The 57,671-nt window shown below is 72.3% G+C and carries 38 protein-coding genes (2 of these 38 cut by a window edge); 27 read left to right on the top strand and 11 right to left on the bottom strand.

Annotation, left to right across the window (positions count from 1 at the left end):
- The 4 genes from AB0O48_RS16420 to mycP all read left to right on the top strand — a co-directional run.
- Positions 1 to 846 carry the 3' portion of an RICIN domain-containing protein gene (locus tag AB0O48_RS16420; protein ID WP_365066318.1) on the top strand. Its footprint begins 924 nt before the window's first position, so the window shows 846 of its 1,770 coding nt (coding positions 925-1,770); its start codon lies off the left edge, out of view; the stop codon is at positions 844 to 846.
- Positions 843 to 2,528, top strand: a complete 1,686-nt coding sequence (locus AB0O48_RS16415; RefSeq protein WP_365066315.1) for a S8 family serine peptidase — start codon at positions 843 to 845, stop codon at positions 2,526 to 2,528. Before AB0O48_RS16420 ends, AB0O48_RS16415 begins: the two co-directional genes overlap by 4 nt.
- 130 nt (positions 2,529 to 2,658) lie before the next feature.
- A complete protein-coding gene (locus tag AB0O48_RS16410; RefSeq protein WP_357371407.1) occupies positions 2,659 to 3,546 on the top strand; it encodes a zf-HC2 domain-containing protein in 888 nt (295 codons plus the stop codon).
- A gap of 2 nt (positions 3,547 to 3,548) precedes the next feature.
- Entirely contained in the window at positions 3,549 to 4,742 is a 1,194-nt protein-coding gene (mycP, locus tag AB0O48_RS16405; RefSeq protein WP_365066311.1) for a type VII secretion-associated serine protease mycosin, read from the top strand.
- 15 nt (positions 4,743 to 4,757) lie between these two features.
- Here mycP and eccCa read toward each other — a convergent pair whose 3' ends face one another.
- On the bottom strand, positions 4,758 to 8,726 hold the full coding sequence (eccCa, locus tag AB0O48_RS16400; RefSeq protein WP_365066308.1) for a type VII secretion protein EccCa: 3,969 nt from the start codon (positions 8,724 to 8,726) through the stop codon (positions 4,758 to 4,760).
- Between the two features lie 201 nt (positions 8,727 to 8,927).
- On the opposite strand from eccCa, the gene AB0O48_RS16395 reads away from it, so the two are divergent.
- From AB0O48_RS16395 to AB0O48_RS16335, 13 genes are all read left to right on the top strand, one after another.
- A complete protein-coding gene (locus AB0O48_RS16395; protein WP_357371413.1) occupies positions 8,928 to 9,800 on the top strand; it encodes a hypothetical protein in 873 nt (290 codons plus the stop codon).
- 18 nt (positions 9,801 to 9,818) lie between these two features.
- Positions 9,819 to 11,207 (top strand): type VII secretion integral membrane protein EccD, encoded by a 1,389-nt coding sequence (gene eccD / locus AB0O48_RS16390; RefSeq protein WP_365066304.1) that lies wholly within the window; start codon positions 9,819 to 9,821, stop codon positions 11,205 to 11,207.
- Positions 11,207 to 12,619 carry a type VII secretion protein EccB gene (gene eccB / locus AB0O48_RS16385; RefSeq protein WP_357371417.1) on the top strand — a complete coding sequence of 471 codons (1,413 nt, stop codon included), beginning with the start codon at positions 11,207 to 11,209 and terminating at the stop codon, positions 12,617 to 12,619. Before eccD ends, eccB begins: the two co-directional genes overlap by 1 nt.
- 129 nt (positions 12,620 to 12,748) lie before the next feature.
- Positions 12,749 to 13,072 (top strand): hypothetical protein, encoded by a 324-nt coding sequence (locus AB0O48_RS16380; RefSeq protein ID WP_357371419.1) that lies wholly within the window; start codon positions 12,749 to 12,751, stop codon positions 13,070 to 13,072.
- Between the two features lie 32 nt (positions 13,073 to 13,104).
- Positions 13,105 to 13,407 carry a WXG100 family type VII secretion target gene (locus AB0O48_RS16375; RefSeq protein WP_357371421.1) on the top strand — a complete coding sequence of 101 codons (303 nt, stop codon included), beginning with the start codon at positions 13,105 to 13,107 and terminating at the stop codon, positions 13,405 to 13,407.
- 83 nt (positions 13,408 to 13,490) lie between these two features.
- Positions 13,491 to 16,427 (top strand): hypothetical protein, encoded by a 2,937-nt coding sequence (locus AB0O48_RS16370; protein ID WP_365066298.1) that lies wholly within the window; start codon positions 13,491 to 13,493, stop codon positions 16,425 to 16,427.
- Between the two features lie 3 nt (positions 16,428 to 16,430).
- Positions 16,431 to 17,342: a hypothetical protein gene (locus AB0O48_RS16365; protein ID WP_365066295.1), complete on the top strand. Its 912-nt coding sequence runs from the start codon at positions 16,431 to 16,433 to the stop codon at positions 17,340 to 17,342.
- A complete protein-coding gene (locus AB0O48_RS16360; protein WP_357371427.1) occupies positions 17,335 to 17,787 on the top strand; it encodes a YbaB/EbfC family nucleoid-associated protein in 453 nt (150 codons plus the stop codon). The genes AB0O48_RS16365 and AB0O48_RS16360 overlap by 8 nt, the downstream gene beginning before the upstream one ends.
- Positions 17,780 to 18,085, top strand: a complete 306-nt coding sequence (locus tag AB0O48_RS16355; RefSeq protein WP_357371429.1) for a hypothetical protein — start codon at positions 17,780 to 17,782, stop codon at positions 18,083 to 18,085. Before AB0O48_RS16360 ends, AB0O48_RS16355 begins: the two co-directional genes overlap by 8 nt.
- Before the next feature lie 55 nt (positions 18,086 to 18,140).
- A complete protein-coding gene (locus tag AB0O48_RS16350) occupies positions 18,141 to 20,579 on the top strand; it encodes a right-handed parallel beta-helix repeat-containing protein (RefSeq protein ID WP_365066291.1) in 2,439 nt (812 codons plus the stop codon).
- Between the two features lie 271 nt (positions 20,580 to 20,850).
- Positions 20,851 to 22,944 carry a hypothetical protein gene (locus tag AB0O48_RS16345; protein ID WP_365066288.1) on the top strand — a complete coding sequence of 698 codons (2,094 nt, stop codon included), beginning with the start codon at positions 20,851 to 20,853 and terminating at the stop codon, positions 22,942 to 22,944.
- A 298-nt stretch (positions 22,945 to 23,242) separates the two neighbouring features.
- A complete protein-coding gene (locus AB0O48_RS16340; protein ID WP_365066285.1) occupies positions 23,243 to 24,328 on the top strand; it encodes a discoidin domain-containing protein in 1,086 nt (361 codons plus the stop codon).
- 371 nt (positions 24,329 to 24,699) lie between these two features.
- Positions 24,700 to 25,278, top strand: a complete 579-nt coding sequence (locus AB0O48_RS16335; RefSeq protein WP_357371438.1) for a hypothetical protein — start codon at positions 24,700 to 24,702, stop codon at positions 25,276 to 25,278.
- 20 nt (positions 25,279 to 25,298) lie between these two features.
- On the opposite strand, the gene AB0O48_RS16330 is transcribed toward AB0O48_RS16335, so the two are convergent.
- Together AB0O48_RS16330 and AB0O48_RS16325 are read right to left on the bottom strand one after the other, a co-directional pair.
- Complete coding sequence (locus AB0O48_RS16330) at positions 25,299 to 27,881, bottom strand: FtsX-like permease family protein (protein WP_365066281.1); 2,583 nt, start codon at positions 27,879 to 27,881, stop codon at positions 25,299 to 25,301.
- Positions 27,878 to 28,624 (bottom strand): ABC transporter ATP-binding protein, encoded by a 747-nt coding sequence (locus AB0O48_RS16325; RefSeq protein ID WP_365066695.1) that lies wholly within the window; start codon positions 28,622 to 28,624, stop codon positions 27,878 to 27,880. The genes AB0O48_RS16330 and AB0O48_RS16325 overlap by 4 nt, the downstream gene beginning before the upstream one ends.
- 242 nt (positions 28,625 to 28,866) lie before the next feature.
- On the opposite strand from AB0O48_RS16325, the gene AB0O48_RS16320 reads away from it, so the two are divergent.
- From AB0O48_RS16320 to AB0O48_RS16290, 7 genes are all read left to right on the top strand, one after another.
- Positions 28,867 to 30,051 carry a histidine kinase gene (locus tag AB0O48_RS16320; RefSeq protein ID WP_365066278.1) on the top strand — a complete coding sequence of 395 codons (1,185 nt, stop codon included), beginning with the start codon at positions 28,867 to 28,869 and terminating at the stop codon, positions 30,049 to 30,051.
- Positions 30,039 to 30,698, top strand: coding sequence for a response regulator transcription factor (locus tag AB0O48_RS16315; protein ID WP_365066275.1), 660 nt, complete (start codon positions 30,039 to 30,041; stop codon positions 30,696 to 30,698). The genes AB0O48_RS16320 and AB0O48_RS16315 overlap by 13 nt, the downstream gene beginning before the upstream one ends.
- Positions 30,699 to 30,801: 103 nt before the next feature.
- Complete coding sequence (locus tag AB0O48_RS16310; protein ID WP_357570388.1) at positions 30,802 to 31,677, top strand: DUF4132 domain-containing protein; 876 nt, start codon at positions 30,802 to 30,804, stop codon at positions 31,675 to 31,677.
- The gene (locus AB0O48_RS16305) at positions 31,674 to 36,404 is read left to right on the top strand and encodes a hypothetical protein (protein WP_365066271.1); all 4,731 of its coding nucleotides are present in this window, start codon (positions 31,674 to 31,676) and stop codon (positions 36,402 to 36,404) included. Before AB0O48_RS16310 ends, AB0O48_RS16305 begins: the two co-directional genes overlap by 4 nt.
- Complete coding sequence (locus AB0O48_RS16300) at positions 36,401 to 37,516, top strand: AAA family ATPase (protein WP_357240056.1); 1,116 nt, start codon at positions 36,401 to 36,403, stop codon at positions 37,514 to 37,516. Before AB0O48_RS16305 ends, AB0O48_RS16300 begins: the two co-directional genes overlap by 4 nt.
- Complete coding sequence (locus AB0O48_RS16295) at positions 37,500 to 40,949, top strand: DUF5682 family protein (protein WP_365066268.1); 3,450 nt, start codon at positions 37,500 to 37,502, stop codon at positions 40,947 to 40,949. Before AB0O48_RS16300 ends, AB0O48_RS16295 begins: the two co-directional genes overlap by 17 nt.
- Complete coding sequence (locus AB0O48_RS16290; protein ID WP_365066266.1) at positions 40,946 to 42,667, top strand: hypothetical protein; 1,722 nt, start codon at positions 40,946 to 40,948, stop codon at positions 42,665 to 42,667. Before AB0O48_RS16295 ends, AB0O48_RS16290 begins: the two co-directional genes overlap by 4 nt.
- A 20-nt stretch (positions 42,668 to 42,687) precedes the next feature.
- On the opposite strand, the gene AB0O48_RS16285 is transcribed toward AB0O48_RS16290, so the two are convergent.
- Positions 42,688 to 42,993 (bottom strand): hypothetical protein, encoded by a 306-nt coding sequence (locus AB0O48_RS16285; RefSeq protein ID WP_357240048.1) that lies wholly within the window; start codon positions 42,991 to 42,993, stop codon positions 42,688 to 42,690.
- Between the two features lie 93 nt (positions 42,994 to 43,086).
- On the bottom strand, positions 43,087 to 43,641 hold the full coding sequence (locus tag AB0O48_RS16280) for a hypothetical protein (protein ID WP_357240045.1): 555 nt from the start codon (positions 43,639 to 43,641) through the stop codon (positions 43,087 to 43,089).
- A gap of 365 nt (positions 43,642 to 44,006) precedes the next feature.
- On the opposite strand from AB0O48_RS16280, the gene AB0O48_RS16275 reads away from it, so the two are divergent.
- Both AB0O48_RS16275 and AB0O48_RS16270 read left to right on the top strand, forming a co-directional pair.
- Entirely contained in the window at positions 44,007 to 44,960 is a 954-nt protein-coding gene (locus tag AB0O48_RS16275; protein ID WP_365066262.1) for a cyclase family protein, read from the top strand.
- Between the two features lie 392 nt (positions 44,961 to 45,352).
- Positions 45,353 to 46,126 (top strand): hypothetical protein, encoded by a 774-nt coding sequence (locus AB0O48_RS16270; protein ID WP_365066259.1) that lies wholly within the window; start codon positions 45,353 to 45,355, stop codon positions 46,124 to 46,126.
- Between the two features lie 46 nt (positions 46,127 to 46,172).
- Here the strand turns inward: AB0O48_RS16270 and AB0O48_RS16265 are convergent, their stop codons facing one another.
- The 4 genes from AB0O48_RS16265 to AB0O48_RS16250 are packed head-to-tail and all read right to left on the bottom strand — an operon-like array spanning position 46,173 to position 52,806.
- A complete protein-coding gene (locus AB0O48_RS16265; protein WP_357240037.1) occupies positions 46,173 to 47,000 on the bottom strand; it encodes a M55 family metallopeptidase in 828 nt (275 codons plus the stop codon).
- Positions 47,001 to 47,012: 12 nt separating this feature from the next.
- Positions 47,013 to 50,411: a S8 family serine peptidase gene (locus AB0O48_RS16260; RefSeq protein ID WP_365066255.1), complete on the bottom strand. Its 3,399-nt coding sequence runs from the start codon at positions 50,409 to 50,411 to the stop codon at positions 47,013 to 47,015.
- A 35-nt stretch (positions 50,412 to 50,446) separates the two neighbouring features.
- Complete coding sequence (locus AB0O48_RS16255; RefSeq protein ID WP_365066252.1) at positions 50,447 to 51,649, bottom strand: hypothetical protein; 1,203 nt, start codon at positions 51,647 to 51,649, stop codon at positions 50,447 to 50,449.
- Entirely contained in the window at positions 51,646 to 52,806 is a 1,161-nt protein-coding gene (locus AB0O48_RS16250) for a ThiF family adenylyltransferase (protein WP_365066250.1), read from the bottom strand. Before AB0O48_RS16250 ends, AB0O48_RS16255 begins: the two co-directional genes overlap by 4 nt.
- Positions 52,807 to 53,216: 410 nt before the next feature.
- Between AB0O48_RS16250 and AB0O48_RS16245 the strand changes: the two genes are divergently transcribed.
- Complete coding sequence (locus AB0O48_RS16245; protein WP_365066247.1) at positions 53,217 to 55,853, top strand: tetratricopeptide repeat protein; 2,637 nt, start codon at positions 53,217 to 53,219, stop codon at positions 55,851 to 55,853.
- Positions 55,854 to 55,905: 52 nt separating this feature from the next.
- Here the strand turns inward: AB0O48_RS16245 and AB0O48_RS16240 are convergent, their stop codons facing one another.
- Both AB0O48_RS16240 and AB0O48_RS16235 read right to left on the bottom strand, forming a co-directional pair.
- Positions 55,906 to 56,766 carry an oxygenase MpaB family protein gene (locus AB0O48_RS16240; RefSeq protein ID WP_365066245.1) on the bottom strand — a complete coding sequence of 287 codons (861 nt, stop codon included), beginning with the start codon at positions 56,764 to 56,766 and terminating at the stop codon, positions 55,906 to 55,908.
- Positions 56,763 to 57,671, bottom strand: partial view of an MAB_1171c family putative transporter gene (locus tag AB0O48_RS16235; RefSeq protein WP_357570380.1) — the 3' portion only. Its footprint extends 306 nt past the window's final position; only the last 909 of its 1,215 coding nucleotides appear in the window; its start codon lies beyond the right edge, outside the window; its stop codon occupies positions 56,763 to 56,765. The genes AB0O48_RS16240 and AB0O48_RS16235 overlap by 4 nt, the downstream gene beginning before the upstream one ends.

The following is a 57,671-nucleotide window of genomic DNA, read 5'->3' as shown; positions in this document are numbered from 1 at the left end:
AACCAGCTCTCCGGAATGAATCTGCGCCAGTCGGGGGAGGAGAGTGACGCGTACTCGTTGGCGCTCGCGGCGTACCAGTGGGGGGTCACCGCGGTCCGGGCCAAGGGCGGCGTGCCGCGCGCTGCCGCCGTTCCACAGCTCGTCGACACGGTCGACGTCTACCTCCCCGCGTACTCGTCGGACGAGCGACTGGCCCACGCGTTCCCGTCACCGTCGGCGAGCAGCCCAGCCCCGCCGCCGTCGTCCTCGCCGTCCTCGTCGTCGCCACCACCGTCGTCGTCGCCCTCGGCCACGCCGAAGCCCTCGCCCACGGTCCCGGTTGATCCGCCACCCACGCCCGCCGCGACTCCGTCGCCGTCGCCGCCCCCCGCGCCGCCGGCCACCGCCCTGCCGGCGAGCTGGGATCCGGCTGTCTCCTACCAGTTCAAGAATGCCCTGACGGGCCGGGTCATGGAGGTGCCGGGCAAGGACAACGTCACCGCCAGCGGGACGACCATCCAGCTCAGTGACAACCTGCGCCAGAAGGACCAGTACTGGCACGTCGCCAAGGCCGCTGACCCGAGATACGTGGTGATCACGAACGCGTTCAACAACAAGGCACTGGGCATCCGCGGTGGCTCCATCAAGGACGCCGCGGAGTTGGTGCAGCTCGATCCGGCGTTCGACAACCCCAACCAGCAGTGGTCGCTCATCGACGGCGGCACGTGGGTCACCTTCATCAACCGCAATTCCGGCAAGGCGCTCGACATCCTCGGTGACGACTGCTGTGGCAAGCACGGCACCCCGGTCACCCAGTGGAGTCGGCAGAGCTACGCCGTCGACCAGCGCTGGGTGCTCAGCAGATGACACGGACACGGGACACGGATCCGCGCGGCGCGACGGGCTGGGTGGCGGCGATCCTCGCGGTGGTCGTACTCGTCGTCGGGACACCTGCCGCGCCCGCGCGCGCCGCGGTCGACGAGTACGTCCTCTACTACACCGTCACATCGGCCTACCAGGGCAAGCCGGAGAATCTCGGCGAGATCGCCGGCCGGCTGCTGGGCAACTCGTCGCGCTCCACCGAGATCTTCAACCTCAACACCGCCCGTCGACAGCCGGACGGCGGCGCGCTCACCGACCCGAACACCCTCCACGCCGGCTGGTACCTGGTCGTGCCCTGGGACGCGGTCGGCGCGGGTCTGCAGCACGGCGTGTTGCCGAACACCGCTCCTGCCGGCGCCCCGGCCGCGAGTGCTCCGGCCGTCCCGCCGCAGGCGTCCACGCCGCAGGCACCGGGCGTACCTGCCGTTCCTGCCGTTCCTGCCGGCAGCCCGGCTGCTCCGGCCCCGCCCCTCGGCGGGACGCCGCCGATCCCCAGCCTGACCCCGGTCCCGGCGCAGATACCGTCCGCGCCGCCGCCACCCGCGCCGGCGGGCAGGTGCGTCGCCGCGACCGCCGCCAGCGCGCCGTCGAACTGGGCCACCGTGCGGCTGGCAGCCGACCTGGCCTGGCCGCACACTCGGGGCGTCGGGCAGCTCGTCGCCATCGTCGATTCCGGTGTGGACGGACGCGCGGGCCAACTCGCGGGCCGGGTGTCGATCGGGGCCAACATCGTGACCGGTGACGGCCGTGGGGACAGCGACTGCCTGGGCACCGGTACGGCGATGGCCGGCCTGGTCGCCGCGCAACCGGCGGACGGGGACGTCTTCGCTGGAGTCGCCCCGGAGTCGGTCATCATGCCGGTGCGGGTGGCCACGGATCAGCCGTCCGCCGACGCGGCCGCCCAGGCGACGGCGATCGAGGTGGCGGTCTCCGCCGGAGCGACGGTGATCGCGCTCGGCTCGTACGTGGATGTCACCGCGGAGGGCGTGTCGCGGGCCGTCGAGGCGGCGCTCAGCCGCAACATCGTCGTGGTGGCTGCTGCGCCGGTCGGGCCGGGCGCCGCGGCCCCGCCGGCGGAGCTGATCAGCGTCGGCGGTGTCGGCGCCGACGGCACGCTCCTGGAGGAGTACGCCGCGGACCTGGTCGACGTGGTGGCGCCGGGGGTCAACGTCTCCAGCATCGGCATCAACGGCACGAAGCAGTTCGTCGGTAGCGGCACGCAGTACGCGGTCGCTCTGGTCTCCGGCACGGTCGCCCTGGTTCGTGCCGCCCGCCCGGATCTGTCGGCCGCGCAGGTCGCCCACCGGGTCCGGGTGACGGCCGACAAGACGGGTGACGCGCAACCGGATGCCAGGTACGGCGGTGGCATGATCAACCCGGAGGCTGCGGTGACCCGGGAACTGCCCGAGGAGGCGACGCAGGTGTCCACGGGTCGACGACCCGGCCAGAGCACCGGGGGCGACGGCACCCGGGTCGCGTTCCTGCTGACCGTCCTGGCGGGGCTCGTGCTCAGCGGACTGCTCGTGTTCCGCCTCCGCCGCAGCGTACGGCGGGCCGAGATGGAGCCTGACACCGAGGACGAGGACGATGGGTTGGATGCGGACTGGCCGGCGGGGACCGCGCCCGAGGAGCAGCCACGTCAGCCGACGCTCACTGGCACGCACTGAGCGACGGTCGGTTTCGTGACAGCGCAGACGTCCCCGGTCGTGAACTCCCCGCTGGGCAGTTCCGTTCTTAGAAGGTCGGGGACCGCGGGCGACCAGCCGCGCGGGCGAGGGATTGAGGACTTGGTGCGACATGGCTGACGACGTGTGCGATGAGCCCCAGCTCCGCAGCGCGCTCGGCGTGTACCTGGCCGGCGAGTTGGCCGCGGACCAGCGCGACGCGGTCGAGAGCCACCTTGCCACCTGCGCCCCGTGCTCCGCCGAGGCCGACGCGCTGACCGAGGCGGTGGCGATGCTCGCCCTGCTCTCCGACCTCGACCGCCGGGAGTTGGTGGCCGAGTACGGCGTCCCGCCGATCCCGGTGGTGGCCGGTCCAGACCACGTCGACGAGCGGGAGGCAGAACCGGAGCCACCGCCGGCGCCCGAGCGGGAGCCTCCCGCGGCGTTGCCGGCTCCGCCGGCCACGGCCCGTGCGGCGGGACCGACCCGTGGTCCTGCCGTGAACCGCGCACGCACCGGTCCGGGGGGTGCGACGTCCACCCGGCCTGGTCGCCAGCAGCGCCGGCAGCGGATGAGGCTCGCGGGAGCCGGGCTCGCCGTGGTGGCCCTGATCTTCGCGGGTCTGCTTGTCGGCCAGTCGCTGCGGGGCCAGACGACCACCCCGGACGTGGCGGCTCCGAACGGTGGGAACACCGTCGTCACGCTCGTCACGAACGCCACCGACATGCCCAGCGGCGCCACGCTGTCGGTGGTCGTCTCGCAGCAGGACGGCGCGGTGAACCTGCGGGCGACCCTGGCCGGCCTGCGGGTCGGTGAGCCCTATCGGCTGTTCGTCACCGACGTCGACGGGCAGAGCTGGGAGCTGGCCGTGGTGACCGGCGTGGACTTCCGGCAGGAGGTCGCCCGCGGCTGCCCCGTGCCCATTGAGCGACTCGACCGGTTCAGCGTCACCGCGGCGGACGGGTCCCTGGCGGTCGTCGCCGTCGTGGACCGCGCGTCGCCGTCGGTGACGCCCCGCTAGCCGTGGCGGTCGGCCTGGCCGGCGCGGTGGCCGTGGCGCTCACGGTCGTCACCGGCTGGCCGGTGGCCGCGCCGACCCCGCCGGCAACCACCGGCGGTTGCCTGCGTCCGCCGGAGAGCATGGAGACGGGCGTGCCCTGGGCGCAGGAACGGTTGGGCGTGGAGCGGGCCTGGCCCCTGTCGCGGGGTGCGGGGATGACCGTGGCGATCGTCGACACCGGCGTGGCCACGAACAGCCCACAACTCACGGGCCGGGTCCTCGCCGGTGTCGACCTCACCGCCGCGGGCGGGCCGCGCGCCGATGACGACTGTTTCGGACACGGCACGTTCATCGCCGGCATCATCGGTGCGGGGCCGGCGGCCGGCACCGGCTTCGTGGGCGTCGCACCCGAGGTGCGGATCCTGCCGATCCGCGTGGCCAACAGCATGGACGACGGAACAGCAGCCCTGCTCGCCAAGGGCATCCGCGCGGCGGTGGACGCCGACGCGGACGTCATCAACATCTCCGCCAGCACGCGGGCCCCGGAGCCCGGCCTGGTCGAGGCCATCGCGTACGCCGAGGCCAGGGACGTGGTGGTCGTCGCCGCCGCCGCGAACGGTGCCCAGCATGGCCAGCTGGTGGCGTACCCGGCGGCGCTGCCCACGGTGTTGGCCGTCGGCGCGATCGACACCACCGGCGCCCTCGCCACGTTCTCCCAGAGTGGCCGGCACCTGGGGCTGACCGCGCCCGGTGTGGACGTGGTGAGCATCGGTCCCGGTGGGCCGGGCCACTGGCAGGGCAGCGGCACCAGCTACGCCGTACCGTTCGTGGCCGGGGTGGCCGCGCTGGTCCGGGCGTACCGGCCGACTCTGACGGCGGCCGAGGTGCGGCACCGGCTGCTGGTCACGGCCGACCACCCGGCGGTGGCGTTGCCGCACCCGGGTTATGGCTGGGGCGTGGTCAACCCGGCCGCCGCCGTGGCGACCGTGCTGCCGGAGGAGGACGTCGCCCGGCCCGGCCTGCCCGTGCCGCCCGCTCGCCGCCCCGACCTGCCGACCCCCGACCCGATCGGGCGTTACCTGGTGGCTCTCGGCGCGGGGCTCGCGGTCGTGCTGACCGGGCTCGTCGTCCTGCTCACCGTGCTGCTGCCCGCCGGCCACCGACGTCGCTGGCGGCCCGCCCGCGTCGTCGAGGTCCGCCGTCCGCCGACGATCTGACCTCCCGGTACGACGTCACTGCTCCGGCCGGTCCGGCGCCGGCACCTCGGGGGTCTGCACCAGGCGGACCGAACGTCGGCGGTCGATGTACTGGCCGCGGGCGGTGGGCAGCGTCCGCGGTCGGATGTTGCCGAGGAAGGTGCCCTCCTCCCGGGGACAGGAGAACAGGACCGCGGGAGAGCCCAACTCCCACGCCCGGCGGAGCACCGGGCTCGTCATCGCCCGGGAGGCGCCCACGGTGCTCCGCGCGATGATCAGGTGCAGCCCGATCTCGGCGCCGTGCGGCAACAGGGGCAGCAGGGGTTGCAGCGGCGAGTCCCGGCCGCTCTCGATCAGCTCGAAGTCGTCGACGATGATGAACAGCCGGCCGCCGGTCCACCAGTCCCGTTTGGGCAGCCGGCTCGGTGGGACGTCCGGGCCGGGCAGCCGGCCGGTGAGCACCTGACCCGCCTCGGCGATGGTCGCGGTGAGACGCTCCGCAGACATCGAGTATCCGATCTGGTTCGCCTGCGGGATCGCGTCGTGCAGCTCCCGGCGGAAGTCGCCGAAGACCACCCGTGCCTCGGCGGGCGGGTGGTGCGCCGCGACACTGCGGGCGATGTGCCGCAGCAGGTTCGTCTTCCCGGTCTCGGTGTCCCCGAAGATCAGCAGGTGTGGGTTGGCGTCGAAGTCGTGCCACAGCGGGGCCAGGCGGACGTCGTCGAGCCCGAGCGGGATGCGGATCTCCGCCTCGCGGGTGGGCGCGGTCGCGACCGGCAGGTCCGCGACGGGCAGCACCTCCGGCAGCAGCCGCACCTGCGGCGCGCGTGGCGCGGTTGGCACGTCCAGGAACTCGACCAGCTCGGCCGTCGCCTCGGCCAGGTCCTCGGTCTCCGCAACCCCGTCGATGCGGGGTAGGGCCGTCAGGAAGTGTCGCCGATCCGGCGTGATGCCCCGGCCGGGGATCGCCGGCACGGTCGCCGCCACCCGGCTGTTGACCTCGGACTCCACCGGATCGCCGAGCTTCAGCTCGAAGCGGGTGCCGAGCACGTCCCGCAGCCAGGGCCGGATCTCCGACCAACGACCGGCGGAGACGAGCAGGTGGACGCCGAAGCTCAGGCCCCGCGCGGCGATCTCCCCGAAGCGGTCGTCCAGCTCCTGGAAGTCCTGCCGTGCCGTATACCACCCGTCGACCACCAGGAACACGTCCCCGTACGGGTCCTCGTCCTGGAATCCGCCGGCCTGCCGGGCCCGCCGGTAGCTGGTCATCGAGTCGATGCCGTGCTGGGCGAAGATCTGTTCCCGGCGGGCCATCAGATTCGTCAACTCCAGCACGGTACGGGTCACCCGGTCGCGGTCGAGCCGGCCCGCGACGCTGCCCACGTGCGGCAGCCGTGACAGTGCCCCCAGCGCGCCGCCGCCGAAGTCCAGGCAGTAGAACTGCACCTCGGCCGCGGTGTGGGTCAGCGCCAACGCGCTGATCAGCGTGCGCAGCAGGGTGCTCTTGCCGCTCTGCGGGCCGCCGACGACACCGACGTTGCCCTTGCTGCCGGCCAGGGAGGCCAACAGCAGCTCGCGCCGTTGCTGCGCGGGCAGGTCGACGAGGCCGACCGGTGCGACGAGCTGGCCGGTGCCGTACCCGCCCACCGGCGCCAGGCCGAGGGTGGGGTGATCGATGAGCGGAGGGAGCAGCTTCTCCAGCGTCGTGGTCTCGGTCAGCGGCGGCAGCCACACCTGGTGCGCGGCCGGGCCGTGCCCGTGCAGCACGGACAGGAGCATGTCGGCCAGGACCGGTGGCTTCTCCTCGTTGTCCTGCTCCGGGTCCGGCTCCGGCGTCACCGGCGCCTCGGGGCGCAGGTGCTCGGTGCCGAACGGGACGAGACCGCCCTGGACCGACTGGAGGCGGCGTTGGTGCGGCGGACGCCACGGCCCGGAGCAGTAGGCGCCCTTGAACCGGATCAGGTTCTGGGTGTCCGGCCGCAGATAGCCGTTGCCCGGCACGTTCGGCAACTCGTACGCGTCCGGCACACCGAGCACGCTGCGGCTCTCCATCGAGGAGAAGGTCCGTAGACCGATCCGGTAGGACAGGTGGGTCTCGATCTGGTGGATGCGCCCCTCGTCGAGGCGTTGACTGGCCAGGAGCAGATGCACGCCGAGGCTGCGGCCCAGCCGGCCGATCATCGCGAAGACGTCGATGAACTCGGGTTTGCTGCTGAGCATCTCGCTGAACTCGTCGACGACGATGAACAGCGCCGGCATCGGCTCCAGCACGACACCCCCGGTCCGCGCCTTCTCGTAGTCGCGCCGGGACGGGTATCCGCTCGCCCGCAGGTGCTCCTGGCGACGGTTCAACTCACCGGTCAGCGCGTCCTGCATGCGGTCGACCAGTTCCAACTCCTCGGACAGGTTGGTGATCACGGCCGAGGTGTGCGGCAACCGCTCGAAGCCGAGGAACGCCGCCCCGCCCTTGAAGTCGACGAGCACGAGGTTCAACTCCTCGGAGGTGTGCCGGGCGGCCAGCGCCAGCACCAGCGTGCGGAGCAACTCACTCTTGCCCGAACCGGTGGCGCCGATCAGCATTCCGTGTGGGCCCATCCCGCCCTCGGCCGCCTCCTTGATGTCCAGCTCGATCGGGGTGCCGGTGGCCGACATGCCGATCGGGACCCGCAGCCGTTGCGCCGCCGTCCGCCCGGCGCGGTAGGCCGCCACGTCCAGGGCGGACAGGTCACCGAGCTGGAGCAGGCCGGCCAGGTCGTAGTCGGTGGCCAGCGGCTCCTCGGTGTCGGTGCCCGCGCCGACCCGGTAGCGGGCCATCGACCGAGCCAGCGCCGCTGCCGCCACCACGCCCATCCGGTCCGGGCGGCACAGGCGGCTGCTGCTCGACTTGCCGAGGTGGTCGAAGGAGACGATGTCCAACTGCTGCTCCGTGGTCTGCACCAGCAGGGTGTGCGGGTGCGCCTCCCAGCCCAGCGTCGCCCCCACGTCCAGCGTGAGCACGTTGCGGTAGCCCTCCACGCCGACGCGGTGGCCGGCCGGTAGGCGTGGCCCGTCGAGGATCAGCACCACGAACGGCTCGACGGCGGTGACCGGGGAGTCCGGCTCGAAGCCGGGGCGGTCCTGCACGTTAAGTGTGGCCAGGGCCTCCTCGATCTCGGTCACCTCGGTGGCGAATCTCCGCCGGGTTCCGGTGACGTCGGGGACGGTGTCGTCCTGCACGTGCGGCAGCCACTTGGCCCAGTCCCAAGCCGGTCCCCGGGCGGCGATTACCACCAGCAGATCCTGCGGGGAGTGGGCCACGGTGAGCTGGGCCAGAATCGCGCGCACCGTGGACCGGGCCACCGACACGTCACCGCCGAAGCCGATCCGGGCGAAGCCGCGCAGGTAGATGGCGATCGGTGCGTCCTGCAGGGTGGAGTAGGCCCGCAGGAAGCGCCGCAGCGCGTGCGCGGCCAACGGCTCCAGATCCTCCAGCGGCTTACTGTTCGGCGCGGCCAACCGCACGGTGGAGCGTCGGGTGCCGAGCCCGACACGTACCTCGCCGAAGTCGTTGTGCGCCGTACGCCGCTCCCACAATCGCTGACTGAGCACCATCGACCACAGCGCGCCCGGGTCCGGGTGCAGCCAGCGGGCGGCACGCCGCTCCTCGGTCAGCGCGGCGCGTACCTTGCGCCGAACCTGGCCGAGGTAGCGCAGGTAGTCGCGGCGCTCACCGTTGAGTCGGTGCTTGTGCTGCCCGGCGTTGCGGATCAGCGGCACGATCAACATCGCGATCGCCGAGAGCACCATCAGGCAGACGCCCACGTAGGCCAGCGCGCCCGCGTTGGGTCGCAGGAACATGAGCACCATCGCCAGCGAGGCGATTGCCATCGGCGCCAGCATCAGCACGGCGCTGAGGCCCCGCTCGGCCGGCTCGGGGATGACCGGTGGCTCCTGGAGCGCGATCTCCTCGACCGGTGCGACCGGTCCGGCGCGGCGAGCCTTACGGACGTACGGCACCGTGCCCACGTTCGTCTCCTTCGGTGAGGGGTTTCCCTCCGATCGACCCGGTCGCCTCCCGAGCACCCGTCGGGCACGCGAGAGCGGGCTTATCGTCCTGGGGATTCGGCGCTCGACGCGGGAGCGGTGTCGGAGGCCGGGTTTCGCTTGTGGAGGCAGACCCGGCACCGGAGAAACGAACAGCAGTGACCATAGCAGGAGGGGGCGGTTGTGGCGGAGACACGCGTTACCCCGGATCAGTTGCGGGAGATCGGCAAGAAGATCGGCGCCCTTCTCGAGGACCATCAGTCGGTGTTCAACAACCTGGCGAAGGTGAAGCCGAATGCCGGCAAGTTCGACGCGGCGGTATGGCTGGAAGATCTCTTCGCCGACCGGCGCAACGCGATCATCGAACACGTGAAATACCTGCAACGGGCGTTCGACGAGATCAACACCGGTTTGTACGAGATCGCCGGCGATTATGAGCGGATCGACGGAAGTAACGCCGACGCGGTGGCCAAGTTCAACAAGGACGCCAAAAAGGTCGTCGGCGGTATGGGTGACGCCAAGTTCGAGCCGAAGAAGGTGCGGGAGAAGTCCAGCTACAAGACCGGCGACTACGGCCCCGGGGTGGACAAGTTGACGATCGACCCGGGGAAGGACGTGATCAAGCCCTTCAAGCCGGGGGAGATCTTGGGCATGGACGAATTCCTCGACGTCAAGGGCGTGGGGCCGAAGGACGACGTCAATCTCGATCTCCGCGAGAACCCGCTCCTCAAGGACATCGACGGCTACCCCGATTCGAGGCTCGAGAAGAGTGAGGGGCCGCCGGAGGAGAAGCCGCCGGACGAGAAGAAGCCGGACGAGAAGCCGCCGGAGACGCCGCCACTCTCCACTGGCGAGCACTTCGATCCGCATCACGAGCCGTCGGGGAAGGAGTACGTCCACGACCCGTCCAAGGACGACGATTTCCGGGGCAAGACCTACCGGTACTACGAGATCGACGGCAAGCATCAGACCGGTCCGGGCGGCGTCGAGATCTGGTGGACGGATCTGGAGCCCTACTACTACGACGGCCGCTACTACCGCCCGTACAAGCACTGACCCACCCTGATGGAACGGTTGAGCACGCAGCGCCTCTCGGCACCCGTACGTCTCCGGTTCGTGCTCGGCTCGCGTGCCGTGGACGTGGCCCTGCCCGGTGACGCGCCGCTCGTCGATCTGCTGCCGTCGGTGCTGCTCCACCTCAGCCCGGAGGCCGCCGACCACGGCGCCGAGCACGACGGGTGGGTGGTGCAGCGCGTCGGCGAGCCGCCGCTGGACGAGGAACAGTCGGCCGTCGAGCTGAACCTGCTCGACGGCGAGGCGTTGCACCTGCGACCCCGGGCCGAGCAGTTGCCGCCGATCGACTTCGACGACCTGGTCGACGGCGTGGGGGAGCAGGCGCGTACCAGCCCGTGGCGATGGACGGCGGCCCGGACCCGCGCGATGCTGCTCACCGACGGAGCGGTGCTGCTGGCGGTGGGCCTGGTGATGCTCTGGCTCGGCGGGCCGGCGGTGGTGCGTGCCACGGTCGCCGTGGCGCTCACCGTCGTGCTCCTCGCCGCCGCCGGCCTGGTCAGCCGTGCGGTCCCCGACCCGCGGACGGGGACGCTGCTGGCGATGGCGGCGGCCGGCTACTCGGCGACAGCCGGCTGGCTCGGGGCGGTCGCGATCGCCCCACACTCGTCCCTCGCGGTACGGATCTGCCTGGCGGCGCTGGCCGCGGTGGTGACGCTCTCCGCCGGGCTCTCCGCGGTGGCCGACGCCGGTCTGCTCTTCGCCGGTGCGCTCGCCCTCGCGGTGGGCGTCGCGGTTCCGGCGCTGCTCACGGCGGCGGGTCCGGTGACCCCACCGGAGGCCGCCGCGTGTGGGCTGGTCTTCTCGATGGTGGCGGCGTTGATGCTGCCGCCGGCCGCGTTCCGCCTCGGTGGGTTGACCCTGCCGCTGCTGCCGGGCAAGCCCGAGCAACTGTCCGAGGACATCGACCCCGAGCCGCACCGGGTGGTGGTCGAGCGGGGGAGCGCCGGTCTCGCGTACCTGGCCGCGCTCTCGATCGGGGTGGGTGCCGCGCAGGTCCTGATGGCCGCGGCGCTGCTGGTGGCCGGCGGGCGCTGGGAGATGATCCTGGCGCTGCTGGCGGCCGCCCTGCTGAGCATGCGAGCCCGGCACCTGAGCGGCCTGGTGGCACGCTGGGCGACGATGACCCCCGCCATGGCGCTGGTCCTGTTCACCCTGCTCCGCTACGCCGCGGACCAGGAGGGCGTCGCTCGGGCCGCCGTCCTGGTCCCCGCCGTGGTGGCGGTCGCCGGCGCGCTGCTGACCGCGGCGTCCACGCTGCCCGGCCGTCGGCTGCGGCCATACTGGGCCCGAACCGTGGACGTGCTGGAGATCCTCCTCGCGGTGGCCCTGATCCCGGCGCTCGGCGCGGTGCTCGGGATCTACCAGATGGTCCGGGCCTGGGCCAGCTGATGGAGTCCCGCAAGGATCAGGTCCACGCCTACTTCTACACGGTCAGCCGCCTCAACTCGGCGGTGATGCAGGGCCGTCCCGACCCGTACGAGCCGCCGAACCAACGTCCGATCCTCGGCCTGGTCATCGGGATCCTGCTGGCCATCGTCGTCGCCGGCGGCTTCGGCATCTACGGCATCTTCCGACCCGGCGGTGACTCCTCCTGGCGGCAGGCGGGTGTCGTCATCGCGGTGAAGGAGACCGGCGCGCGCTACCTGCTGATCGAGGGCCAGCTCCGACCGGTGCTGAACTACGCCACCGCCCGCCTGGTGCTGGGCAGCAACAGCCCGGCCCGCCTCGTCCAGGTGTCGCGCAACTCGCTCAGGGGGGTGCCGGTGGGCGCCCCGATCGGCATACCGGGCGCACCCGACACGGTGCCGGTGGCGAACCGCCTCTACTCGGGCGCGTGGACGGTGTGCGCCCAACCGCCCGAGCCCTCGGGTGCGGCCGCCACCACGTTGCTGTTGGGCGACCTCGTCCGGCCGGTCGCACTGAACGACCGCGAGGGGTTCCTGGTCCAGACGACGGACCGCCAGCGGTACCTGGTCTGGCAGGGACGCCGCCACCACCTGGCCGATCCGGCCGCGGTGGCGTTGGGCTACGCGGCCGTCGAACCGATGCCCGTGACCCCGGCGTGGCTCAACCCCATCCCGGCGGGGCGGGACCTCACCTTTCCCGCGGTAAGCGACCGCGGGAGGCCGGGATCGTCGATCGGCGGGCGGGTCAGCCTCATCGGCCAGGTATACGAGGTACGCAACCCGGTCGGCGGGGCGCCCGACCTGTTCCTGTCCCGTTCCGATGGTCTCGTGCGGCTGAGCCGCACCGCCGCAGCCCTGGTCCTGGCGGATCCGGCGATTCGGGAGGCGTACCCCGGAGGTGCTGTCGCGCCGATTCCGGTGCGGCCGGACGAGCTGGCCGGCGCCACGGTCGCCGGCAGCACCGAGTTCGTGGACGGCTATCCGCCCGAGCCGCCGACGCCGGTACGCGGCCCGTCGGTGCTGCCCTGCGTGGGCTTCCGGCCGGCGCGGGACACGGTGACGGTCACGCTGACCAGGGTGTCGGCGTCGGCAGCGCGGAACGCTCTGCCGGTGCCACGGACCGCTGTCGCGGCGGGCGGCATCGTGGATCGGATCCTGATCGCCGCCGGCACGGGAGTGCTGGCCCGCAACCCGTACGCGCCGGGCGGTGGTGGGGCGCTCTACCTCGTCTCCGAGTACGGCGTGAAGTTCCCGCTGCCGCCCAAGGGCGCGGAGGCGCTCGGCTACGCCGGCGTGGCACCTGTCAACGTCCCTGCCGAGTTGCTGGAACTGCTGCCGACCGGCCCGGCGCTCGACCCGGCCGCGGCGCTGGTGAGCGAGACCTGGGGTGGTTGACGGGGGTTTTCCCCGCGAAGGGACCGGCGGGCCCGCCGGAGCGGCTCGGTCGCCAAGCCCGCTGGTTGCATGAGCCCCACCAGGCGAGAACTACCGGATCACCACAGTCCACAGCAGGGAGAGGAAGCCATGGCGAACGGTAATACCACCCTCGATCCGAGTACCGCCAACCGGGTCGCGGGGGACCACCGACAGACGGCCGGCGACGTCGACGCCGCGAAGAACAGGTTCAGTGCCGCCGTCGACCTGATGGACGACTACTGCGACGGCGCCATGATCAAGACGCTGCTGGAGGCGCGCGACGACTGGATGGGCGAGGTGACCCGCATCGTGGCGGACCTCAACGAGATGGCCGGCAACGTGGACGGCACGGTGCAGGACTTCGACGCGCAGGATCTGGCGAACGCCGGTCAGGTCGGTGCCATCGGTGTGGGCATTCTCAAGGACATCTGAGCCAGCACAAGCGATCGGAAAGGGGACCGGCCATGTCCGGCAACGGCCTCATCGGCTATCAGTACGACCAGATCTTCGAGGGCATCTCGCAGATGCAGCGGGTCAACCGCGATGTCGAGGGTTACATCGAGAAGTTGTCCCAGGAGACCGGCCACGCGCTCGACACCTGGACGGGGCCGGCGGCCGCGAACTACAACCAGCTTTCGAAGCAGATCGAGGACAACTTCGCCGACATGAACACCATCGTCGCGGACCTCGCCAAGGAACTGGGGATTCGTGCGGACGACATGAAGGAGCAGGACATCCGCTCCGGCAACCGGTTCGGCAACCGCTGAGTGTTTCGAGGTGACGCCGGGGGGCCCACGGGCTCCTCGGCGTATTCCGGCAGTTCGTGATGAGTCCGAGCGGTGGGGGAATCGTGCCAACGGGTGAAGTCGGGTCGTTCGACGAGAAGAGCCCGCCCACGGGAGAGACGTTCCGCAACTACGGGGGGTGGGGGCAGCTCGGCCCGTTCGTCGGGGACATCACCGAGCCCGGCCTCAACGCCGAGGGCGGCTGGGCCGAGGCGGAGCAGGCGTTCAACAAGGCGGAGATCGAACTCGACCTCGTCCTGGAGGAGTTCGAGAAGCTGGCCAAGAAACTGACGGGTGGCGCGAAACCAGCATTCGTCGGAGAAGCCGCCACCGCCTTCGACGCCCATGTCGTGGAGGTGGCCGACAAGAGCAGGGAGGGCGTCTACAACGTCCTCGATGGCAACGACTATGGCACCAAGATCGGTAATGTCGGCGATGCCATCGTGACCTTCCGCCGGGACTTCTGGGACATCATCGACACGGGTCATCGGCTGACCGACCGGCTCCGGGACTGGGTCTCCGCCGAGATCGAGAGAATCTACACCGGCGTCGACGACCCGGCTTCCAAGCTGGCGGACAAGGAGCGCGGGTGGGGGCAGGCCTACCAGGCCGGCGAGCGCTGGATCATGTCCAACCTCCGCGCCCTGCTGATGGGGTTGTCCGCGACGTACGAGGACATCGGTGGCCGGCTGCCCAAGCTCGACATCGCGCTGCTGAAGCCGATCGACACCAGCAGCGGCCACGACAAGAAGAACGACAAGAAGAACGAGAACAGCGGCAGTGGCAGCGGCAGCGGCAGTGGCAGTGGCAGTGGCAGTGGCAGCGGTAGCGGTAGCGGCAGTGGCAGTGGCAGTGGTAGTGGCAGTGGTAGCGGTAGCGGTAGCGGTAGCGGTGGGAACAGCGGGAACAACAAGGGTGGCGACGGCCGTGCGAAGGCCCTCGACGAGGCCGAGGGCGCGGTGTCCAAGGCCATCGACGGGCTGAAGAACGGTAACCCCACGCACGACGCCGCGCTGGATGAGGCGAAGAAGGCCGCGACCGACGCGATCGAGGGACTGTCCAACGGGCCCGGCAGTCAGACGCCGCCGACCAACGGCATCACGACCCCCATGGAATTAGCTCCACTGACCTCCAACCCAGGAAAACCCTCGGGTTCCGGCGGGGGAGCGCCCGCGGGTTCGGGTGGGGGCGCGCCCATCGGCGGTGGCACCTCCGGTGGTGACGGCGCGCGGCAGAAGGCGCTGAATGACGCGAACGGCGCGGCGACCGACGCCATCGATGGCCTCAAGACCGGTGACCCGGGGCGCGACGGTGCGCTCGAGGATGCCAAGAAGGCAGCGTCCGACGCGATCCAGGGGCTCGGCTCGGCGGGTGCCGGCGCACCCCCCCTCAGCGGTGGCGCCGGCTCGGGCGTGAAGTCCAGCACGGGCGCGACGCCTGGCGGGGATGCGGCGCGTAAGGACGCGCTCAACGATGCGAAGAAGGCCGCCGACGGCGCGATCGATGGACTGTTGGGTGGGGCCGGCGGCGTTCCGGTGACATCAGGCGATCCCGGGAGCAAGAGTCCCAGCTCCGGATCCGAGAAGGCGGGGGGCGGATCGGGCACCCCGGGTGAGGCCGCTGAGCAGGCGCGCAAGGACGCCCTCGAGGATGCCCGAAAGGCGGCCGATGACGCCATCGACGACCTCAAGGGCGGCGGCGATTCCCAGCAGGGACTACCGCCGACGTCGTCGGCTGACCCGGTCACCGAGGAGGCCCGCAAGGACGCGCTGGAGGATGCGCGAAAGGCGGCGGACGAGGCGATCAAGGATCTGAAGGGCGGATCGACAGCTGACCCGGTCGCCGAGGAGGCCCGCGAGGACGCGCTGGAGGATGCCCGGGAGGCCGCGGACGAGGCGATCGAGGACCTGATCGGCGAGCCGACCGGTGACCCGGAGACCGATGCCGTCCGCAAGGACGCGCTGGAGGACGCCCGGGACGCCGCGGACGAGGCGATCGAGGAACTGCTGGACGAGGACGCGGGCGACGCCACCCCGGAGGAGGCGCGCGACCGGGCGTTTGACGAGGCGCAGAAGGCTGTCGACGGTGCCATCGACGATCTCGACGACAAGCGCACGACGGGCGGCGGCGGGGACCCCGAGGCCGAGCAGGCCCGCGAGGATGCCCTTGCGGACGCCCGGAACGCGGCCGACGACGCGATCGACGACCTGATGGGCCAGGACGACAACAAGGACGACAACAAGGACGACGGCAAGGGCGACAACAAGGACGACAACAAGGACGACAACAAGGGCGACGGCAAGGGCGACGGCAAGGACGACAACAAGGGCGACGGCAGTCCAGGGAAGAGCGACGAGGCCGCCGAGAAGGCTCGCGACAGTGCCCTGGCCGAGGCCAGGGAGTCCGTCACCGACACTCTCGACGAGATGATCAAGGACGAGCGGGCCGGCAAGGGCGAGGGCGACACCGCGGCCGAACGCGAAGCACGGGTGGAGGCGCTCACCGACGCCAAGGAGGCCGCTGACGAGTCCATCGACGACCTGATCGACGAGGGCGCAGGCCACTCGTCCATCTCGGACTACCTCAACGGCAAGAGCACCGTCGGCACTGGCGGTGGTTCTGGCGGTGGTTCTGGTGGCGGCCCGGGTGGCGGATCCGGCGGTGGTTCGGGTGGAGGCCCCGGTGGTGACTCCGGTGGCGGCGGTGGCGGTGTGTCCGGCGGTGGCGGCGACCGGGGCGGTGCGAACCTGCCCGCCCCACTCGAGCTGGCCCCGGTGGCCTCGGGCGACCCCGGTAGCTCGTCGTCGTCGTCGGCGTTGTCAGCCGGCGCTCAGGGCGGTCAGGGCGCCGGATCCGGAATGCCAATGTCCCCGCCGATGGGCGGCGGCATGGGCAACCAGGGTGATCGGGACCGTGAACGCAACACGTGGCTCGTCGGCGAGGACGGCATGTGGGGCGACGACGGCGACGCGGTCTCCAGCCAGGCCGTGGGGAGGAGCTGACCCATGGACATCGCGGGAGGAAGCCCGATCGGGCAACCGCGGACACTCCAGGACATCGCTCTCGCCCTCGACGCGGCATCCCCGGTGGACATCGAGACGTCCGCCCGGCTGTTCGACGAGGCCCGGAGTGGCCTACGGGCGATCGCCGAGTCGCTCGACCGCGCGTTGAGCGAGTTGGACGACGCCTGGCGGAGCACCCAGGCAACCGGTGTACGGCTGAGCGACCCGGCACGTCGTACCCGAGAGTTGGTGCACACCCTGGACGACGCCGAGTGCGGACGGCAGTTGCGGGTCACGGCGAATGCCCTCGGCGTCGGGCAGTCGCGGGTACGGGACCTACAGGCTCAGCGAGCCGCGGACAGCGGCTCGACCGACGACGAGTGGGACCGCCGGGCACAGGTCGTACTCCATGGCCTTGCCGAGGCGTACCGCGATGTCGGCCTCGGTCTCGGCGGCCAGAACCCACCGACGGTGGCGACCGTCGACGAGCCGGGGGACCGCCACGCCCGCGCCGAGTCGGCGGGCGACGACCCGCCGGGCCTGGTCCTCGCGGCGGACTCCGATGCCGCCGACCTCTTCCGCCCGGCGGCGCCGACGGTCAGGGCGAATCAGCCCGGCGAGACTGTCGCTCCGCCGTCCGGAGGTGGCGGCGGGACGGGCAGCGGCCTCCCGATGATGCCGCTCATGCCGATGGGGGGCATGGGCGGAGGGATGGGTGGTGGCCTGGGTGGCATGCAGAACGAGGGCGGTGGGCAGCGCCGTGGCAGCACGCTCGCCCAGGGAGACCCGGCGGTGTGGAAGGACGCCGACGCCGGATGGCACGTGCTCGGGCGCACGGAACGGATCGACCAGCACATTCAGGAGGGGCTCCGCAAGGAGCTCGGGGACGTGAGGAAGGGTGACCGGGATGGTTGACCAGACCGACCGCGGACCAGGCGGCCGAGAACTGAACGTGGTCTTCGCCATGCTCGCCGAGGAGCGGCGCAAACTGGACGAGTTCCAGGCCAAGATGCGGGCGGCGAGCACCACAGTCGATTCGCCGAACAAGATGCTCACCGCCACGTTCGACGGCCGTGGCGAGCTGGTGAAGCTGACCTTCAACAACACCAAGTACCGCGCGATGGCACCGAACGAGCTGAGCAGTCTGCTGGTCGAGACGCTGCGCCGTGGCCGGGCCGAGTCGTTCGGGAAGATCGACGAGATGGCGGGTCCGGACGTGCTGCCCGGCGTGTCCTTCGGCGACCTGGCCGGCGGGAAGGTGGACCTCAACGAGGTCGTTGGCTCCCTGCTGACCTCCGCGATCGACCTGCCGTCGATCGCCCGGGCCGCGCGGGACGAGGCGGGTCGGGCCGATGGCTGACGCGACGAGGATCGACCCGGAGGGAGCCCACCATCTCTTCAAGGTGGTCGGGAGCGTCGCCGACGAGGTCGACAGTGCTCTGTCGCGCGTCAGGAACGTCCGGACGAGTCTTCCCGATCCGTGGGGAAATGACGAACACGGTCAGAAATTCGCACAACAGCGGGAACCCAACGCCGAACAGACGCTGGGCTACCTCGCGACGGCGCGGGACTCGATCAGGGAGTTGGTCCGCGAGGGGCATGGCGCGGTCGACGCGCTCGTGGACCAGGACATCGACAACAGCGCCAACCTTTCGTAGGTCCGCGTAACCAGCCGCATCGGGAAGTCTCGGTGTCTGTGGAGGTAGGACGAGCGTGAACCAGCGGCGAATCACCGTCACCCAGTCGGCGGCCTCCGGGTACCGGACGCTCACCGAAGCGCTCGCGGCGGCGTCGGACGGGTCGGTGATCAGCGTGCAACCCGGCAGTTACACCGAGAACCTGGTGCTGACGAAGATCGTCACCATCACCGCCGAGGACGGGCCGGGCACCGTGAAGCTGACCGCGTCGTCCGGCATCCCGGTCGTTCTCGCGGCGGAGTCCGCCGCGCTGTCCGGACTGTCGATCATTGCCACCGACGCCGACAGCCCGGCCCTGGCGCTGGTGGTGGGCCAACTGAGCGTCACCGAGTGTGAACTGGTCGCGTCGTCGTGGGCTGCCGTCTTCGTCCGGGACAGCGGCTCACTCACCATGCGCGACAGCCTGGTGAGCAACGAGGTCGGTGCCGGGGTCGTGGTGACCTCCTCGGCCGGCAGCGTGCTCGACGACTGCCGGATCGAGCGTCTGGGCACGTCGGGCGTCGTCGTCGCCGAGCGCGGGGAGCTGCGGGTCCGTGCGTGCACCGTGCGCGACGCGGGCGGCAACGGCATCTGCCTCAACGGCCAGGGCCGGATATCCATCGAGGACACCGAGATCATCGGTACGAGCAAGCCCGCGCTCGCCGCCGAGCAGCAGGCCGAGATCACGGCTCGTCGGTTGAGCGTCCGCAACACCAACGGCGTCGGCATCTACCTGGCCACCGCCGGGTCATGCCTGCTGGAGGACTGCACCGTGGACGGCTGTGCCGCCGACGGAGTCTTCACCGACGATCGGTGCACACCGGTCCTGCGCCGTTGTCGGGTGAGTGGGGCCCGGCGTACGGGGTTCCGCTTCACCGGCCGCGCGGGTGGGCGGCTGGAGGCGTGCACCGCCACGAAGATCGCCGGCGTCGGCGTGAGCATCGGCGACCGTGGCACACCCGAACTCACCGACACGGTGGTCAGCGACTGCACCGGGGTCGGGGTCCACCTCGAAGACGGCGCGGACCCGTTCGTCAAACGGTTGCAGGTCCACGGGTGCGACGGGGCGGCTGTCGAGATCCTCGGCGGTGCCCGTGGCCGCTTCGAGAACCTCACCATCGAGCGCTGCGGCGGCGTCGGCATCTCGGTCAGCGGCCGAGCTCAGCCGTCGCTGAGTGGTCTGAGTATGCGCGGCAGCGCCGCCGCGGGTGTGGTCGTCGCCGACGCGACGGCCTCGTTCAGCGACTGCGACATCGCCGACGCGGGCGCCGAGGGTGTGTCGGTGGGCGCCGGTGGGGACATCTCGCTGACCGGGTGCAGAGTCCACGCGGCGAAGGGCGACGGATGCGTCTTCGGCGACGAGTCGCGGGGGACGGTGACCGACTCCGAGTTCACCGCGAGCGGCGGCGATGGCATCGCGGTGCGCACCGGCGGTTCGGTGCGACTGGTCGGCTGCGTGGTGCGGGACAACCAGGGTTCCGGGGTGCGACAGACCGTCCCGGACGGCCACCTGACGGTCGAGGAACTCGCCAGCTCCCGCAACACACTCCCCGACGCGTACGGCACGGCCGCCGTCGCCACCGCGACGACCACCTCGGCGGCCGAGGCACCGGCCGGGGAGGGTCGACGCCTCGTCGCCCGCGGCTCGGACCCACTGCGTGAGTTGCAGTCCCTCGTCGGACTGCACGGGGTGAAACAGGAGGTGACGTCACTGATCAATCTCAACAAGATGTCCAAGCGCCGTCTGGAGGCAGGGCTGTCCGCCCCGCCCATGGCCCGGCACCTGGTCTTCGCCGGGGCGCCCGGCACCGGCAAGACCACCATCGCACGGCTGTACGGGCGGATCCTCGCCGAGCTGGGGGTGCTGCGGGAGGGTCACCTGGTCGAGGTCGCCCGCGCCGATCTCGTCGCGCAGATCATCGGTGGGACCGCCATCAAGACGACCGAGGCGTTCAACTCCGCCCTCGGTGGCGTCTTCTTCATCGACGAGGCGTACACCCTGAGCAACAGCCGCGGCGGCAGTGGGCCGGACTTCGGTCGGGAGGCCATCGACACCCTGGTGAAGCTCATGGAGGACCACCGTGACGAGGTGGTGGTCGTCGCCGCCGGCTACTCCGCGGACATGGAACGCTTCCTCCAGGCCAACCCCGGTCTGGAGTCACGGTTCAGCCGGACCATCGAGTTCGCCAACTACACGCCGGCGGAGCTGGTGACCATCGTGGAGAACCAGTGTGTCCGGCACGACTACCAACTGGACCCCGCCGCCGCATCGGCGCTGCTGACCCACTTCGACCGGATCCCCAGGGACGGCACCTTCGGCAACGGTCGGGAGGCGCGTAAGGTCTTCGAGCGGATGGCGGACCGGCAGGCCTCCCGGTTGGCGGCTGCGGCCGATGTGACGACCGCCGAGTTGGCGCTGCTCACCGTCGAGGATCTGCCGACCGCCGTGGTCGGGGTGGGCGCCGTCGGGGTGTGAGGCACGGCTCGGCCGACGCAGCACGCCGGAAACATCGCGGCCCTATCATTCCCCGAAACGCGTCCCCTCCCACTTCTGGGAGGCGTGCCGCGGGCGGCATCTCCACCGATTGACAAACCGTTGTCCCGAGTCAACTATGTGGTGGTTCTCGGGGTGGGGTGTGGGTGGAACGAGATGAGACAGGATTGGTGAGTCTCGCGTGGGAGCGGTCTCATCGGTTGCACTGGATGCGTACCGGGTGTCGCCCGTGATGTCCGCAGCCTCAGCGCCGATGAGCAGCGGCCCACGGCGTGGCTCCGCGAACGCGTTGCGGTGGGTCGCGGACAACCTCGCGGTTGTCGGGCCGGACCCGGACGGCACCATCGTCGCGATGGCACGCCTGTTGCCCTCGGAGCGCGGGGTCGTGACAGTTGTCGGCCAGATCGTCGATCCCGACGACTGGGCGCTGATCACCGAGGTCCTGCCGATCGCTGTCCCGCCCGGGGCGGCGGCCCGTCTCGCGGTCAGCGGCACCGGGACGACCCCCACAACCGGTCCGCCCCCGGCCGCGACCCTGGCCCGACAGCTCCAGGCCGACGTGTACGCGCCGAGTGGTCAACTCCTGCTCGTGCCCGGGGGCGGCCTGTTCGCCGTCGACGGGTGGCGCTGGTTCCGGGCCGACGGCAGCATCTCCGACGGTGGCCACCGGTATCCGCCGCCGCACTGGGAGGCCGAAGTCGACACCCTGGTGCGACACGTGGGCTCGGGCATCAGAGCCCACTGCGTGCCGGCCGGCCTGTGGCTCTACGCCGACTCTCCGGACCTGCCGGACCTGCCGGACCCGAGCCTGGACGACCTGGCGTTCGCGGTGCCGATGGACGCCGAGCGGGTGACGGTGGTGCTCGGCCGCCCCGGCGCGGCCACGCCCGGCGTCGAGGCGGCACTGTCGATCCTCGACGCGCTGGACCCCTCGATGGTCATCGCCCCGTACGGCGAGGCCGCGGACGAGGCACTGCGGTTGGCCGCCACGATCGCCGACCGCTGGGACCGCCCGGTCGAGGTCGCGACCGGCCTGCCGATCCTCGATGACGAGCACCGACCGGTGTCGGTCGCGATCGACCCCGACGGCGACTGGTGGACGCCCCCGGTGGCACGGCTGCGGTGCGCTCCGGGCGTTGCGCCGAGACCGATCGGGAGTGTCGACTTCCTCGCGGACCTGCGACCGGCCGGCCCCGACACGTTCCGGCTCGACGAGCGCTGGGTGGCCGAGCCCACCCAGTTCGGGCTCTGGGTCCGACCCCCCTTCGCCGGCCAGCACACCGGTGACGTCCGCCGTCGTCCGTGGCATCCGCAGTGGTTCACGATCGCCGTCGGCCTGCCCGGTCTGCCCCTGCCCGACGACGTGTTGCCGATCCTGCACCTGTTGCTGAACCGCCTGCCGGAGAGCGTGCGGTCCCGAACGCGGTTCGTTCCGGAGGAGCTGAGCCACCTCCTGGCACCCGACCCGGCCGACCGGCCCGACGTGGTGCTCGCGGCCCAACGCTCGACACCACCACGGTGGTGGCACCGCGACAGCCGGCTCTTCGCGGTCCTGCTCACCGCCGACGCCCGCACCGGCACCGTGCACACCGATGCGGGCGAGGTCGAACCCGGGCAACTGGGCGAGATCATCGCCGCGTACCGGGAGTCCGATGCCCGCCCGGTCCTGCTGGTCTCCTCCGTGCCCGTCGACCCGGAGATCGAGCAGCAGGTGGCTGACCAGATGCAGGTCGTGACGATCGGTCGACGGGCGGACGGCTGGTGGGCAAGCCTGCCGCGCCGGGTGAACCGTGCCCCCCGCCCGGCGGTGCGCCTCGACTCCTCTTTCCCCTTCCGGGAGGAGGACCTGGTGCAACTGAGGGCACCGGCCCGCGCCACGCCGCCGCGGGTCGAGGCCGGCCCGGATGACGACGAGCCGCTGCTGGCGCTGTCCCGGATTCCCGAGGCCGCGGACATCCGGCAACGGGCCGACGGGTCCGGCTACCGTACCGTGGTGGCGGCGCGCGGGCCGGACTGGCGGCGGCCGTTCCTCCTGGCGGGCCAGCCGGTCACCGCCTGGGACTTCGCCACGGTCGTCGCCGACCGGCGGCCGGGATGGGTCGGCGGCGGCGAGGTGGTCTGGGTGGAGGGTGGTCAGCTGGCCGAGCCCTTGCTGCGGCTGCTCGCCAACTACCTCGGCTGCCCGGTCGGCGCGCGGGCACTGCTGGTGGAGGACGCGCCGCCGGCCGCGCTCGCGTCCGGGTGGTGCGCGGTGCCGCCGCGAACGGACGGTGGAGAGAGTCATTCCGGCCAGGACGGGCGCGGATGCTGCACAGAGCGGGAGAGTCACGAGCATGGACAGTCCTGAGCGAGGGTCGACTGTGGATTCCGTCCCCGCCGGTGATGACCCAGCGGCAGCGCGCCAACCGACGCCCGAGGCCGGTGACCGGGGCTCGGGCGGGGCTGCGCCAGCGGCCCCGGTCGCACGCCGCCCCCCGGTGCAGCGGGCAGTGGCGCTGAGCGGACTGCCACCCTACGCGGCGACGTCCGCGGATTCCGCGACTGCTCCTCCGGTGCGGCCCGCACCCTCGGTCCCGATCGTCGATCGGACCCGGATGCCGGCACCACGCCGGCCCGTCGAGGACCGATCGGACAGTCCACCAAAGATGCTCCGGCCACCTCGGCCGGTCACACCGGCGGCGACCGCCCCCCAGGCCCCGCCGCCGGTGGCTCCCGCCGCCCCGACCGGCCTGCCGTCGGCGCGGCCGGAGACCGCCGCCGCCCAGCCGGACGCCCGGACCCCCCTGCCGCCGGTACCGCTTCCGGTCCCGGTCGACCGGTCGTCGGACGACGGGGAACCCGGTGCTGCTGATCCGCCGCGCACCCGGTCGACTCCGCCCGTGTCCGCCGAGGCGGAGACCGCGCCCGCCGTGCCGGAGACCGCGCCCGGCCCGGAAACGGCCGCGACCGGGAGTCGTCCCCTCGGTGTTCTGCTCCGGCCCTGGTCGGTGTCGCTCCTGCTGGTCGGGCTGGTGGCGGTCACCGCGGTCACGCTCGGCAGCCGGCTGCCCGACGATCGCGCCCTGGACCCGAGCGCCCCGCCCGGGGACGGCGGGATCGTGATCACCGCGGGTCCGGGTTACGGGCCGCCGCTGCCGCCCGGGAGCGGCCCGCCCACCGCGGGGCCCACCTCGTCGGTGTCGGCCCGGCCGGCCCCGTCGGCGTCGGCGTCGCCACCGCCCGTACCGGGGCCGCCCGCACCGGCGTCGCCCGCGACGAGCAGCGCCGCCGCCAGCAGCGCCGCGAAACCCCCCGCCGGCTCGGCGCCGAAGCCCAACGGCGCCGTCTCCGGTCTGGAGAACCCCTCGGGCAGGAACCTCGCGTTGCGGCGACCGGCGACCGCCTCCAGCTCCGAGAAGGCCTGGTGGAACGCTTCGTACGCGGTCGATGGCGACGCGGCGACCCGTTGGGGCAGCCAGTTCTCGGATCCGCAGTGGATCTCCGTCGACCTCGGCGAGGTGTATTCGATCACTACGGTGACCGTGAACTGGGAGCACGCCCACGCCACCGCCTACCACGTCGACGTCTCCGTCGACGGCGGCTCCTGGAAGACGATCTTCACCACGACGGCGGGAGCGCCTGGCCCCGTGCTCATCCCGGCCAATAGGACGGCCGCGCGGTTCGTCCGCGTCACGGGCACTGAGCGCGTCAACCAGTACGGCTACTCAATCTGGGAGCTCGGGGTTTCCTGACCACACCTGTGCCTGCCTCGCGAAGCCTGGGTCGCGCACGACGCCGAAGCTGACGCTCGTCGATGTTGCCAGAGCGCAGCCGGACGTGTTGAATGGGCTCATATCGCCGCAGCGCGGGGGCAACCGTGCTGGGAACGGCCAGCGCGGGAGCAGCGCAGTGTCGGCAGCGCGCTGCCATGACAGCCGCTCGCCTGCCGCATCGCCGGGCCATCTCCCTGACGGCGGGCGTCCTGCCGGGCAGGCATCCGTGCCCGCCGTCCGTACCCCCTCCGGTCCGTGTCGTCGATGGCCGACGCGGTCGACGTTCGACACTCCGGGGCGTCCGATTCGGTCTGCCCGCGCACCAACCGGCGACGAGGTGAGAAGAGATCATGATTTCCCGACAGAGTTTCGCGGGATGGTATCGACACCGCCTGGTGTGGGTGGCGGTGATCCTGTTGACGGTGTCGGCCGGCGCGGTCGTCCTGGTCAACCGGTCCGACCCGGAGACGAAGCCGGCTGACCTGCAGACGCAGATCATGTCCCGGATGCGTACCGTGCTGGAACAGGCCGACCCGGGCCAGCACAACCACGCCGGGCACAATGCCCAGCAGGCCGCCGGCGGGGAGAAGCCGGCGGTGATCTGCGGGGTCCGCGTCTACGGCTACGAGCCGACCGAGGTCACCGCGCTCGCGGACGTACGCACGGTCTACGGCTTCCACCTGTGCGGGGTCGCGGAGCGGGGGCGCCCCTGGGACGTGGCAGTCAAGCTGGCCGGCCCCGTGATCATGGACATGTCCACCGAGCCGCCCGGCATCCAGGTCGTCGAGGCGACCGCCGAGGTTATGTTCACCGACCGGGTGAAGCAGATGTTCCCGGCCAAGTACGCGGAGTTGGCGCTCAAGGAGGCGCTTGCCGAGTCGGAGATGGCCGACCAACGCCGCAGGTACGACGCCGCGGCCGGGATGTGATTCCTCATCCGGACCGCGCCTCACTCCCGAACACCGATCGCGACGACGGCCTGCGACCGCATGGCCATCCGCGTCGGGATCATGATGGCGGCCGAACCGAGCAGTGCGGCGACCGCGACGATTCCCAGGTAGACGAGCGGTGGCACCGACGGGATCGGCGTCCTGGTCAGCGCGATGCTCGTGCCGATCAACGACGGGGTAGCGGCAAGGCTTCCGATGAGAACGGCTGCGACGACCATGACCCGCGTCTCGCTGCGCATCATCGCGAACACCTGGCGGCGGGTGGCACCGACCAGTTGGAGCAGCGCGAATTCGCGGAAGCGTGCGGCGGTCGACATCACCAGGGTGTTCACCACGGCGATCGCGAGGTAGCCGAGCAGGACCGCGTTGAGGATCAGGCCCGTCGCCGACTCTCCGGCGGCCGCGGCGCTCTGCGCGGCGATGAACGAGCTCCGGTCGTTGACCTGGACGGTCGGAAGGTGGTGGACGGCGGATCGCAACGCATCGCCGAGCGCCCCGACGTCGGTTCCGGCGGCCGCCGCGATCAGCACCGCGTAGTCGAGACGATCGGTGGTGTGCTCCAGCACGACTTCGTGCGGCAGCGTGACGTCACCAAGGCCGAGTCCCCTCTCGTACCGCGCCACCACAGTGGGTCTGATCGGCGTGCCGTCACCGAGACGGAGGTCGACGGTGTCGCCGAGCGTGGCGCCGAGGGTGTCCGCCGCGATCCGGCTCAACGCCACCGTGTTGCCCCGCAGATTCGCGACGTCGCCATCGAGGACGGCGAGATCCATGGTCTCGACGAGCCGGTCACCGATGACCCCCTGAGCCGCGTACGTCCTGACCTGGAAGCTGGCCTCCGGTCCGAAGACCGCAAGCGTCCGCGTGCGGACGACCGGGGTCACCGCCGAGACGCCGGACACCCCTCGCAGTACGTCCGCGACCTCGGGCGACACGCCGGCGGACGTGGACGTGACCGTGTAGTCGGCGCGCAGCCCGTCCGCGGCCTGATCCTGGGCGGCGGTGCTCGCGGTCGTTCCGCTGAAGAGTTGCCCGGCGGCCAGGGTGATGCCCATGATCAGCGGGGTGGTCGCCGCGGCGAGCCGCCGCGAGTTGGCGTGCGCGTTCGCGGTCGCGAGGAACCCACTGACGCCCGGCCGGCGGTTCAACCAGGGACTCAGCACGGTGACGGCGCCGCCGAGCAGCCGCGGCCCCAGCAACGCAACGGCGAAGATGAGCAGGAACGCGGAGAAGGCCGCGCTTTCCGCGGCCCCTTCACCCGGCAGCACCAGTGGCAGCACGAACGCCATGGTGAGACCGGCGGGGACCAGCAGAACGCTGACGGTCAACCGGACCCACCCGAGTTTGGGCGGTTCCACCGCGGCCTCGCCGAGCGCGTCCACCGGCTTGAGTCTGGCCGCGCGGCGGGCGGCTATCCAGCCGCCCAGACGGGCACCGACCAGGCACAGCACCACCGCGCCGAGTGCCGGCAGCGGGCTGATTGACAGTTCGAAGTCGGCGGGTACCGCGCCGGCCAGGACGAAAGCTTCGCGGAGGAGGAGGCTCAGACCGATGCCGGGAATCACCCCGAGCACCGCCCCCAGCGTGCCCACCACCATGGTCTCGGCGGCAATCATGCCGAGCACCTGCTTCGGGGTCGCGCCGATCGCTCTCAGCAACGCCAGTTCCCTTAGCCGCTGCCGAACGGACAGGGCGAGTGTGCTCGCCACGACGATCATGATGACCAGGACCATGCTGCCGCCGAACGCCAGGGACAGCTCGCTGATGAACGAACGCGTGCTGCCGATATCGAGGAACTCGGCCTCGCTCCGCTCCCGGTGGGCGTACACGACCACATCGGCGACCGCCGCCTCGATGGCGCTCGCCAGCTCGTCGGCACTGACACCCGGTCCGGCCAGCACACCTATCGCGTCCACCCGATCCGGTTGACCGGTCAGTTCCCAGGCCCGGTCATCGGTGAAGAACACGGCGGACTGCCGGACGAGTCGACCCCCAGGTAGACCCGCGATGCCCACCACCCGGTACGTCGACGTGTCCGAGCCGACCGCGAGTCGCACCGACGCGCCGACGGTGACGCCGGCCCGCTCGGCCAGCGCGGAGTCCAACACCACGTCGTTCGGTCCGGTCGGGGCCCGGCCGGCGCTCGTGGTGAACGGGCCGAGCGCCGCCGAGTGCCAGCCATGCCCGAGCGTGGGGATGCCGTCCGGCCCGGCGAGCACCTCGGCGTCTGCCGTCACGAGGCTGACCGGGACGGTGACGTCGGCGATGGCCGCCCGCACGCCAGGCACTCGTGCGATCTCGCCGACCCGGTCGGCCGGCAGAGTCGCGCGCTCGCCGAATCTGGGATCCACGTCGTCGGCCATCGGCAGTGCCTGCGGGGCGCCCACCACCAGGTCCGCAGCCTGGTAGCGCTCGGGCGGCACGCCCGAGCGTTCGCTGCTCTCGAGCAGGATCCCGCAGGCCGTGATCACCGCCGAGCCGCACAACACCGCGACGAATGCGGCGACGAACCCGCCCTTGCGCCCCCTGATCGTGCTCCAGGCCAGCGCCAGCACGCGCTTCGACAGCACGCTGCGACTCACGGTTCTCCCAGGTGAGTCATCCGCTCGGCGATCTGCTCGACTGACGGTCGGGTCAGCTCGCCGGCCAACCGGCCGTCGGCGAGGAACAGCACGGTGTCGGCCTGCGCGGCCGCGACCGGGTCGTGCGTCACCATCAGCACGGTCTGCCCCAGGTCGTCGACGATCTTCCTGAGCAGTGCCAGGACCTGCCGGCCGGTGCGGCTGTCCAGCGCACCCGTCGGCTCGTCGGCGCAGACCAGATCGGGTCGGTTGATGAGCGCCCTGGCGATCGCCACCCGCTGTTGCTGGCCACCGGAGAGCTGACTCGGGCGCCGGTCGAGCTGCTGAGCGAGCCCGACCGCGGCGAGGACACTCGCGAGTCGCTCAGGATCGACGGGTCTCTCGGCCAACCGGACCGGCAACGTGACGTTGTCCGCCACGGTCAGCGCACCGAGCAGGTTGTACGCCTGGAAGACGAACCCGATCCGGTCCCGGCGCAGCTCGGTCAACCCGGTCTCGGAGAGGCCGGACAGGTCCGTGTCACCCAGCACGACTCGGCCCGATGTCGGGCGGTCCAGACCGGCCGCGCAGTTCAGGAACGTGCTCTTGCCGGACCCGGACGGGCCCATGACGGCGGTGAACGTACCGCGCGGGAACCCGGCCGTGACCCCGTCGAGAGCGCGTATCTCGTTCCCCCCCGACCCGTAGACCTTCGACACCGAGTGCAGTCGCACGGCGCACGGTGGCGTCGTGGACGTCGGCATCGCGCCCGGCGGCAACGACCGGGTCGCGGTGGCCTCGACCAGCGCCCCGCGCCGTCTCGATGGGTTCCTGCTGTCGTACCTCATTCGTCCGACGTTAAGGTCCGCGGCGTCGGATACCGATACCCTGTACCACCGGATGCGAGGTACAGCTGGCTGTAGTGCCGTGGGCGGTGGACACCGGGCAGACTCGCCGTCGTGTCGGGCACGCGAGGGGACGCCGCCCCGAGCAGAAAGGGCATCCGGTGACGTCGGCTCGATGGGCGCAGGTGTGGCGGGGCGGGGTCTACCTCCTGGGATCGCTGGCCACCGGGATCGCCACGCTGCTCGCGCTGCCGCTGCTGAGCCATCCGAGGCTCGCCCGACGGTGGGCGAACTGGCATCGTGACCGCGCCGGCCGACTGCTCGGGACGCCGTTGGCCTCGCGCCCGCCCCTGCGCGCGAGGGGACGCCAGGCGTGGACCGATCCGGCCACGCCCCGCGACCTGCTCTGGCTGCCGGTGAACGTCGTCACCGGAGTGGCGCTCGGCCTGCTCGCGCTGCTGTGCGTGGGCAACCTCCTGACCGCGGCGGTCGCCACACCACTGTGGTGGGCGTTCGCGCCGGAGAGTCGACCACGGCTGTTCGTCGACATTCCGGTGACCGACTGGGCGGCAGCCCTCACCCTCGGTCCGCTGCAGATCCTGCTGCTCGCCGCGCTGGCGTACCTGGCGTTCGCGCCGATCGCCCGCGCGCACGCCCGGCTCTGCCTGGTGGTGCTGTCGCACTCGGCAGCCGAACAGCTCGCCGACCGGGTCGCCGTGTTGACCCGTACCCGGGCGGACGTGCTCGACGCACACGGCGCGGAGCTGCGCCGCATCGAGCGCGACCTGCACGACGGCACCCAGGCGAGGCTGGTGGCCATCGCGATGCGGCTGGCCGTGGCCCGGCGGACGCTGTCCGACAATCCCCGGGACGAACAGTTCCTGGAAGAGCTTCTTCGCGACGCGCACGAGGGAACCGAGGAGGCGATGACCGAACTCCGCGACGTGATCCGGACCGTCTACCCGCCGATCCTCGCCGACCGCGGTCTCACCGGCGCACTGACCGCGGTGACGGCTCGCTGTGGCGTGCCGACCCGGCTGGACATCGACAACCTCGAAACGGTACCGGCGGCGGTGGAGTCCGTCGTCTACTTCGCCGTCGCCGAGGCACTCACGAACGTCGCCAAACACAGCCGGGCGACCACGGCCGGTGTACGGGTGCGCCGCACGGCAGACCTGTTGTCGGTGGTTGTCACCGACAATGGTGCTGGCGGCGCCGACGATCGGTTGGGCACCGGCCTGGCCGGCATCCGTCGCCGGGTGCTCGCGCTCGACGGCACCGTCGACGTCGACAGTCCGGCCGGCGGGCCGACGACGATCACCATGGAGCTGCCGTGCGGGTCGTGATCGCCGAAGACAACGTGCTGCTGGCCAGCGGACTGGAACTGCTGCTCAACAGCGTGGGGTTCGACATCGTCGCCGTCGCGGGCGACGCCACCGGCTTCCTCACCGCAGTGCGGGACCACCGGCCCGACGTCACCATCGTCGACGTCCGGCTGCCGCCGTCATTTCGCGATGAGGGGATCCGAGCCGCCCTGCAGGCCCGTCGGGAGCACCCCGGCCTACCGGTCCTGGTGCTGTCGCAGTACGTCGAGCAGCAGTACGCCGCCGAACTCCTCTCCACCACCGGTGGCGGCGTCGGCTACCTCCTCAAGGACCGCGTCAGCCGGGTGGACGAGTTCGTCGACGCGCTGCGCCGAGTAGCCGCCGGTGGCACCGCCATGGACACCGACGTCATCGCCCAACTCCTCGTCAACCGCAGCGACCCGATCGCCGTCCTCACCCCCCGTGAACGCGAGGTACTCGCCCTGATGGCACAGGGGCACGACAACAACACCATCGCCGCACGGCTCGTCATCACCGACAACGCCGTGCACAAGCACATCGGCAACATCTTCCACAAGCTCGGCCTCGCCGTCACCGACAGCGGCCACCGCCGCGTCCTCGCCGTCCTCGCCTACCTCAACGGCGCGGGCCAGACCGACGGCGACTGAGCAGGCCGTCAGCCTGCGCACCCTCCCGCCAACCCGGAGAGGGAACCGCGGTGTCGGTCGCGGATGGCACAATCCCGCTCACTGCCCGCGGGAGGAGATCAACATGGGCTGGCTGGCGGCTGGTGCCGACTACGAGGTGAGCCTGGAACGCGGGAAGGTGGTCGCGCGAAACCGCCAGGGCAGGCTGCTCAAGAGCCTGCCCAAGGCGTTGCGGGACACCGACGCGGTGGTCGGCTTGCGGCAGCTCTCGGAGTGGTTGAAGCGGCACGAGGTCTCCTGCCGGCGGGAGGTCGAGCAGTGGATGGTGCGGTCGCTGCCCGTGCCGACGACGGTGATCTGCGAGGTGTGGGCGGACGAGGCGTGGCGTACGTCGCTGCGTGATCTGGTCGTGGTGCCGATCGACGGCGCGGGGCGATGGGATACCGACCGGGCCGGGCTGCTGCGTGACGCGGACCCGGAGAAGGGCCTCGGTGTGGTGGACCTGGACGGCGAGAGCGGCCGCGTCACCGCCGTGCAGGTTGTCCTCCCACACCCGGTCCGCCTGCCGGACCTGGCGGACCTGCGGGAGTTCGCCGTCGACCTGGGGGTGCGCCAGGAGACGCTGCAGTTGTTCCGGGAGGTGTGGGCACTGCCGGAGTCACTCGACGAACGGCGTCGCGACCTGTCCCGTTACGCCCGGGGGCGGTACAAGGAGTTGCGGCACGTGCAGGCGCGGGCGACGTCGGCGGGCTACCGGGTGCAGGGTGGCGCCGCGTCGGTGCGGGTGTGGGAGGACGGCGTTCCGATCGTCGCGTCGGTGTGGATCGGCGAGGGCGATCCGCTGTACGAGACCGAGACCGGAGCGCTCTACTTCACCGATCCGGAGGGGGAGGCGGTGGCGTTGGCGGCCGTCGGGCCGGTGGCGTGGTCGGAAGGAATGCGGATGGCGGCAAATCTGCACGCCGGACGGGTTGTCGACGAGGACGGTGAGCGGGCGTGAGTGAGGCGCTGTTGGAGGCGGGGGCGATCCTGCCGGGCGGTGAGGCACAGGCCGGACGTGATGTGGTGGCCGCGCGTCGCTACAACCATCCGGCGCTCACCGGTCGTACCGTCGTCCGTCTGGCCGGGGCGACGCTGGGCGAGGCCGAGGACCTGTCGATGGAGTTCCTCGGGTTCAGCCGTACCGCCGAACCGACGCCGGTGGGCACGGCCCGGCGGCAGTCGCTCGGGTTCCCGGCGTGGGCACTGATCAATGATCCGGCGAACGGTCGGCACGCGCTCGCCATGGTCAAGGACATGGCACGGCTCGCGCGGACCGCCGCGTCGAAGCCGGGTAACGCCCGCGACGGTTACCAGCAGCTCGCCGTCCGGCTGGGTGCGGCGGCGCCGCACTTCCTGCCGACGTTCTGGGAGGAGGCCGGGCGGGCCTTCCGCGCCGCCGACAACCCCCGGATGGCCGGCGGCTGCTTCGCCGAAGCCCGACGGGCCGAACAGGTGCACGGGCTGACCGTGGACGAGGAGCGACTGCGGGAGGTGCATCTGGAGTTCGCCTTCGCCGGTGCCCTCACGGCGAAGATGCTGACCGAGTATGCGCGCGCGGTCGCGACGCGGCGGCCGGCACCGGAGGCGTACGAGCTGGTGCGGACCCTGGCCCTTCGGCGCGTCGCCGGCGGGCTGCCGCCGTACGCCGGGATGGCGGAGGACCTGCGGCGGCTGGCGAGGGCGGCCGGCGTGGACGCCGAGGAGCAGGCCGAAGCGGTGATCCGGCAGTTGCTGGCGTTCCCCGCGATGGCCCGCTCGAACGAGGCGGTGTGGAAGGCGTACCGCAAACCCCTGCTGCGGCTGGCGGAGCGTGACCCTTCGGTGCGCCTTCGGCTGGTGGAGATCCTCCCCGAGCCGCCCGGTTGGTCCACCGACGTCACCGACTTCTGGCTGGAGCTGTTGGACGCGGCCGGCACGCTCGATGTGTTGCGGGACGAGGCGGCGACGGTGTCCGCGGCGCGGTGGCTGGAGCGGCTGATGGCGCTGCGGGAACGGCGCAGCCGGCGACGCTGTGAGCGGCTCGTGCGCGTCGTGGCGGACCTGGTGCCGCGGCTGCGGGCGGAGGGTCGGCCCGTGACGTTGTGGAGCGGCTTCGCGCACCGGGCCGACCTGGACGTTCTCGACGTGTGCCTGGCCGGCGGGGTGCCGGTGGCGGTCGACACGGACAGCGGCGCGTTCAACGTGTCCGCCTGGGTGCGCGACGCCGCCCCCGGCCGGCGGGACCTCCGCGCCGTGGCCGCCGACCCCAGATGTCGGGCGCTGCTGGCGCGGGGGGTCGCCGACACCCTGTCGCAGCTGCACAGCAGACACGGGTCGGGGCCACTGCCGGCGCAGTTGGTCACCGAGACGCTGGGCGCCGCCGGCCTGCGGGAGGTGCTGTCCGAACTGCTCGTCGAACGGGCCGCCCGGGTGTCGGAGGGCACTCTGCTCGGCTTGGACGAGGCGCTGTCACAGCTCGCGGCCGTGTGGTCGCCCGCCGGGGTGGCGTTGGCGCCGGACGCGTTCACCGCCTTGACGGAGGTCGACGTGCCCGCGGTACTCGCCCGGTCCTTGCGGGCCGGGCTGGTCACGGAACTGTCCTGGCCGGCGTACGAGCAGGTGGCCGAGGACAAACTCGGCCGACGCTTCGGCGACGCCTGGCCGCAGTTGGTCGTGCACGACAACCAGACGGCGCACGTCGTCGACGTCGACGCCCCGACCAGCGAACACATCTTCCGGTACCCGCCCCCGGACAGCCCGCACGCGCGCAACTCCCACGCCGACACCACCTGCCGGCTGGTCGACGGGCAACTCCTGGTCACCTGGTACGGCAGCAGTGGTCGACACGCCGGCTACTGGTCCGTCGACCCGGACGTGCTGGTCGAGCCCGGCCAACCGACGAACCACGCGCTGTGGGGCCGCCGGTCGCTGCCGTTGCCGTTGCCCGACGGCGCGACGACCACGGGCAGTCGGCCCTGGCACGCCGGAGACACCCGCGGTCCGGCCGCGACGTATCCGGTCGCCGGTGACGGCGTCTCGTTCTGGCGGTGTGAACAGCCTGCCGATCCGACGCCGGAGGAACGGCGTTGGCGGGAGTACGACCCGGCGACCGGCGAGGCCGGTCGGTACAGCCTGCCCGCGTTCTTCGCCGCGGACCTGCCCCCGGGCGCGACCCTCCTCGCCGGCCTGTGCGAGTTGCGGCCGGCGCCGGCGCGGTTCGCCTCGTCGCCGCTGGGCTGGCGCGACGGGCTAGTCGGGTGGCGGGTGACCCGCCTGCCGGACGGCACGCAGGTGGGGGAGGGCGTCGACGGACGGCGGGTGTCCTGGCACTCGAGCGCGGTCCGGGCCAGCAGCAACCCGTTCCACGGCGACGCGCTGGTTGCCGGCCTGCGGCTACCGGGCAGCGACGTCGTGCTACCGGTGACCGGGCGGCCGCAGCACCGGGGCGAGTTGGCGCTGACCGTCTGGAGTGCCGACGGCCGGGAACCGGTGGACCGGTGCCACCCATCCCGGCACCTCCCGCCGCTGGCCTGGTGGCACGCGCTGACCCCGCGCGATGTGCCGGGCTCGGCCCGGCTGCGGCGGCTCGACGCCGCCGACACGGCCCGGCTGATGGCGATCGACGACACCGTCACGACGTCCGCCGAGACCAGTGCGGTGGCACTGGCCCTCGTCACCGAGGTGCTGACGGAGGTGACCGACCCGGTGCTCCGTACCGCCCTGGCGGAGGAGGTCGTGCGCGCGGTGCGGCTGCGCCGGCGACTGGAAGCGGTGCCGCAGTTGGTGGCGACCGAACTGGTCGACGAGACCCCTGTCGACGCCGTCGCCGATGATCTGTTGCGCACCGCCTGGTCCGGGTTGTTGCCGAGGGATCGGTTCACCTACTACGGCGGTGGCGCCCAGGCGCGGCGGGAGATCCTTCGGCAGATCACCGCGGTCGCGGACCTCCTCGCGGCCGGGACGGTCGAGGACGTACCGCAGGCCACCCCGATGTGGGTGGACGCGCTCGGCGGGCTCGGCGCCCTCGCCGTCCGCGCCGCCGCGCCGGTCACCGATGAGCGGGAACGCCACGCGCTGGCCCAGATGCTGTCCACCCTGGCCGGTACCGCGCTGACCGACCCGGCGCAGGCCGTGCGGGTGCTCACCGTGGCGTGGGACGAGGCGCCACCGGAAGACCACCGGGTCGTTCAGCGTGACGGTGCCCAGGTCACGGTGCTGCTGTCCCAACCTGGCCCGACCTGGTATCCGGCGAACGGCAAGCAGTGGCGCCGTACGGCCGTGCAGTTGTCCCCGGACGGGCGGTTCATCCCACCGGCCGGTGCCACGGTCGAGGCGGAGACCGTCGCGGCGGGCTGGCGCGGCGCCGATCGCATCCGGGAGTTCTGCCGGTTGCTCACCGAGCGGGGCCCGGCGCCCTGGCGCGCGGAGTGCGTCGACGACCTGGCGCACCGCACCGGCATGACGCGCGCCGAGGCCGCCCTCCTGCTGGCCGGTCTTCCCGGCATCGACGACTGGCAGGCCAACTTCCTCACCGCCGACCAGCGGCGCGCCCTCGGGGTGAACAACACCCAGGCGCGCACCGCCCGCGACGCGTTGAAGTCCCTGCCGTACGGGCACCGCATCGCGCTCGTGGACGCGGCGATGCCGCAGGACCCGGCCGAGCTGTGGCGCACCGGCCCGGACGTCGACGGCCTCGCCACGGCCTGGTTGGCGCTGCGCGGCGCCCGCGTCGTCATCGACGAGCACCTGCTCGCCGACGCCACCCGCGTCCTACCCACCAACCGAGCGGCCGACATCCTGCAGACGATCGCCAACCCGGCCCCCGGAAGCTGGCTGACCACCGACGGGGAAAGCCAGCCCGGCGACTGGGGCCGACTGCAGACCACGACCACGGACGGCACCCCGTTCGACGGCAACCATCTGTACGAGTGCACGGCGGCGCTGCTGTGGCTGGCCTACCAGCTACCGTGGGGCGACCCGATGCGCGACGCTCTGCCGCGAGCGTTGGAGCTGCTGCGGGAGCGGCTGCGCAATCCGCGACTGCTGATCGGCGGCGGGCAACACGAGGTGGGTGAGCAGCCCCAGGTGGGGCCGGCGCTGGTGGTCGGGCACGCCTTTCGGGACATGGTCGCGCACCATCTCGCCCCTGCCCACCTCAGCGGACCGCAGGACCCGGCCCTCGGCTTCATTTCCGGCCCGGTCGCGGACGCGTTGCGGCTGGTGCTCGCGCCGGACCTCGCCGCCGTGCTGTCCACTCCGGAGGGCGCCCGCGGTGACCACCGCGACCCTCGGGTCAGCGCGCCCGACCTGGTCGACGCCGTTGCGGCGCACACCGGTCTCGACCGGGATTCTGCCAGCTACTACCTGCAACTGCTCGCCCTGCCGAACCCCACCGACGTGAACGTGCGCGCCTGGAACGCGTGGAAGCCCGCCACCCTCAAGCACGCCCAGGCGGCTCTGCTCGACGCCGGACTGGTGGTGGCGGGCAAGCGGGAACGCGCCGGCCGGGGGGTCTTCCTGCCCGGCGGCTGGCTCGCGGCGAAGAACCCCACCCCGCCCATGGAGACCTGGAAACAGCCGCTGTACCTGTCCCTCAACGGGCTGACCCTGGTCACCCGCACGACGCCGGAGCTGTTCCGCACGGTCTGGGACCGCGTGACCACCGGTGACGAACCCCGCTACCTCGACCTGCAGGAGAAGGCGTGAACGCCCGACAGATCGACCCGCCGGAGCACCAGTACGCCGACGAGTTGGCGTTCCTGGCCGCCGCCGACCGCGGTCCCCGCCCGCCCGGCTGGCAGCTCACCCCGCAGGCGGTGGTCACCTTCATCGCCGGCTCCGCCGGCCGCCCCGTGCCCGGCGCCGACGGCCGGCAGGTCACCATCGCGCCGAAGTTCGTGGGGGAGCGGGCCCTCGTCGAGCGGTGCGTCGTGACCCTGGCCGGTGAGCGGGGCCTGCTGCTCGTCGGCGAACCGGGGACCGCCAAGTCGATGCTGTCCGAGCTGCTCGCCGCCGCCGTGTGCGGCACGAGCGCGCTGGCCGTGCAGGGTACGGCCGGCACCACCGAGGAACAGCTGCGCTACGGCTGGAACTACGCGCTCCTGCTGGCCAAGGGACCGTCGCGGGAGGCACTGGTGCCCTCACCGGTGCTCACCGCGATGACCACCGGCGCGGTCGCCCGGGTCGAGGAGATCACCCGGTGCCTGCCCGAGGTGCAGGACGCGCTGGTGTCGATCCTGTCCGACCGTCGCTTGGTCCTGCCGGAACTCGCCGAGGACCCGGTCGCCTACGCCGCGCCGGGCTTCTGCGTCATCGCCACGGCCAACCTGCGGGACCGGGGCGTGTCGGAGATGTCCGCGGCGTTGAAACGGCGGTTCAACTTCGAGGTGGTGCCTCCGATCGCCGACTTCGACGCCGAGGTCGCCCTCGTCACCCGGCAGGCCCGCGCCACCGTCGAACGGGTCGGCGCCGCGTACACGGTGGACGAGGCGGTGTTGGAAACGCTGGTGACCGCCTTCCGCGACCTGCGTACCGGCAGCACCGTCGAGGGCTGGGAGGTGGAACGCCCGTCCTCGGTGATGAGCACCGCCGAGGCCGTCGCCGTCGCCGCGTCGATCGGCCTCTCCACCGCGTACCTGCCCGGCCCGGACCCGTTGTCCCTGCTACCCGGGCACCTGGTGGGCGTGGTACGCAAGGACGACCCGGCCGACCACGCGCGGCTGTTGGCGTACTGGGACGGCGCCCTGCGCCGCCGCGCCGAGGCCGGCGGCCGGATGTGGCGGCAGTTGTGGGAGCAGCGCGATGTCCTCCGTGACTGACCACGGCACCGCTGACGACCCGCGTGCCGCCGTCGCGCGTCTCACCGACACCGGCCGGGTCACCCTGATCGGGGTGCGACACCACTCGCCGGTGCTCGCCGCCGCGATCCCCGCCCTGCTGGAGGCGGCGGCCCCGGACGCGGTGCTGGTCGAGCTGCCCGCCGACATGCAGCCGTGGCTGACCTGGCTGGCGCACCCCGACACCCGGGCCCCGGTTGCGCTCGCCGCCGCCGACGGCGACGAGGGCGGACCGCTGGCGTTCTACCCGTTCGCCGACTTCTCCCCGGAGCTGGCCGCGCTGCGGTGGGCGCGCCGCCGAGGCGTGCCGGCCCACTGCTGCGACCTGCCGCTGACCGACCCGGCCTGGCAGGAACGCCCGACCGCCGTCGGCCCCCGGGCGAGCGGGTACGCCGACACCGTGCGGGCCGCCCTGACCGGACGGACCGGAGACGACCTGTGGGACCGCTGGGTCGAGGCCACGGCCCCCGGCTCACCGCCCGAAGCGGTGCGCCGGTCGGCGCTGGCAGTCGGCTGGGCGCTGCGTACCGATGCCGCCGTCGACGGCGTCGACGCCCTGGATCGGCGGCGCGAGGCGTGGATGCGCCAGCGGATCGCGGAGACCCCCGGCCGCCTCGCCGTCGTGGTCGGCGCCTTCCACGCCCCCGCTCTGGCCACACCCGGTCAGCCGTCGCCCGCCACACCTGACGCCGGGTCGCCGCGGCGCTCACCCGTCATCTCGTTGGTGCCGTACTCGTTCGACCTGCTCGACGCGCGATCCGGCTATCCCGCCGGGATCCGCGATCCGCGCTGGCAGCAGTCCGTCCACGATGCTCGCGCCGACCCCGCAGCCCTTGCCGCCCGCCTGCGCGGCTTCGCCGTCGAGATCACCCGGCACGTGCGGGACCAGGGACACCCCACCGGTCCGGCGGAGGCCGCCGAGATCACCCGGCTCGCCCAGGATCTGGCCCGACTGCGCAACCTGCCCGCCGCCGGACGCGGTGAACTCGTCGAAGCGTTGCAGACCGTTCTCGCCCAGGGTGAGCCGCTCGGGCGGGGCCGGGCGGTCGCCGCCGCCATGCAGCACACCCTGATCGGGCAGCACCGGGGTCATCCCTGCCCGGACACCCCCGTCAGCGGGCTGACTCCCGCGACCATCGCCCTGTTGCGGCAGCTGCGCCTGCCCGGCCCCGGTGAGCCGCCCCGCACGGTTCGCCTGGATCCGTTGCGTACCCCGCTCGACCGGCGACGAGAGACCACCCTGCAACGACTGCTCGCCTGCCAGGTGCCCTACGCCGAGCCGGCCGAGACCACCACGCCCGACACCCTCACCACCCGCTGGCGGCTGCACTGGCAGCCCGGCACCGACGCCGGTCTCGCCGCCGCCAGTCCACACGGCGTCACCCTCGCCCAGGCCGCCGCCGGCATGCTCCACACCCGGCGCCGCCGAGAGGTGGCCGACGGCGGCCCCACCGCCGCACAGGCCGTCACCGGGCTCGCCCGCGCCGCCGCCTGCGGCCTCCCCGACGCCGTCGACGTCCACCTCGCCGACCTGCACACCGCCGTGACCGGCACCGCCAGCCTCGCCGAACTCGCCGCCGCCGGCCACCTGCTCCAACGGCTGCACCGCGGGCACATCCCGGCCACCCCGGCACCACCGATCGGCCTCGACGAGCACCTGACCCACCTGCACGCGGCAGCGGTGCGCGCCATCGACGGACTCGCCGGTTCCACCGACCTCACGGATGCCCGCGCGCTGCTCGACCTGGTCCGCAACGCCGACGACAGCGGTCACCTGCTGCGACTCGGCGACTCCGTCAGCCGCCTCGCCCGCGAGGGATCACCGGTGATGCGGGGAGCGGCCCACGCCGTCCAGGTGCTGCTCGGCCTCGCCGCCCCCCGCGTGTTCGGCGCGGCCCTCGCGTCCTGGACCGAGATGCCCGCCGCCGAGTGCACCGACCGGCTCCGCGGAGCGCTCAGCCTCGCCGGCGCGCTGCTCGAGGCCGGCGGGGACACGCTGGCCCCGCTGCTGGACATCGTCGACGGCTGGGACGACGACCACTTCGTCCGCCGGCTGCCCGCGCTGCGCGGCGGCTTCGACGCGTTGAGCCCCGCCGACCGGGACCGCCTTCTGCACACCGTTCGCCACCGCATCGGCGACGTGGACGCGACGGTGCGCGTCTCGCCGGGCCTGCTCGCCCAGTGGCTCGCCGTCGACCGGGCCGGCCGGCAGGCCCTGGCCGCCCTCGGGCTGCCCACGGACAGTGGTGACGGCGCCGCCGAGTGCGCGGGTGCGCCATCGTCCCCGGCGGAACCCCGCCCGGCGTCCCGGGCGCGGACGCTGCCCGCCGCGCAGCGCTGGCGGCTGCTGCTCGGCCGCCGCCCCGACGAGCTGCCACCGCACGCACGCCAGCTCGCCACCGCTCTCGACGAGCTGTACGGAAGCGGCAGGGGAGAGGGCTCGCACACCGCCGCGGGACCCGGCGGCGGACGGCAAGCCGCGTACCCGCGGGTGCGGGACTGGGCCGACGACCTCGAAGCGCTGTTCGGCGCGGCGGTACGCGACGAGGTGCTTGCCCGCGCCGCCGAACGGGGACGCGCCGACGCCCTCCTCACCATCACGCCCGAGAGCGTCCGACCCTCGGTGGCGCTGCTGCACACCGTCCTGGCCCTGGCCGGCGGTCTGCCCGAGGCGCGGCTGCACCGACTGCGCCCCCTCGTCGCCCGGCTCGTCGCCGAGCTGACCGCGCAACTGGCCCGGGACATCAGACCGGCACTGAGCGGGCTCGCCACACCACGACGCAGCCGCCGATCCACCGGGCGCCTCGACCTCGGGGCCACCGTCCACGCCAACCTGCACACCGCACACCTCGGCTCCCACGGTGCAGCTCAGCTCCGCCCCGAACGTTTCGTCTTCCGCAGCCGCGGTCGACGCAGCGTCGACTGGCAGGTGATCCTCCTCGTCGACGTCTCCGGGTCGATGGAACCGTCCACGATCTGGGCGGCGCTGACCGCGTCCGTCCTCGCCGGCGTGACGACCCTGCGAACCCACTTCGTGACCTTCTCCACCGAGGTGGTCGACCTGACCGACCGGGTCGTCGATCCACTCAGCCTGCTGATGGAGATCAGCGTCGGCGGCGGCACCCACATCGCCGCGGCCCTGCGCTACGCCCGGCAGATCGTCACCACCCCGAGCCGCAGCCTCGTCGTACTCGTCAGCGACTTCGAGGAGGGACATCCCATCGGCGGACTCCTGACCGCCGTCCGGGCGCTCGCCGACGACGGGGTCACCCTGCTCGGCTGCGCCAGCCTCGACGACCGGGGCCAACCCCGCTACAGCACCGCCGTCGCCGGGCAACTCGTGGCCGCCGGGATGCCCGTCGCCGCGCTGAGTCCCACCGAGCTGGCCCGCTGGATCGGAGACCAGGTCCGGTGAGCCTGCCCCCCGTCGCACCACACGTCACGGCCGCCGCCGTCGCCGCTCTCCCCACCCGGCTGCGGTCCAAGCTCGACCAGGCTGTCGAGAAGCAGGCGAGCTGGACGGTCACCGCGTCCGACTCCGGCGTGACGATCGCCGTCGACGGCGACGTCACCGTCACCCTCACCACACCGGTCGACACCCCGGACGCAGCCGCCTGCACCTGCCTGCTCGCACCACGCTGCCTGCACCGAGCCGCGGTGCTCAGCGCCGCCCCCGTCCGGACCACGCACCACGCGGCCGCAGCCGGACCGGACGTGGCCACCCCCGAGACCGTCGCGCCCACCGAGACCGGCCCGCCCGCCACCGCCGCCGAGAAGGCCGCCGCCACCCAGGTACGCGACGTCGCCGCGCTGATCCTCGAACACGGGATGGCAGGCGCCGGCGCGGTGACCCAGGCGGACCTGCTCCGCGCCATCCACCAGGCACGCGCCGTCGGACTGCCCCGACTGGCGACAGCCGCGACCAGGGTGGTGGAACACCTGCGCGCGGCCCGCCGGAGCACCCCCGGATTCCACCTGGCCGACCTCACCGACGATCTGCGCGAGACACTGACCATCTGTCACCTCCTCGGTGCGGGCATCGGTGACCAGCGGGCCGCCAGGGGCACGAGCCGGCGCGGCTACGGCCCGGTCGGCGACCTGCACCTGTACGGGTTGTGCACCGAGCCGCTGCGCACCTCCACCGGCCACGTCGGCGCGGTCAGTTACCTGACCGACGGCACGGCGACCATCTGGAGCCTGGCGCAGGCGCGCCCCGGTGACGGCGACACCGCCCGCGCCGCCGCGCACGCGAGCGTCAACCTCGGCGACGTGACGCTCAGCCACCGCGAGCTGGGCCGCGCCGGGATCATCGCCAGCAACGCCCAGGCCTCCGCCGACCGGCGCCTCAGCCACGGCAGCACCGTGCAGGCCGTACGAACCGCAGGCCGCACCTGGCACGAGGAACCAGCCGACACCCTCTGGCGGCAACCGATCCCCGAGCAGGCCGCCCGCTGGCTGGGCGCGCGCGAACTCGCCCGACCCGAGCGGCCCGCCGGCCACGACCTCGCCTTCCTCGACGGCGTCCTCGCCACCGACCAGCGAGGTCTCCTCCTGCGGACGGCGGACCTGCCGGGGCCGATCATCGTCGTCGCGCCACACGACGATCCGGTGCTTCCGTACGTCGCGAACCTGCGTCTGCTCGCCGCCCACGCCACCGGCCTGCCGGTCCGGATCATCGGACGCTTCCACGGACCCCGCCAGGTCCACGGCCTGGCCGTTGCCGCGTCCTGGCTGCCGGACCGCTTCGGCGGACACGTCGACCTCGGCGTCGACCAGATGCAGCGCGCCGACCTACCCGACGGCACCACCACGACGGAGCCGTCCGGTGCCGACCAACCGCAACCACCGCTGCATCTGCTCAGCCACCACCTGCAACGAGTTGTCGCCGTCGGTCGCAGCGCCCTGGTGCCGGACGTCGAACGGGACGCGCGGGCGCTCCTGGACGCCCAACTCCCGACGGCCGCGTCCGTGCTGCGCGAGCTGCGGCGCGCGGGTCACCGGCGAAGCCGAGACGCGTTCGGGCGGTTGAGCCAGCAGGACTCCATCGCTCTGGCCCTGGCCTGGCTGGTCGCCGGTGCCTACCAGGACGCCGCGGCGACGGCCGCAACCGCGGGATCATGGCAAGCCGACTGAGGCCGAGGCCGTGCGAACGCCTACCGACCGAGATGGAGCGTACTGGCGATACGGTCCACCGCCTGCTTCGCCTCGATGAGGCTCGCGCCAGTCTGGTTCCGGTAGGCGCGAACAGCGTGGATCGTCCGCCCGCCCTCCAGGTGCCGGACGACGTCCGGGTTCACCGGCTCGGCGATGCCGAGGTGATCCATTATCAGGTCGAGCTTGCGCTGGACGGCCGCGAGTTGGGTCGCCGAGCGGCGCCTATCCTGGGACATGGCCCCGAGCGCGACCCCCACCGACCCGATCACGGCGATGACGACAAACACTGCTTCCCACGGATCCACCGGCCCATCCAATCACCGCTACGCAACCGAGGGCACCGCCGAGGTCGCGTGGGTCCGGGCCGGAAGAGCCTGGAACTGAGGACGCCGTCGCGGTCAGCTCAAGGTGAGCGTGACGTCGTCGACGTCGAAGGCCGTGGCGCCGTTGCCGGCGGTCTCGCTGGCGAGGAAGCTGACCGTCGCGGTCCGCTCGGTCGTTGCCGTCCCGGTCGACATGGCGTACTGCCGCCACGGCGCCCCGCCGTCGAAGGCCAGCGAGAACCTCGTCTTCGGCGGTGTTCCGGTGACGGCCAGCCCGACGTTGAGGTAGTCGCCGCGGCTGGTCTCCGTGGTGGTGGTGCGGACCCAGAAGCGGACCGTCAGGGTGCAGCCGGCCGGCACCGTGGCGGTGGTGCGCAGCAGGTCACCACGCGTCACGTCCAGTCCGGCGAAGGTGGCGTACGCCTGACCGGTGAGTGCGGGCCGGGTCGCGTCGCCGAGCACGACGATGCGGGGGCCGGCGGTCCAGCCGGTGGTGCCGCTCTCGAACCCGGGGTTCGGGTGGATCTGCCCGGCGCAGGGCGCGTCGGCCGTGGGTCGGACGGGGGATGCGCCGGCCGTGGCCAGGAGCAACAGGGCCGCGGCCGAGGCGGTGGTGACGAGGGTCTTCATCAGTTCTCCCAGGACAAGAGATTTGAGATGGTCGATATCATCTGACCATGCGTCCTGCCCGTCGGCACGTCAAGGCCCTGGCGGCGCCGGCTCTGCTGCGGGCGGCGGGACGTCGTCCGGGCCGGTGTGACACCTGGCGGTCGGGCATGCTGTACGGATGCGACAGGTCACCGATCGCTGACCACACTGGCTGCCGTGCCGCACACCATCAATCACCGCGGTACGGGTGCGCCGTGCCCGATCTGCTGCTGGCCCGCTGGGGTACTGTCAGGCCAGCTCAGCGGACCGTGGGACGTCAGGGGAGAGGTCGGAATGCCGTCGCCCACGGCGCCCCGGACCGCGTGACCGGAGGAGTCGGTGCCCAGATGACGGCAGGGCGAACCATGCCCACCCAGGACGACGTGCTCGGATACTTCGACACACTGTCGAACTGGGGGCGGTGGGGCGACGACGACGAGCGCGGGACGCTCAACCACATCACCGACGACGTCCGGCTGGCGGCGGCGCGGGCCGTGCGCCACGGCAGGAGCGTGTCGTGCGCGTGGGAGGTCGCCGTCCCGGAGGACATGGAACGGGCGACGACGACGTGCCCGTGCGCCGCCGACATGCCGGGCGCCGAGCACATGCCGCCCCACTTCCACGGTGACCGGCGCTGGGGCTTCTCGTCTGAGCGGCTCGGCATCACGTTCCACGGCAACACCCTCACCCACATCGACTCGCCGTGCCACCTCTTCTGGGACGGCGCCATGTACAACGGGCGGTCGCACTCGCTCGTCGACGCCGCGACGGGATCGGGGTGGGCGGCCGTCACGGCAGCGGCGGACGGGATCATCACGCGAGGTGTCCTGCTGGACATCGCGGGGGTCCGTGGTGTGCCGTGGTTGGAGCCGGGCGAGGGTGTGTTTCCCGAAGACCTGGAGGAGGCCGAGCGTCGCCAGGGTGTGCGGGTGCGACCCGGCGACGCGGTGCTCCTGCGGACCGGCTTCGGCCGCTTTCGGCACGAGACCGGTGCGGCCATCGGCCTCACCCAGGCCGGCTGGCATGCGTCCTGCCTGCCGTGGCTGCGGGAACGGCAGGTCGCGCTGATCGGCGCGGACACCCCCCAGGACGTGCAACCGTCGGGGTACGACGGCGTACTGATGCCGGTTCACGCCGTGAGCCTCGTCGCGATGGGTCTGTGGCTGCTCGACAACTGCGACCTGGAGGCGTGCGCGGCAACGGCCACCGAGCTCGACCAGTGGGACTTCCAGCTCGCGGTGGCGCCGGTCCGCTTCGCCGGTACGTCCGGCAGCCCGGTCAACCCGATCGCCACCTTCTGACCGCGTGTCCCGCGGGGGTACGCGGTCGTGGCCGGTGCGGTCCCGGCGGAGGCAGGGCACGCGTCGACGTAGGCCGCAACGGATCACGTAGCGACGCAAGTCGATATTGCTGGAACGGCTGCGGGTGTGCTGGAATGGCTCTCATCGCCGCAGCACGGGGGCAACCGTGCTGGAAACCGGCAGCACGGGAGCAGCGCGCCGCATCGCCGGGCCGACGACGGGCAGGTGTCCGTCGTACGTGTCCCCGCCCCGTATTCCCACGACACCGAGACGCCGCCCTTCGCCATGTCGGCGCACCGAGATCGACGACGAGGTGAGCAGGGTCGCGATGTCCGGTGGAGGCATTCCGGCCCTGCCCACACGGTAGAGGCCCAACGTCATGGAGGATGACCATGCGCCGTTTCCTCGCGGTGTGCACCGCCGCCCTGATCCTCGGCACCACGGCCGGCAGCATTCCGGCCGCCGCGTCCGGTGCCTCGTCGCGCTCGTGCACCCGTGGCCTGCTCTTCTGTGAGGACTTCGAGCGGTTGCCGAGCGGTGGTGCCAGCACGCTGGACTGGGGCGTCGACACGCGCAACGGCACGCTCACCGTCGAGCGTGCCCGCCACGGCAACCAGGTGCTGCACATCCACACGGTGGACAACGGGCGCGCCTTCCTGCGGGTCGACGATTTCGCCGCGCCGGGCAACCGTTTCTACGGCCGGATGCGGCTGCGCGTCGACGCCTTCCCCACCGCCCCCGACTGGGCGCACTTCACCCTGGTCGAGGCGACCGGCACCGGCAGTTCGGAGGTCGTCCGTCCGGTCGGCGGTCAGTACGCTCCCACGGTCCCCGGAGTCTTCTGGGGTGTGGGCGCCGACGGCGGCCCGACCGGCGACTGGACCAACTGGCGGGAGTCCGCCCCGGTCACGGAGGACACCTGGCAGTGCTTCGAGTGGAAACTCGACCCGACGGACAACCGCGTCACGGTGTGGATCGACGGCGTGGCGAACCCGGACCTGACCGCTTCCACGACCGAGCACGGCGGCAACGACGTGCCCTTCGTCCTGCCGACGGTGAACACGGTGAAGGTTGGCTGGCAGCTCTACCAGGGCGGCACCACGCCCGGCGAGTTCGACCTCTGGATCGACGACATCGCTCTCTCCACCAGGAGGCTCGGCTGCTGAGTGGTTCGGCCGTTGCGGCGGTCGGACGGCGCGAGGTGGGCGCTGCCTAGCCGGGTTTGACGCTGGCCAGTTGGACGAGCAGGTGCACCAGCCGGTACGCCTCGGCGACGTCAGCGGCGCGGAAGGCAACCGTCCGGCCGCCGCCCAGGCGGGTCACACCTGGCACCAGGAGCGCGAGGTCGACCATGTACGGGCCGTACAGGTCGACCTCGACGTCCAACGGCCCGGTCACCTTCGGCGCGGGGATCGACGCGCGCCGGGTGACCGCGTCGGCGGCAGCGCGGCGCAGCCGCTCCCGCGCCTCCTGCGGGTGCAGCGCCACCGCGGCGGCCTGACCCAGGGTCTGCTTGACGGCGACGGTGACCGCCGAGGGCACCAGCTCGCTGAACTCGGCGCAGGCGGTGTCATCCCCGCTGAGCAGGACGACAGGCACGTCCAGGTGTCCGGCCATTGCGGCGTTGAGGCCGATCTCGCCCAGGGACCGTCCGGCCACCCGCACGTCGAGGACGGCGTCACTGATCGTGTGCGCCAGAACGGCGGGCCCGGCGCCGGCCCGAGCGTGGTAGCCGACGAACAGGACAGCGTCGGTCTGCTCGTCCAGCCCGGCGAGCATGCCCAACGGGCGGGGCTTGCCCCGGACGAGGTGAGCACGCCTGTCGAGATCCTCCGGCAGGAGGTTCCGGAACGTGCCGTGTGCGTCGGCGACCCACACCACGGCATCGGGTTCGGCGTCGAACACACCAGCGATCACCGCGTTCGCCTCGGCCGTCATCAGGGCCCGGCCGCGCTCGTAGTCGTACCGATCCGGGTTCGTCTCGCTGGGATGCACGATCCCCGAGATGCCCTCCAGGTCCACCGAGATCAGCGCCTTCATGGTCCTGGGACCCTACGCCCTTCCGGCACCATGGTCGACCGCACCACCACGCACCCTGTAGGCGTAGGGCACCGCGGCCACCTCCGTGCCGAACCCGGTACGGGCGTCCAGGGTGGTCACCGTCAACGACCCGGTGACCAGGTCTCCCACGGGTTCGTCCGCGCTGAAGAACACGGTGACCCGGCCGCTCTGCCCCGGCGCCAGCGTGAGCGGCGTGGTGGGCTCGGTCGACCCTTCGACCACTCGCCGCCAGTGACTGCCGGTGGACGAGGTGATCCGCCCGTCGAAGAGTCGGGTCAGGGCGGTCGCCGCGCAGTCCACCCGGGCCGGCGGCTGGGGTGCACCGCCGAACGGCCCGGCCCGGTTGGCGTTGCAGATCCAGGTCGTGGCCGACACCTCCGGCGACGAGACGAGCACCTCCGAGCGCCGGCCGGCGGTTCCGGCCAGGTCCGGGTCACCGACGTAGTAGCCGTTCTCGCCGTACGGCTGCGTGTCCAGCACGTGCGGCACCGTCGAGTCGGCCGACATCCGCAGCCGGGTCGTGCCGGTCGGCACCGCGAAGCGAGGGTAGACGTCGACGGCGGACACCGGTGTCTGATACGTGGCGGACGCCACCGGCCGCAACGGCACCTCGCCCATGGCGTCCAACCGGGCGTCCACGAGGTACGACGCCGGTGCCGTACCGGTGTTGGTGATGGTGAGGGTGGCCTCGGCCGGTCGACCCGCCGGCAGAGTGGCTCCCGCCGGCACGCCGCTGGCCACCACCGAGGCCGGGGCGAATCCCACCCGGCCGCGGAACGGCTGGCTGGTCCGGACCGTGGCGGTCGGTGCGGTGAGCACCAGCAGCACGGTCCATCGACCTGGCTGCGGGGCACGCCGGACCAGGTCCAACCGGGGCGACGCCGTGGCTCCGGCGGAGCGTGAGCTGCTGGCCGCGAGCGGCATTCCGGTCGGGTCGACGAGCAGGCCCCACACCTCCAGCCCCGGGTCGTCGCCGGCGTGCACCGACACGGCCAGCGCCGGCTTCCCGGCCGGTACGTCGAACTGGAAGCTGCGCCGCTGCCCGAGCAGCGCCCACCCGGCGAGGGCGCCGTTGCCCCCGGAGAAGGTGCCGCCGAAGCTGCCACCGGATGGACCGGTCGGCACCAGCGCCCGCAGTCCCAACGGAAGCGCCGCGTAACCCGTCGCGCCGGCGACGACGGTCACGGCTGCCGACGAGTCACCGGCCGTGGGTGGCAGGCGGACCGGCAGCCAGGCGGTCCGCGTACCGCCGGGCGGCACGACGACCGAGGGACCGCCGCGCGTGGTCAGCCGCAGCGCGGTGACGTCGTACCGAACCGCACCCACCGGCGGTGTCCCGTCGTCACGGGTCCAGATCGCCACGGTCCAGGGGCCCGGCTGCGGCCGGGCCACCGTCACCCGCCCGTACCCCCCATTGCCCAGCGGCAGTGAGTAACCGGCGAGCCGGCCGGCAGGGTCGAAGACGCTCACCGCGACCGGCGCGGTGTGCCCTCGGGGGTCCCAGGCCACCGCGGCCTGGATCTGGTCGGTCCCGCCGGGCACGGTGACCGGCACCCGGCGGGCGTTCGCCGGTACGCCGTCGGAGTCGACGAAGGCCGTCCCCGCCCCCGCGGCCGGCGTCACCTGGCCGGCGGCGAGGCTGCGGGCCGGCGCGGTGGAGCGCAGGCCGACGGTGACGCGACGGGCGCGCCCGCCCGGATTGGTGAGGTGCACGGCGACCGGCGTGGCCTGCCCTGGCGCGCCGGTGACGCTCGCCGTCGACGTGGCGACGAGCAGCCCCGCGACGGCCCCTGGGGCCGGCCGACCGGCGGCTCCGGCAGAGGCGTCGGCGGGCCGGGCGGCGGACTCCCGGTGGTCGGCCAGGGCGGCGGCCAGCCGCACCGCGGCGAGGGTGTCCACCCGCCCGGCACCCTGCTGACCGGCCGGCTGCCGCAGGTCGGTCGCCGAACTCATGAGGATGCGTTTGACCTGCTCGGGGGTCGGGGTGCCGCCGGTGTGCCGGCGGACCGTCTGGATCACCAGCGCCGCCGCCCCGGCCACGAACGGCGCTGCCGCGCTGGTGCCGCCGAACAGGAAGAACGGGCTGGGGGTGCCGCCGTCGAAGAAGGAGACACAGCTCTGGTAGCGCGCGGTGTCGGTCGAGCAGGCTGCCCACCCGGTGTCGCCGGGCGCCACGAGGTCGACGGTGCGGGGTTCCTCCTGCGCCGTGCCGCCGGAGCTCAACGCGGACACCGAGTCGGACCGGTGGCCGCCGTCGCCGAGCGGCGACCCGCCGTACCCGAGCTGGCCGTAGGCGCGCAGCTGGGTGCTCGCGCCGACGGCGATGACGTCCGGGTCGCTGGCCGGCGAACCCAGGGTGTCGTCCGGCCCGGCATCCCCGGTTGCCACCACCACTGTCACTCCCGCCGCGACGGCGGCGTCGTTGGCCAGCCGCAGGGCGTTGGCGGCCGTGTCCGGATAGCCGTAGCCCACCAACGACTCGTTCAGCACGTCGACACGTTCGTGCAGCACCGCCCACTCGATGCCCTGCAGGACAACCGACGTGGGCGCCGCGACGTTGCTGAACACCTTGGCGACGTGCACGGTGGCGGCCGGTGCGACGCCGAGGATCCGCATCGGGCACGGTCCGTCGGGGCGGTGCGCCGGATGCGCGTACCGCCCGGCGTCGTAGACGCCGACGCCCTGGGCCGCCACGACGCTCGCGTCGCCGAAGGATTCCAGGATGTACGAGGGGGTGTCCAGGCCGTCGCCGGTGAAGTCGGCGTAGCCGGCCACGACCGATCGCCCGTCGCGGACGAACTCGGCCGCCGCCGGGTCGATCGCCCCGCCGAGCACGCCGACCCGCACCCCGGACCCGTCGGCCAGGTCGTGGGCGCCGGGCGAGCCGACGGTACGCGTCAACGCCAGCCCCTCCGGTTCGGTCAGCGGCGGCCCATCCGGGCCGGCACAGCCGCGAGCACCCGCCGCGGCCCCGCCAGCCGGTGACGCGGGCCGGGTCGGGGCGACCGGTTGGCGCAGTCGCAGCGGGGCGTCGGGCAGGACGGCCCGCACCCCGGGTCGGGTCGCCAGCTCCGCGACGGCCCGCTCCGGCAGGGTCGTGGCGATGGCGTTCACCAGGCGGAAGGGCGCCACCCGGGTGGCCCCGACGCGGCGCAGGTCGGTGAGCATCGGCTGCTGGTCGGCGGTGATCCGGGCGGCCCGGTCGGCGAACAGTCGCCCGGGAGCCGTGTCGTGCTGGTCGGCGAGGACGACGATGACGGCCCGGACCGGTCCGGCGTCGACCACGGCCGGTGGGGTCATGGCGGCTACCGGTCCGGTGGCCAGGGCCGGCGTCAGGAGGGCGGCCAGCAGTCGGTGCGGGGCGGTCAGTGGCACGGTGGGCGTCCTCACGTGCTGGGGGTGGTGGGCTGCGGTGGACGAGCCGATCAGGCGGCGGTTCGACGTTCGGTGACGAGGACCCAGCCGAAGGTGGCGAGTTGCAGGGCGACGAGCGCGAGGAAGCCGACGCCGTTCCAGAAGGCGAGCCCGTCGACCGGGGCGTCGATCCCATCGACGGCCAGCCGGACCATCGTGACCATGGCGGGCGCCGTGAGGGCCAGCAGCGCTGCGGTCACGGCGAGCGAGCCCAGCAGGTAGAACGGCGCGTACCAGCGGATGATCCGCAGTTCCCGGGACGGCACACCACCGAGGTCGTGTCCGGGGTCGCGGCCGACCAGCCGCCGCAGCTGGTTGGCCAGCCACCGCCGGGTGTCACCCATCAGGTCGCCCAGCCGCAGCCAGTTGCCCAGCACGTAGTAGATGTCGGTGCGCATGAACACCAGAAACTGGTAGACCACCGACAGCGTGAGCGTGTAGACGACGCCGCGCACCAGCCGCTCGTGCATCCCTGCGAGTTGCAGCACCAGGCAGACCGACATGAGCAGCAGGTCCCAGGTCAGCCCGGCCAGGTACGGGGCGTAACGGCGCCGCCGGGGCACGGACCGGACGGCTGACATCTCGGTCTGCGCCACCAGGAACCACAGCCTTCGGCTGATGGAGAGCCGTCCGGTGACGCCCAGCGCCCGCACGGTGGCCGCGTGCGCCAACTCGTGCAGCAGCACCAGCATCCAGGCCACCATCGCGACGACCAGGGCGTTGGCCAGCACCCCCTCCAGCAGGAACGCGTCGGCCGGGGTGGGCCGCAGCGAGGGTACGAGCACCAGCAGCACCGGCACGGTCAGCCAACCGCCGACGTAGAGCAGCCGCATCGGCGGCGCGAGCAGCCAGGACACCCGGTGCGGCGGCAGGTTCGCCAGCACCGCTATTCCCCGGCGGTCCGCGGTCGCGCCGGTCGCCGGCGCGCCTGCTTCACCCGTCGTGGCGTCCACGCGCAGGAAGCCGCAGGACGCGATGCCGTCGAGGAAGTCGGCGAGGTCCGGCTCGGTGCCGTACCGGTCGGCGAACCGCCGACGGACCTCGCCGAGCGGTAGTCCCGCGCCGAGCCACCGGACGAGGTCGACGCCCTCGGCCGGCAGCTCGACGAAGTCACCGGTGTCGACCCGGCCGACCTCGCACACACCGTCCTCGCTCTCGCCGATGTGCAGCGGATACAGCCGGACGACCGCGGTGTCGGTGAGCGCGCTGGTCACGTCGCGGACCCGGACGCGACGGTGGCCCGCAGGTCGCCGGGGCGGGGGACCCGACCATCCGGGCCGCAGGCGGCGCAGTCGTCGAGCAGCGTGCCCTCGGCGAACTGCGTCTCCATCCGGTGCACGTCGACGACGAGCTTCCGGCCGACGATGACCGGTTCCGCCATGCCGGTGAGGTACTTGACGGCCTCCAGGGCGGCCAGGTTGCCGATCATCCCGGCCATCGGCGCGTTGCACGGATTGATGGTCCGGTCGCCGATCACCCCGACCACGTACTCGGCCATCGGCGTGTACTCCGGGTGGTTGGCCGCGGCGTCCTGCTCGACGCACTGGAAGCAGGCGGTCTGGTGGGGCACGTGCAGGAAGAGGCTGACCGTGAGCCCGTCGTTGGAGCCGCGCATCCACGCGGTGCCCTCCCGCAGGGCAGCCTCGTTCAGCCACTGGTAGAGCGTGAGTCGGGGCCGGTCGGCGGCGCAGATCACCAGGTCTCGGCCGGTCATGGCGGCGCGGGCGGCCTCCACCCCGTCGACCCGCGCGTTGCGCGCGCTGATGTTGACGTGCGGGTTGATCTCGGCCAGCCGGCGGACGGCGGCGGTCACCTTGGGCTGCCCGACGTCGGCGTCGGTGTAGAGCACCTGGCGGTTGAGGTTCATCAGTTCCACGTCGTCGTCGTCGACGAGCAGGATGTCGCCGACCCCGATGGCGGCCAGGCTCATGGCCACGTACGACCCGAGGCCGCCGATCCCGAGCACCGTGACCCGGGCGTCGCGCAGGCGGAGCTGGAAGTCGGCCGCGGTCAGCGGCGGCTTGTGGAAGTAGGAGAAGAACTCCAGGTTGCGCCGGTACCGTTCGCGTTCCACGGCGGGCAGCCGGGCCGGCGGGGGCACGGCGGCGTCCTCCACGAAGCCCATGCCGATCAGCGCGTCGACGGAGTCGTCGACGTCGACGGCGGTGATGCCCGGATCGTGCTCCGCCATCGCCTCCGCCAGTTCCTGCCGGGTCCGGGTGCCGTCCAGCAGGTTCAACAGGTGCCAGGTGTTGCCGTGCTCGTCGTCGACCATCTCCGAGGCGATGCCGTAGTCGCCGCCGCCGATGCGGATGCGGCCGTCGCCCAGCGGGATGGGTGGGAACACGCTCTTGATTCGGGGTCGCCTCATCCGTACTCACTCCTTCGGGTGCTCAGGTCGTCGTGGCGGTCCTGGTCACCGCCCGGACGGGCGGTGACCAGGACACTCGGGTCAGCAGTCCGTGCAGGGGCTGCAAGCGCAGATGACAGTGGTCTCGATCTTCTCGAGACGACGGATCTGGATCTTCATGGCGACACCTCCCTCCCGGGTTCTCCGACTGGCCCGGCCGTGACCGGCGGAGTCCGCCGGTGCCCGGACCAGCACCTCGGTGAAGTCTGTGGCGGGCCGCCGGGCCGTGGGGAAATCCCGGACGATCCCGGACGGCCACCACGGGTGGCTCCGGTTCCCTCGGCGGATCAAGGACAGATCAGGTGACGCTGCCGGACCGCAGGGGTCTAGTAGGAGCACAAGCCCGAGATCAGGACCGTCCAGGAGCCGCCGTGACCGAGTCGCTGTCGAGTGGAGGCGGTGTGGCTCCGCCGGATCCCGGACCTGCCGACTCACTGGACGAGGTGGCCCAACGACTACGGATGTTGAAGGTCTGGGCTGGTGACCCGTCCTACGACACGATCAAGACTCGGATCAACGCGGCCGGGAAGGCCACCGGCCGGACCGGTGGTGTGCTGGCCCGCAGGACGACCGTCGCCGACTGCTTCAAGGGCGGGCGAAGGCGGCTCAACACCGATCTGGTGATCGCCGTTGTCGAAGCGCTGCATCCGGACGTCGGGTACGTGGCGCAGTGGCGGCAGGCGCTTCGAGTCGTCGGCGGGGAGGCCCGGGCGGCAGCGCAGGTACGGGTGCAGGACAACCTGCCGCAGGACCTCGTCGGCTTCGTCGGTCGTACCGCCGCACTGAACCGGCTCCGGCGGGAGCTGCGCAGGGGCGACCTGGACGGCGGGCCGGTCGTGCTGGCGATCCAGGGCATGGCGGGCGTCGGCAAGACCCAACTCGCCATCCACGCCGCGCATGCCCTGCACCGGCGGAAACCGTTCGACCGGATCCTCTTCGTCAACCTGCGCGGATTCCACCCCGACCCCGGTCAACCGCCGGCCGATCCGGCCTCGGTCCTGGAGGGCTTCCTGCGCCTGCTCGGCGTCGCCGGCCAGCAGATCCCGTACGACCTGCCTGCCCGGGTTGCCGCCTACCGCCGCCTCCTGGTCGGCACCCGCACTCTGGTGGTGCTGGACAACGCCGGCGACGCCGAACAGGCCCGCCCGCTGCTGCCCGGCATCCCGGGCTGTCCGGTGCTGATCACCAGCCGACGCGACCTCAGCGAACTACCACACGCCACGCTGCTCACCGTGGGCCTGTTCACTGCGGACGAGTCGGCCGCGCTGCTCGCCGGGGGTGGCCCGCCCCTGCCCGGCGGTCCCGACCCGAACGCGGTGGCCCGGATCGCGCAGCGGTGCGGCCACCTCCCCCTTGCGCTCGGGCTGGTCAACGCGCACCTCAGAAGCACCTCCGGCTGGACCCTCACCGATCACGCCGACCGGCTCGACGAGCGTCACCACCAGCGGCGTCTCGACGTCAGCGTGGAGCTCGCGTTCGACCTCTCCTACCGGGAGTTGCCCACCGAGCGGCGACGGCTGCTGCGTCTCGTGGCGGCACACCCCGGGGATGATTTCGACGCCCGGGCCGTCGCCGCCCTCACCGGCGTCCGCCCGTCCGACGCGGAGGTCCACCTGCGCCACCTCCACCGGGACCACCTGCTGCAACAGGTCGCCCCCGGCCGGTACGCCCTGCACGACCTCGTTCGCGCGTACGCCGCCAGCCGGTGCGGTGACGAGGACCCACCACCCGAACGGCGGGCCGCCCTGACCCGCCTGTTCGACTACTACGTGGCCACCGCCGCCGCGGCCATGGACGTCCTGTACCCGGCCGGGGCGCACCGCGAGGCGTCATCCGGTGGCGCGCCGTTCGCGGCGCCGCTCGACTCGGACACCGCCCGCGGCTGGCTGGACACCGAACGCCCGGCTCTGGTCGCCGTCGCCGCGCACACCGCCGCCCACGGCTGGCCAGCCCACACCACCCGACTGTCGGCCAGTCTGTTCCAGTACCTGCACGGTGGGTATCCCACTGACGCCCTGGCCATCCACGAGCACGCGCGTACCGCCGCCCGCCGTGCCGGTGACTCAGCCGGACAGGCCCACGCCTCGACCAGCCTCGGCGCCACCTACACGCAACTCGGCCGGTACGGGCCGGCCACCGAGCACCTCCAGCAGGGCCGGAGCCTGTTTCGACGGGTCGGCGACCAGGTCGGTGAAGCCCGCGCGCTTGTCAACGTCGGTGTGATCGAGTCGCAGCTCGGCCGCAACCGGTCCGCCGCCGCCAGCTACCGTCAGGCCCTGGCCCTGTTCCGGCAGGCCGGCCACCACGCCGGGGAGGCACACGCGCTGAACAACCTCGGTGAGGTCGAAGCGCAACTGGGTCGGTACGGGCTGGCCGCCGAGCACGTGCAACGGTCCCTGATCCTGTTCCAGCGACTCGGCGGCCGTACCGGCGAAGCCTGGACACTGAACACCCTCGGCGACATCGAGATCCGGCTGGGCCGGCACCGGGCCGCCGGGATCCATCTGGAGCGGGCCCTGGCCATGTACCGCCAGCTCGGCAATCACACGGGTGCGGCGTGGACGCTGAACAGCCTCGGCACGCTGCACACCCGTCTCGGCCAGACCAGCTGCCATCACCAGCAGTCGCTGGACATCTTCCGCGAGACCGGCGAACGGTACGGGGAGGCCAGCGCGCTCAACGGGATCGCCGAGGCGGCTCGCGTCACGGGCAACGCCGCCGACGCCCTCGCCCACCACAGCGCGGCACACGTGATCGTCGTCGAGATCGGCGCGTATCACGAGCATGCCCGTACCCACGCCGGCCTCGGTCACGCCCACCGCGCTCTCGGGGCTCCCACCTCCGCCCGTGACCACTTCCAGCGGGCGCTCACCCTCTACACCGACCTCGACATGCCCGAGGCCGAAGAGATTCGTGCCCACCTCACCGCCCTCGACAGCGAGGGCGTCGGGCACGGGAGCCCGGACCTGACGGGACAGCTCCTGGTGAGCACCGTGAGCTGCCGTTGATCACCGCGGCGTGGCCGGCGAGGTGAACGACCGGCCACCGCCGCGGCGGGCGTCAATCGGGTACGCCGTCGGGCCGCGGACCGAGCTGGCTGATCTCGTACCCGTCGGGGTAGCTCTTGGTGTTGATCCCGTCGGCGAACAACGCCGTCGTCCGGGGCGCTCCGAACCACCGCTGCGCCCTCGCGCGCGTCTTCAACGCGACGTGCAGGCCAGCCCGGACCGCCCACGGTGGCGCGTCAACCCGCATCGCGCGGCGGAGCGGCGCATCGTACATCGCACTGACCAGCGCGTTTCCCAGCGGTGCGAGCGGCCGGGGGATCCGGGTGAGCATCAGCATCCGGGTGGCCCGCTCGATGGCCGCCGCGTCGTCGTTGGGCTGGAGGTGAGTCGCGTCGTGGGCGTCGAACCAGGTCTCGAACTCGTCGTACGACCCGGGGATGTCCGTGATCCCCATCCGCCGACCCAGCTCCCGGTAGAACAGGTACGTGGCCTGCCGCTCGTGGCAGCAGGGCGGGCGCCAGCCGTACGCCTGCAACCACCGGGTCGGAACCACCACGAGGCAACCAAGGACGTAGCGGAAGTCGTCGTTGCTGATGTCGTACGGGCGGTGGATCTGGTTGACGCGCCGCAACGCGTCCCGGCCCCGAGGCTGCTCGAACCCGTTGAGCACCATCTCGTACATCAGCAGGCCGGTGTCGTCGATCCGCTTCTGGGTGCGTTCGGTCAGCTCACCGGTGGTCGTGTGCACGGCGGCCATGGCGGGGATGGAGAAGGACCTGTTGAAGGCCAGGTTGAGCCCGAGCTTCAGGTCCCACGGAAACTCGAGACGCAGCATGGTCTGGTAGATGTCCAGGTAGTCGCGCTCCGGGTCCAGAGCACGGGTGCGGGTCAGGTTCGCGTAGCGGCCTCTCATCGGTGGGCGTCTCCAGTGGTGAGCTTGTCGGTCGCGGCGAGCGTCTGCGCCACCACCGGCGAGTGGGCGTAGGCGTCGGTGACGAGCGTCAGCCAGGCCACCTCGCCGGCGTAACCATCGTCGGGGCGGTGCAACTCGTCCGCGGGGTGCGGAGTGGCGGCCACGAGACCTGAGCCGTGCCGACGCAGCGCGCAGGCCAGGTGTGTCGCCTCGACGGCCGCCTGCCGCTCCCGCGTGGTCAGTCCGGCCTGCTCGGCGAACTGCTCCGCCAGCGCCGTCACACCGACGTCGCTGTACGGGCGCAGCGCCAGGCGGCCGTCGCGGATCTCGGCCACCCGGCGGGTCAGCGCGTAGTCGATGTCGCGCACCGCCGTGAGGGGCCGGCGTAGGGCGCTGTCGAGTTCCAGTTCGGGCAGGGCCGCGATGAGGTCCCGCCAGAGCGGTTCCAGCCGCCGGTAGGAGCGGAAGTCCTCCCACCGTCGCGTGATCCGCAGGGTGGGTCCCCATGCCGGCATGGTGAGGCCGATCGTGATGAGCAGCGCGCCGATGGTCACCAGGACTGCGGCGATCTGCCGCTCGCCGGTGGGTTGGTAGCCGGCCCAGTAGGCGATGAGGTACACGATCTTGTTGGTGCTGTAGAGCAGCGCGAAGGCCGCCCCCACCGCGGTGATGCGCAGGCCGCGCCGCAGCCAGGGTCGACCGCAGATCTTCGCGAAGCCCCAGCACAGCCGGGTGATGTCGAAGCAGTAGGCGAAGAAGCCGAGCATCAGGAAGATCAGCAGGTAGGCGGTCACGACGGGGTCGGTCGCGTACTCGACGGTCAGGAGCACCGGGTCGTCGTAGCCGAGGGTGTAGGCGAAGAGGCCGGCCATGACGAGGAACGCGAGCCCGGTGACCCACACCCA

The sequence above is a fragment of the Micromonospora sp. NPDC085948 genome (assembly GCF_040686315.1).
Lineage (GTDB): Bacteria > Actinomycetota > Actinomycetes > Mycobacteriales > Micromonosporaceae > Micromonospora.
Note: the sequence above shows the minus strand (reverse complement) of the source record. Positions and strands in the feature narration are given on the sequence as shown.

Bases quoted from the DNA above. Each gene is read 5' to 3' on its own strand.
- AB0O48_RS16270 (WP_365066259.1), top strand. From the start codon at position 45,353: ATGCGCCGTTTCCTCGCGGTGTGCACCGCCGCCCTGATCCTCGGCACC.
- AB0O48_RS16265 (WP_357240037.1), bottom strand. From the start codon at position 47,000: ATGAAGGCGCTGATCTCGGTGGACCTGGAGGGCATCTCGGGGATCGTG.
- AB0O48_RS16360 (WP_357371427.1), top strand. From the start codon at position 17,335: ATGGTTGACCAGACCGACCGCGGACCAGGCGGCCGAGAACTGAACGTG.
- AB0O48_RS16250 (WP_365066250.1), bottom strand. From the start codon at position 52,806: ATGAGGCGACCCCGAATCAAGAGCGTGTTCCCACCCATCCCGCTGGGC.
- AB0O48_RS16295 (WP_365066268.1), top strand. From the start codon at position 37,500: ATGTCCTCCGTGACTGACCACGGCACCGCTGACGACCCGCGTGCCGCC.
- AB0O48_RS16375 (WP_357371421.1), top strand. From the start codon at position 13,105: ATGTCCGGCAACGGCCTCATCGGCTATCAGTACGACCAGATCTTCGAG.
- AB0O48_RS16410 (WP_357371407.1), top strand. From the start codon at position 2,659: ATGGCTGACGACGTGTGCGATGAGCCCCAGCTCCGCAGCGCGCTCGGC.
- AB0O48_RS16240 (WP_365066245.1), bottom strand. From the start codon at position 56,766: ATGAGAGGCCGCTACGCGAACCTGACCCGCACCCGTGCTCTGGACCCG.
- AB0O48_RS16345 (WP_365066288.1), top strand. From the start codon at position 20,851: ATGAGCAGCGGCCCACGGCGTGGCTCCGCGAACGCGTTGCGGTGGGTC.
- AB0O48_RS16380 (WP_357371419.1), top strand. From the start codon at position 12,749: ATGGCGAACGGTAATACCACCCTCGATCCGAGTACCGCCAACCGGGTC.
- AB0O48_RS16415 (WP_365066315.1), top strand. From the start codon at position 843: ATGACACGGACACGGGACACGGATCCGCGCGGCGCGACGGGCTGGGTG.
- AB0O48_RS16310 (WP_357570388.1), top strand. From the start codon at position 30,802: ATGGGCTGGCTGGCGGCTGGTGCCGACTACGAGGTGAGCCTGGAACGC.
- AB0O48_RS16275 (WP_365066262.1), top strand. From the start codon at position 44,007: ATGACGGCAGGGCGAACCATGCCCACCCAGGACGACGTGCTCGGATAC.
- eccB (WP_357371417.1), top strand. From the start codon at position 11,207: ATGGAGTCCCGCAAGGATCAGGTCCACGCCTACTTCTACACGGTCAGC.
- AB0O48_RS16365 (WP_365066295.1), top strand. From the start codon at position 16,431: ATGGACATCGCGGGAGGAAGCCCGATCGGGCAACCGCGGACACTCCAG.
- AB0O48_RS16280 (WP_357240045.1), bottom strand. From the start codon at position 43,641: ATGAAGACCCTCGTCACCACCGCCTCGGCCGCGGCCCTGTTGCTCCTG.
- AB0O48_RS16335 (WP_357371438.1), top strand. From the start codon at position 24,700: ATGATTTCCCGACAGAGTTTCGCGGGATGGTATCGACACCGCCTGGTG.
- AB0O48_RS16355 (WP_357371429.1), top strand. From the start codon at position 17,780: ATGGCTGACGCGACGAGGATCGACCCGGAGGGAGCCCACCATCTCTTC.
- AB0O48_RS16325 (WP_365066695.1), bottom strand. From the start codon at position 28,624: ATGCCGACGTCCACGACGCCACCGTGCGCCGTGCGACTGCACTCGGTG.
- AB0O48_RS16340 (WP_365066285.1), top strand. From the start codon at position 23,243: ATGCTCCGGCCACCTCGGCCGGTCACACCGGCGGCGACCGCCCCCCAG.